At 65.8% G+C, this 56113-nt stretch carries 60 protein-coding genes and 1 pseudogene (2 of these 61 cut by a window edge); 35 read left to right on the forward strand and 26 right to left on the reverse strand.

Features of this window, described 5'->3' with window-relative positions:
• Nucleotides 1-353, reverse strand: partial view of an amino acid permease gene (locus BN4332_RS18275; RefSeq protein WP_084459317.1) — the 5' portion only. The gene continues 1102 nt to the left of window position 1, outside the view; the window shows 353 of its 1455 coding nt (coding positions 1-353); it begins with the start codon at nt 351-353; the stop codon falls past the left edge of the window.
• A gap of 99 nt (nt 354-452) precedes the next feature.
• Between BN4332_RS18275 and BN4332_RS18280 the strand changes: the two genes are divergently transcribed.
• A complete protein-coding gene (locus BN4332_RS18280) occupies nt 453-1358 on the forward strand; it encodes a LysR family transcriptional regulator (protein ID WP_066900360.1) in 906 nt (301 codons plus the stop codon).
• A gap of 13 nt (nt 1359-1371) precedes the next feature.
• On the opposite strand, the gene BN4332_RS18285 is transcribed toward BN4332_RS18280, so the two are convergent.
• Nucleotides 1372-1965: a sigma-70 family RNA polymerase sigma factor gene (locus tag BN4332_RS18285; protein ID WP_084459318.1), complete on the reverse strand. Its 594-nt coding sequence runs from the start codon at nt 1963-1965 to the stop codon at nt 1372-1374.
• Between the two features lie 454 nt (nt 1966-2419).
• Here BN4332_RS18285 and BN4332_RS18290 point away from each other — a divergent pair, with 454 nt between their 5' ends.
• The 3 genes from BN4332_RS18290 to BN4332_RS18300 all read left to right on the forward strand — a co-directional run bounded on the left by BN4332_RS18290 (nt 2420) and on the right by BN4332_RS18300 (nt 5362).
• Nucleotides 2420-3832 (forward strand): NCS2 family permease, encoded by a 1413-nt coding sequence (locus BN4332_RS18290; protein ID WP_066900364.1) that lies wholly within the window; start codon nt 2420-2422, stop codon nt 3830-3832.
• Nucleotides 3833-3938: 106 nt separating this feature from the next.
• The gene (locus BN4332_RS18295; RefSeq protein ID WP_066900366.1) at nt 3939-4916 is read left to right on the forward strand and encodes a DUF808 domain-containing protein; all 978 of its coding nucleotides are present in this window, start codon (nt 3939-3941) and stop codon (nt 4914-4916) included.
• A gap of 242 nt (nt 4917-5158) precedes the next feature.
• Nucleotides 5159-5362: a cold-shock protein gene (locus BN4332_RS18300; RefSeq protein ID WP_066900368.1), complete on the forward strand. Its 204-nt coding sequence runs from the start codon at nt 5159-5161 to the stop codon at nt 5360-5362.
• Between the two features lie 196 nt (nt 5363-5558).
• Here BN4332_RS18300 and BN4332_RS33960 read toward each other — a convergent pair whose 3' ends face one another.
• From BN4332_RS33960 to BN4332_RS18310, 3 genes are all read right to left on the reverse strand, one after another.
• Complete coding sequence (locus tag BN4332_RS33960) at nt 5559-5912, reverse strand: DUF5994 family protein (RefSeq protein ID WP_435405165.1); 354 nt, start codon at nt 5910-5912, stop codon at nt 5559-5561.
• Nucleotides 5909-6052 carry a hypothetical protein gene (locus BN4332_RS32995; RefSeq protein ID WP_235654132.1) on the reverse strand — a complete coding sequence of 48 codons (144 nt, stop codon included), beginning with the start codon at nt 6050-6052 and terminating at the stop codon, nt 5909-5911. The genes BN4332_RS33960 and BN4332_RS32995 overlap by 4 nt, the downstream gene beginning before the upstream one ends.
• Nucleotides 6053-6256: 204 nt before the next feature.
• Nucleotides 6257-6934, reverse strand: coding sequence for a TetR/AcrR family transcriptional regulator C-terminal domain-containing protein (locus BN4332_RS18310; protein WP_066900370.1), 678 nt, complete (start codon nt 6932-6934; stop codon nt 6257-6259).
• 99 nt (nt 6935-7033) lie between these two features.
• Between BN4332_RS18310 and BN4332_RS18315 the strand changes: the two genes are divergently transcribed.
• Together BN4332_RS18315 and BN4332_RS18320 are read left to right on the forward strand one after the other, a co-directional pair.
• On the forward strand, nt 7034-8098 hold the full coding sequence (locus BN4332_RS18315; RefSeq protein WP_066900372.1) for an NAD(P)H-dependent amine dehydrogenase family protein: 1065 nt from the start codon (nt 7034-7036) through the stop codon (nt 8096-8098).
• 185 nt (nt 8099-8283) lie between these two features.
• Complete coding sequence (locus BN4332_RS18320; protein WP_066900659.1) at nt 8284-11565, forward strand: NAD-glutamate dehydrogenase domain-containing protein; 3282 nt, start codon at nt 8284-8286, stop codon at nt 11563-11565.
• Nucleotides 11566-11583: 18 nt separating this feature from the next.
• Here BN4332_RS18320 and BN4332_RS18325 read toward each other — a convergent pair whose 3' ends face one another.
• Nucleotides 11584-12075 (reverse strand): OsmC family protein, encoded by a 492-nt coding sequence (locus BN4332_RS18325; RefSeq protein ID WP_096867110.1) that lies wholly within the window; start codon nt 12073-12075, stop codon nt 11584-11586.
• 118 nt (nt 12076-12193) lie between these two features.
• Here BN4332_RS18325 and BN4332_RS18330 point away from each other — a divergent pair, with 118 nt between their 5' ends.
• Nucleotides 12194-13138: an oxygenase MpaB family protein gene (locus BN4332_RS18330; RefSeq protein ID WP_084459319.1), complete on the forward strand. Its 945-nt coding sequence runs from the start codon at nt 12194-12196 to the stop codon at nt 13136-13138.
• 13 nt (nt 13139-13151) lie between these two features.
• Nucleotides 13152-13733, forward strand: coding sequence for a TetR/AcrR family transcriptional regulator (locus BN4332_RS18335; RefSeq protein WP_066900374.1), 582 nt, complete (start codon nt 13152-13154; stop codon nt 13731-13733).
• Nucleotides 13734-13744: 11 nt separating this feature from the next.
• Here the strand turns inward: BN4332_RS18335 and BN4332_RS18340 are convergent, their stop codons facing one another.
• Both BN4332_RS18340 and BN4332_RS18345 read right to left on the reverse strand, forming a co-directional pair.
• The gene (locus BN4332_RS18340; protein WP_066900376.1) at nt 13745-14611 is read right to left on the reverse strand and encodes a LysR family transcriptional regulator ArgP; all 867 of its coding nucleotides are present in this window, start codon (nt 14609-14611) and stop codon (nt 13745-13747) included.
• A 9-nt stretch (nt 14612-14620) separates the two neighbouring features.
• Complete coding sequence (locus tag BN4332_RS18345) at nt 14621-15286, reverse strand: TetR/AcrR family transcriptional regulator (RefSeq protein WP_066900378.1); 666 nt, start codon at nt 15284-15286, stop codon at nt 14621-14623.
• 126 nt (nt 15287-15412) lie between these two features.
• On the opposite strand from BN4332_RS18345, the gene BN4332_RS18350 reads away from it, so the two are divergent.
• From BN4332_RS18350 to BN4332_RS18395, 10 genes are all read left to right on the forward strand, one after another.
• Entirely contained in the window at nt 15413-15685 is a 273-nt protein-coding gene (locus tag BN4332_RS18350) for a hypothetical protein (RefSeq protein WP_160110883.1), read from the forward strand.
• Nucleotides 15686-15772: 87 nt separating this feature from the next.
• Entirely contained in the window at nt 15773-16990 is a 1218-nt protein-coding gene (locus BN4332_RS18355; protein ID WP_066900382.1) for a histidine kinase, read from the forward strand.
• Nucleotides 16987-17646, forward strand: a complete 660-nt coding sequence (locus tag BN4332_RS18360; protein WP_066900384.1) for a response regulator transcription factor — start codon at nt 16987-16989, stop codon at nt 17644-17646. Before BN4332_RS18355 ends, BN4332_RS18360 begins: the two co-directional genes overlap by 4 nt.
• Nucleotides 17647-17706: 60 nt before the next feature.
• Nucleotides 17707-19206 carry a bifunctional aminoglycoside phosphotransferase/ATP-binding protein gene (locus tag BN4332_RS18365; protein ID WP_084459320.1) on the forward strand — a complete coding sequence of 500 codons (1500 nt, stop codon included), beginning with the start codon at nt 17707-17709 and terminating at the stop codon, nt 19204-19206.
• Nucleotides 19207-19376: 170 nt separating this feature from the next.
• The gene (gene crp / locus BN4332_RS18370; protein ID WP_066900386.1) at nt 19377-20051 is read left to right on the forward strand and encodes a cAMP-activated global transcriptional regulator CRP; all 675 of its coding nucleotides are present in this window, start codon (nt 19377-19379) and stop codon (nt 20049-20051) included.
• Nucleotides 20052-20107: 56 nt separating this feature from the next.
• Nucleotides 20108-20614 carry a MarR family winged helix-turn-helix transcriptional regulator gene (locus tag BN4332_RS18375; protein ID WP_066900388.1) on the forward strand — a complete coding sequence of 169 codons (507 nt, stop codon included), beginning with the start codon at nt 20108-20110 and terminating at the stop codon, nt 20612-20614.
• A 15-nt stretch (nt 20615-20629) separates the two neighbouring features.
• Entirely contained in the window at nt 20630-21061 is a 432-nt protein-coding gene (locus BN4332_RS18380) for a DUF5313 domain-containing protein (protein ID WP_066900391.1), read from the forward strand.
• A gap of 38 nt (nt 21062-21099) precedes the next feature.
• A complete protein-coding gene (locus BN4332_RS18385; RefSeq protein WP_066900392.1) occupies nt 21100-21771 on the forward strand; it encodes a GntR family transcriptional regulator in 672 nt (223 codons plus the stop codon).
• Nucleotides 21768-23036: an MFS transporter gene (locus BN4332_RS18390; RefSeq protein WP_066900394.1), complete on the forward strand. Its 1269-nt coding sequence runs from the start codon at nt 21768-21770 to the stop codon at nt 23034-23036. The genes BN4332_RS18385 and BN4332_RS18390 overlap by 4 nt, the downstream gene beginning before the upstream one ends.
• A gap of 124 nt (nt 23037-23160) precedes the next feature.
• Nucleotides 23161-24588: a serine hydrolase domain-containing protein gene (locus BN4332_RS18395; RefSeq protein WP_066900663.1), complete on the forward strand. Its 1428-nt coding sequence runs from the start codon at nt 23161-23163 to the stop codon at nt 24586-24588.
• 47 nt (nt 24589-24635) lie between these two features.
• On the opposite strand, the pseudogene BN4332_RS18400 reads toward BN4332_RS18395, so the two are convergent.
• The 6 genes and pseudogenes from BN4332_RS18400 to BN4332_RS18430 form a co-directional block, all read right to left on the reverse strand.
• Nucleotides 24636-25112: pseudogene (locus tag BN4332_RS18400) on the reverse strand (hypothetical protein); the annotation flags it as partial.
• Between the two features lie 160 nt (nt 25113-25272).
• Nucleotides 25273-25464 (reverse strand): hypothetical protein, encoded by a 192-nt coding sequence (locus tag BN4332_RS18410; protein WP_066900396.1) that lies wholly within the window; start codon nt 25462-25464, stop codon nt 25273-25275.
• A 257-nt stretch (nt 25465-25721) separates the two neighbouring features.
• Entirely contained in the window at nt 25722-26957 is a 1236-nt protein-coding gene (locus BN4332_RS18415; RefSeq protein ID WP_066900398.1) for a PucR family transcriptional regulator, read from the reverse strand.
• Between the two features lie 39 nt (nt 26958-26996).
• A complete protein-coding gene (locus tag BN4332_RS18420; protein WP_066900400.1) occupies nt 26997-28385 on the reverse strand; it encodes a flavin monoamine oxidase family protein in 1389 nt (462 codons plus the stop codon).
• On the reverse strand, nt 28369-29286 hold the full coding sequence (locus BN4332_RS18425) for an alpha/beta fold hydrolase (RefSeq protein WP_066900402.1): 918 nt from the start codon (nt 29284-29286) through the stop codon (nt 28369-28371). Before BN4332_RS18425 ends, BN4332_RS18420 begins: the two co-directional genes overlap by 17 nt.
• Nucleotides 29279-30790, reverse strand: a complete 1512-nt coding sequence (locus tag BN4332_RS18430; RefSeq protein WP_066900664.1) for a flavin-containing monooxygenase — start codon at nt 30788-30790, stop codon at nt 29279-29281. Before BN4332_RS18430 ends, BN4332_RS18425 begins: the two co-directional genes overlap by 8 nt.
• A 249-nt stretch (nt 30791-31039) precedes the next feature.
• On the opposite strand from BN4332_RS18430, the gene BN4332_RS18435 reads away from it, so the two are divergent.
• The 5 genes from BN4332_RS18435 (at nt 31040) to BN4332_RS18450 (ending at nt 35583) form a co-directional block, all read left to right on the forward strand.
• A complete protein-coding gene (locus BN4332_RS18435) occupies nt 31040-31729 on the forward strand; it encodes a transporter (RefSeq protein ID WP_066900404.1) in 690 nt (229 codons plus the stop codon).
• Nucleotides 31730-31772: 43 nt separating this feature from the next.
• Nucleotides 31773-33353 (forward strand): AMP-binding protein, encoded by a 1581-nt coding sequence (locus BN4332_RS18440; protein ID WP_066900406.1) that lies wholly within the window; start codon nt 31773-31775, stop codon nt 33351-33353.
• Nucleotides 33350-34138, forward strand: coding sequence for an APC family permease (locus tag BN4332_RS34455; RefSeq protein ID WP_235654133.1), 789 nt, complete (start codon nt 33350-33352; stop codon nt 34136-34138). Before BN4332_RS18440 ends, BN4332_RS34455 begins: the two co-directional genes overlap by 4 nt.
• A complete protein-coding gene (locus BN4332_RS34460; protein ID WP_235654134.1) occupies nt 34041-34757 on the forward strand; it encodes an APC family permease in 717 nt (238 codons plus the stop codon). Before BN4332_RS34455 ends, BN4332_RS34460 begins: the two co-directional genes overlap by 98 nt.
• A gap of 169 nt (nt 34758-34926) precedes the next feature.
• Nucleotides 34927-35583: a DUF1345 domain-containing protein gene (locus tag BN4332_RS18450; RefSeq protein ID WP_066900409.1), complete on the forward strand. Its 657-nt coding sequence runs from the start codon at nt 34927-34929 to the stop codon at nt 35581-35583.
• Nucleotides 35584-35604: 21 nt separating this feature from the next.
• On the opposite strand, the gene BN4332_RS18455 is transcribed toward BN4332_RS18450, so the two are convergent.
• The 4 genes from BN4332_RS18455 to BN4332_RS18470 all read right to left on the reverse strand — a co-directional run bounded on the left by BN4332_RS18455 (nt 35605) and on the right by BN4332_RS18470 (nt 39582).
• Entirely contained in the window at nt 35605-36780 is a 1176-nt protein-coding gene (locus tag BN4332_RS18455) for an aspartate aminotransferase family protein (protein WP_235654135.1), read from the reverse strand.
• Between the two features lie 141 nt (nt 36781-36921).
• On the reverse strand, nt 36922-38034 hold the full coding sequence (locus BN4332_RS18460) for a Zn-dependent alcohol dehydrogenase (protein ID WP_066900413.1): 1113 nt from the start codon (nt 38032-38034) through the stop codon (nt 36922-36924).
• A gap of 73 nt (nt 38035-38107) precedes the next feature.
• Nucleotides 38108-38971: a phytanoyl-CoA dioxygenase family protein gene (locus BN4332_RS18465; protein ID WP_066900415.1), complete on the reverse strand. Its 864-nt coding sequence runs from the start codon at nt 38969-38971 to the stop codon at nt 38108-38110.
• A gap of 239 nt (nt 38972-39210) precedes the next feature.
• Complete coding sequence (locus tag BN4332_RS18470; RefSeq protein ID WP_200820312.1) at nt 39211-39582, reverse strand: DUF2834 domain-containing protein; 372 nt, start codon at nt 39580-39582, stop codon at nt 39211-39213.
• 107 nt (nt 39583-39689) lie between these two features.
• Between BN4332_RS18470 and BN4332_RS18475 the strand changes: the two genes are divergently transcribed.
• Nucleotides 39690-40295, forward strand: a complete 606-nt coding sequence (locus tag BN4332_RS18475) for a TetR/AcrR family transcriptional regulator (protein WP_066900668.1) — start codon at nt 39690-39692, stop codon at nt 40293-40295.
• Nucleotides 40296-40321: 26 nt separating this feature from the next.
• A complete protein-coding gene (locus BN4332_RS18480) occupies nt 40322-41533 on the forward strand; it encodes an acyl-CoA dehydrogenase family protein (protein ID WP_066900417.1) in 1212 nt (403 codons plus the stop codon).
• 9 nt (nt 41534-41542) lie between these two features.
• Here the strand turns inward: BN4332_RS18480 and BN4332_RS18485 are convergent, their stop codons facing one another.
• Nucleotides 41543-41809, reverse strand: a complete 267-nt coding sequence (locus BN4332_RS18485) for a YdeI/OmpD-associated family protein (RefSeq protein WP_066900419.1) — start codon at nt 41807-41809, stop codon at nt 41543-41545.
• Nucleotides 41810-42008: 199 nt separating this feature from the next.
• Between BN4332_RS18485 and BN4332_RS18490 the strand changes: the two genes are divergently transcribed.
• Nucleotides 42009-42674: an SDR family oxidoreductase gene (locus BN4332_RS18490; protein WP_066900420.1), complete on the forward strand. Its 666-nt coding sequence runs from the start codon at nt 42009-42011 to the stop codon at nt 42672-42674.
• 35 nt (nt 42675-42709) lie between these two features.
• Here BN4332_RS18490 and BN4332_RS18495 read toward each other — a convergent pair whose 3' ends face one another.
• On the reverse strand, nt 42710-43414 hold the full coding sequence (locus BN4332_RS18495) for a MerR family transcriptional regulator (RefSeq protein WP_200820313.1): 705 nt from the start codon (nt 43412-43414) through the stop codon (nt 42710-42712).
• Between the two features lie 38 nt (nt 43415-43452).
• Between BN4332_RS18495 and BN4332_RS18500 the strand changes: the two genes are divergently transcribed.
• Nucleotides 43453-43923, forward strand: coding sequence for a DUF6194 family protein (locus tag BN4332_RS18500; RefSeq protein WP_084459321.1), 471 nt, complete (start codon nt 43453-43455; stop codon nt 43921-43923).
• A 66-nt stretch (nt 43924-43989) separates the two neighbouring features.
• The gene (locus BN4332_RS18505; protein WP_066900426.1) at nt 43990-44541 is read left to right on the forward strand and encodes a VOC family protein; all 552 of its coding nucleotides are present in this window, start codon (nt 43990-43992) and stop codon (nt 44539-44541) included.
• Nucleotides 44542-44559: 18 nt separating this feature from the next.
• Here BN4332_RS18505 and BN4332_RS34465 read toward each other — a convergent pair whose 3' ends face one another.
• Together BN4332_RS34465 and BN4332_RS18515 are read right to left on the reverse strand one after the other, a co-directional pair.
• A complete protein-coding gene (locus tag BN4332_RS34465; protein ID WP_235654136.1) occupies nt 44560-45042 on the reverse strand; it encodes a hypothetical protein in 483 nt (160 codons plus the stop codon).
• Between the two features lie 231 nt (nt 45043-45273).
• On the reverse strand, nt 45274-46116 hold the full coding sequence (locus tag BN4332_RS18515) for a PhzF family protein (RefSeq protein ID WP_066900428.1): 843 nt from the start codon (nt 46114-46116) through the stop codon (nt 45274-45276).
• Nucleotides 46117-46208: 92 nt separating this feature from the next.
• On the opposite strand from BN4332_RS18515, the gene thiD reads away from it, so the two are divergent.
• Nucleotides 46209-47012, forward strand: a complete 804-nt coding sequence (gene thiD, locus BN4332_RS18520) for a bifunctional hydroxymethylpyrimidine kinase/phosphomethylpyrimidine kinase (protein WP_066900430.1) — start codon at nt 46209-46211, stop codon at nt 47010-47012.
• Between the two features lie 10 nt (nt 47013-47022).
• Here thiD and BN4332_RS18525 read toward each other — a convergent pair whose 3' ends face one another.
• Nucleotides 47023-47901 (reverse strand): LLM class F420-dependent oxidoreductase, encoded by an 879-nt coding sequence (locus BN4332_RS18525; protein ID WP_074133109.1) that lies wholly within the window; start codon nt 47899-47901, stop codon nt 47023-47025.
• A gap of 234 nt (nt 47902-48135) precedes the next feature.
• Here BN4332_RS18525 and BN4332_RS18530 point away from each other — a divergent pair, with 234 nt between their 5' ends.
• Nucleotides 48136-48762 (forward strand): hypothetical protein, encoded by a 627-nt coding sequence (locus tag BN4332_RS18530; protein WP_066900434.1) that lies wholly within the window; start codon nt 48136-48138, stop codon nt 48760-48762.
• A gap of 2 nt (nt 48763-48764) precedes the next feature.
• Here the strand turns inward: BN4332_RS18530 and BN4332_RS18535 are convergent, their stop codons facing one another.
• Complete coding sequence (locus tag BN4332_RS18535) at nt 48765-49742, reverse strand: glycoside hydrolase family 6 protein (RefSeq protein WP_066900672.1); 978 nt, start codon at nt 49740-49742, stop codon at nt 48765-48767.
• A 62-nt stretch (nt 49743-49804) separates the two neighbouring features.
• Complete coding sequence (locus BN4332_RS18540) at nt 49805-51415, reverse strand: FAD-binding protein (protein ID WP_066900439.1); 1611 nt, start codon at nt 51413-51415, stop codon at nt 49805-49807.
• Between the two features lie 91 nt (nt 51416-51506).
• Here BN4332_RS18540 and BN4332_RS18545 point away from each other — a divergent pair, with 91 nt between their 5' ends.
• From BN4332_RS18545 to BN4332_RS18565, 5 genes are all read left to right on the forward strand, one after another.
• On the forward strand, nt 51507-52100 hold the full coding sequence (locus tag BN4332_RS18545) for a TetR/AcrR family transcriptional regulator (RefSeq protein WP_074133110.1): 594 nt from the start codon (nt 51507-51509) through the stop codon (nt 52098-52100).
• A 92-nt stretch (nt 52101-52192) separates the two neighbouring features.
• The gene (locus BN4332_RS18550) at nt 52193-52819 is read left to right on the forward strand and encodes a DsbA family protein (protein WP_066900674.1); all 627 of its coding nucleotides are present in this window, start codon (nt 52193-52195) and stop codon (nt 52817-52819) included.
• Nucleotides 52820-52835: 16 nt separating this feature from the next.
• Nucleotides 52836-53162, forward strand: a complete 327-nt coding sequence (locus tag BN4332_RS18555) for an MmcQ/YjbR family DNA-binding protein (protein ID WP_066900443.1) — start codon at nt 52836-52838, stop codon at nt 53160-53162.
• Between the two features lie 156 nt (nt 53163-53318).
• Nucleotides 53319-54788, forward strand: a complete 1470-nt coding sequence (locus tag BN4332_RS18560; RefSeq protein WP_066900445.1) for a glyceraldehyde-3-phosphate dehydrogenase — start codon at nt 53319-53321, stop codon at nt 54786-54788.
• 83 nt (nt 54789-54871) lie between these two features.
• A complete protein-coding gene (locus BN4332_RS18565) occupies nt 54872-56065 on the forward strand; it encodes a polyamine ABC transporter substrate-binding protein (protein ID WP_066900447.1) in 1194 nt (397 codons plus the stop codon).
• A 2-nt stretch (nt 56066-56067) separates the two neighbouring features.
• Here BN4332_RS18565 and BN4332_RS18570 read toward each other — a convergent pair whose 3' ends face one another.
• On the reverse strand, nt 56068-56113 hold the 3' end of the coding sequence (locus tag BN4332_RS18570) for a helix-turn-helix domain-containing protein (protein ID WP_066900449.1). 1337 nt of this gene lie beyond the right edge of the window; the window shows 46 of its 1383 coding nt (coding positions 1338-1383); its start codon lies beyond the right edge, outside the window; its stop codon occupies nt 56068-56070.

The following is a 56113-nucleotide window of genomic DNA, read 5'->3' on the forward strand; positions in this document are numbered from 1 at the left end:
TACCAGTACAGCCAGCCGACGCTGAACCCGGCCCAGTTGCCCAGGCCTTCTCTGGAAAAGTTGGCCACCGATCCCGATGACGGTCGGGCCACGGCCATTTCGCCGATCGCACGGATGACGAGGATCATCAGCACCCCGGACAGGGCATAGCTGAGCACTGCGGCCGGACCGGTGCGGTTGATCACCGCACCACTGCCGACGAACAGCCCGGCACCGATGATGCCGCCCAGGGCGATCATCACGATGTGACGGTTTTCCAGGCTGCGCCTCAGCCCGCCGCCCGGCGGGGCACCGCTGTCGGGCACCCGGTGCGGCTCCGTGGATTGGGGCGCCGATCCACCGCGCTGGTTCATGGGAACTCCTGCCGTCAGGATGAGTGGTCCCGTCGACTATGTCGCCGATCACATACCCTGTACAGTCGAACTAGTTGAAGCTATCGATCGGTTTTGTTGATGTCTGATGCCACGCTTCGCCAGCTCGAGTACTTCATCGCCGCCGTCGAAGAAGGCTCGGTGACCGCGGCCGCGCAGCGCCTGCACTTGTCCCAATCGGCGCTGTCGATGGCGCTGAGCGAACTCGAGCGCGCGCTCGGTGTCCAGGTGCTCGTCCGGCACCGGCGCGGGGTTCGGCCGACCGGGATCGGCGAACAGGTGCTTGTCGACGCCCGCCGGCTGTTGGTCGATCTGCAAGACCTGCAGACATCGGCCCGCGAAAGCCAATACGGGCTCACCGGCAAACTGATGGTGGGGTGTTACAGCACGCTGTCGCCGGTGCTGTTACCGCCGGTGCTGAGTGAGTACGTCGTGCGCTTCCCAGGCGTCGATCTCACGTTCACCGAAGGCCCACACGACACCCTCATCGACAACCTTCGCAACGGCACCCTCGACCTGGTGCTGCTCTACGACTACGGGTCGGATCTGTCCTCACCCCGCGACGACCTGCAATCCGAAATCATCGTCGCCGCACCGCCGTACGTCTTGCTGGCGGAGGACCACCCGCTGGCCGTGCACAATGTCGTGGCGCTGCACCAACTGGTCACCCATCCGATGATCCTGTTCAGCCTGCCACCGGGCGGGGACTATTTTCTCTCCCTCTTCAAGGCCGAGGGCCTGGAGCCACGAGTCCGGTACCGCGCCACCAACTTCGAGCTCGTCCGCTCGCTGGTGGCGCGCCGGCTGGGCTATTCCATCCTCAGCCAGCGCACCCAGATCTCGGTGAGCTACGAGGGCCGCGGATTCATCACGCGGCCGCTCGCAGGCAACCATCCCGGGCTCGCGGTCAAGGCGGTGACGCTCGCCGGCGCCAAGCTCACCCGGCCGGCCGCGGCGTTCATCGAGACCTGCCGAGCGGTGAACTGAACCGATTCGCCAATCAGGCTGCGGTGCAGGGCAATCGGCTTCCGGTGCGGAAGCCCCCCGCCACATCCGCATCCACCAGCAGGGCACGTAGATTCCTCCGCCCCCGGTGCAACCGGGACATCACCGTGCCGACCGGCACATCGACGATCTCGGCGATCTCCTTGTACCGGAATCCCATGACGTCGGCGTAGTACACCACGATGCCCTGCGGCTCCGGCAACGCGCGCATCGCCCGGCGCACCTCCTCATCGCCCATCGACTCCAGCGCCGCCAGTTCCGCGGACGCCACGCCCAGCGGGTACCGCTGTGCGACTTCGGCCAGCTGGGAATCCGTGAGCGCCTCGGCGAACACCTCCTGCGGCCGGCGCTGCGCGGTGCGGTACGAGTTGATCCACGTGTTGCTCAGGATGCGGAACAACCAGGCTCGGATGTTCGTGCCGTCCTGATAGGTGTGAAAGCTGCTGTACGCCTTGAGCATTGTTTCCTGGACCAGGTCCTCCGCGTCCAGCGCGTTGCGGGTGTACCGGCGCGCGACCGCGTAGAGCTGGTCCACCAACGGAAGCGCATCGCGCTCGAACCGCGCCTGCCGACAATCCTCAACGTTCACGGTCTCATCTGTGCAAGTCGGCACGGCCCCGCTCCTGCCATTGCTCATCTCGATGCCTCAGACACTTTCGTCACTTGAAGCTATCCACCGCACCCCGAATCCCCCAGGGGGATTACCCCCAGGTTCCCGGCGGTTTTCCACACCGCACCGGCTGTGCCGCACTGTCATGTAGGGAGCATGGCATCTCAACCTAACTTGAGGTCAAACGGTTTTCCGGCGTGATCGTCGCCACGGCGAGGCCGTTCCCGAACCGAGGATCACTAGCACGTACCGCAACCCAATATTGTTGCGGCCGATGGTTATCTGAGGCCAGGCCCCGGTCAGCGGTCCCGCCCGTCGGCATCGCCGCGAGCGTCTCACCCACGAGAGCGGGGATGAACGTCACCACCCGCCCCGACTCGATCATCCACATACAGCGGGAAACCGGAGCGCCGCCACCTTAGGCTCATCGGTTATGAATCGAGTCGATCGTTTCTTCGAGATCTCAGCGCGTGGCTCGACGGTCTCCTCGGAGGTCCGCGGCGGCCTGGTCACCTTCATCGCGATGGCCTACATCATCGTGCTGAACCCGGTGGTCCTCTCCGCGTCGGCCGACGTCGACGGCAACAAGCTCGAATTCGCTCAGGTCTCGGCCACCACCTGCCTGGCCGCGGGCGTGATGACGATCCTGTTCGGCATCATCGCCCGCCTACCGTTCGCCTTCGCCGCCGGGTTGGGCATCAACTCGTTCCTGGCCACCACCGTGGTCGGCACCGTGACCTGGCCCGAGGCCATGGGCCTCGTCGTCATCGACGGGCTCATCATCGTGGCGCTGGCGGCCAGCGGGTTCCGCCGCATGGTGTTCGATGCCGTCCCCATGCAGCTCAAGCTGGCCATCACCGCAGGCATCGGCTTGTTCATCCTGTTCATCGGTCTGGTCGACGCCGGATTCGTCGGCTCCACCGGCCTACCTTCTCCGCCCGTCGGCCTCGGCACCGGCGGCGTCGGCTCGATCAATACCGTGCCGACGGTCGTCTTCGTGTTCACCCTGCTGGTCACCGGCATCCTGGTGGCGCGAAAGGTGCGCGGCGGCATCCTCATCGGTCTGGTGACCGGCACCGTGGTCGCGGTGATCGTCGAGGCGATCTGGCACCTCGGATCGGCGCAGGACAAGCCGGGCGGCTGGGGCCTGTCGGTCCCGACCCTGTCCGGTTCACCGTTCGCACTGCCGGACCTGTCCCTGGTCGGTGAGGTCAGCATGGGCAGTTTCAGCCGCATCGGCGCGCTGGCCGCGATCATGCTGGTGTTCACGTTGGTCTTCGCCAACTTCTTCGACGCCATGGGAACGATGACCGGGCTGTCGCGGGAGGCCGGGCTGTCCGACTCCCAGGGCAATTTCCCGCGACTGAAATCGGCACTGATCGTCGAGGGCGCCGGCGCGGTGGTCGGCGGTTCCTCGTCGGCGTCGTCCAACACGGTTTTCATCGAATCGGGCGCCGGGATCGAGGAAGGCGCCCGCACCGGCTTCGCCAACCTGATCACCGGCCTGCTGTTCCTGGCGGCCATGTTCGTCTCTCCACTGGCCTCGATCGTGCCGACCGAAGTGGCCGCCGCGGCACTGGTCATCGTCGGCGCGATGATGGTGTCGCAGCTGCGCCACATCGACCTGTCGGAGTTCTCGGTCGCGCTGCCCGTGGTGCTCACCGTCGCCACCATGGCGTTCAGCTACTCGATCGCCAACGGCATCGGCGTCGGTTTCGTGGCCTGGGCGGTGCTGCGGTCGGCCGCGGGCAAGGCCCGCGAGGTCAGCCCACTGCTGTGGATCGTGGCCGCCGGTTTCATCCTCTACTTCGCCAGGGGCTGGATCGAGTCGCTCATCGGGATGTGATGCCGCGGCTCACCACTGCCGGCGACGAGTATGGCGTCCGGCCGGTAACCTTCACCCCCATGGGGATGACTGCGCCGATGAGCCTCGAGCGCGAAGAGAGACGACTGTGAGCGCCGGCCTGTTCGGTTTGCTCGACGATGTTGCCGCGCTGGCCCGGCTGGCGGCGGCTTCGATCGACGACATCGGCGCCGCGACCGGTAAGGCGACAGCCAAGGCCGCGGGCGTGGTGATCGATGACACCGCCGTCACGCCGCAGTACGTGCACGGCCTGACCGCCGACCGGGAACTGCCCGTCATCAAGCGCATCGCCATCGGGTCGCTGCGCAACAAGCTCCTGTTCATCCTCCCCGCGGCGCTGCTGCTCAGCCAGTTCGCACCATGGTTGCTGACCCCCATCTTGATGCTGGGCGCGACGTACCTCTGTTACGAAGGCGCCGAGAAGGTGTGGGGCCGTTTCATGGGCCACGGCGGACACGGTGGTGGGGCGCACGGTGAACTCACCGCGGCCGCCGGCGTCGATGCCGAGAAGTTCATGGTGACCGGCGCGATCCGCACCGACTTCATCCTGTCGGCCGAGATCATGGTGATCGCACTCAACGAGGTGGCCCACCAGACCTTCGTGCCACGGCTGATCATCTTGGTGATCGTCGCGCTGGTGATCACCGCCGCGGTGTACGGCGTGGTGGCGGGCATCGTGAAGATGGACGACGTCGGCCTGCTGATGTCGCAGCGCTCGTCGCGCACGTCCCAGGCGATTGGGCGCGGCCTGGTGGCCGGGATGCCCAAGCTGCTCTCGGCGCTGTCGACCATCGGCACCGTCGCGATGCTGTGGGTCGGCGGGCACATCCTGCTGGTGGGCACCGACACTCTCGGCTGGCACACGCTGTACGGGCTGGTCCACCATGCCGAGGAGGCGGTGCACCACGCGGTCGGCGGTGGATTCGGTGGTGTACTGGCCTGGCTGGTGAACACCGGCGTATCAGCCGTCATCGGGCTGGTGGTCGGCACCGTGGTCGTGGGCATCATGCACGTGCTGCCGTTCGGCAAGAAGGCCAAGGACGACGCGACTCAATCCGGGCACTGACGGCACCTGGGCGGGAGTCCGGAAATTCCTCGCCAATTGCTCGAAAACAGCTGTCACACAGCGGTTTCAGCCGCGGGGTCTGATCCCGGACACAGCGCCGGAAGCTGTGCGCGTGGCGGGGCGGACGTCCCGGGTAACAGGTTCACCGAACAAATACTTTTTAGGTCAATAGGTTTCGACGTGCCATACTTGGACTCGGACGTTTTTCGTACGTCCGGTTTGAACAATGAGAGAAGCAAAATATGGCACAGGGAACTGTGAAATGGTTCAACGGCGAAAAGGGCTTCGGCTTCATCGCCCCTGACGGCGGCGCTGCCGACGTCTTCGTTCACTACTCCGAGATCACCGGAAACGGTTATCGGTCGCTGGAAGAGAACCAGCGCGTCGAATTCGAGATCACCCAGGGCGCCAAGGGCCCCCAGGCAGTAGGAGTTACCGCGGTCTAACCGCGCTGAGACCTGATGGCGGGCTGGTACGGACAGGTTCCGTACCAGCCCGTTCTTGTTCACAAGGGTGTGCTCTGCATAGGCCCCAGCCATTTGGCTGACTCGGTCTGTGCGACCCTGAGCACGCAATCCGCGGTCTCGAACAGGGGTGTTCGACGCACCGTCTCCACCACCGGCATCCCGGCGGCACAACGCATCACCAGCGCACCGAGTGCGGTCGATGTCTTGCACGGGATGACAAGCAGTTTCGCGCACTCGTGCCGGCCCGCCACCACCATGAGCCGGGGACGGCTCGGCTTCGCCCCTGCGTCCATCGGTTGCCGGTCACGATCGTGTTGAGGTCCAACTGGCCCTCCGCTGCTGACCAGTTGATTCGGATATCGACGACTTCGCCGAGCGATGGATGAAGGGCGCCAACGAGTTCCGGCAATTCCCCGGCCACCGACGCGGTGTGTGGCCACCATGCCCCGTCGATGTCGGCACCCAGCTGGTCGGCGAGGGCGATTCGGACCGGACTGGCCAGCCGTCGCGCTCCGGTGAGGCCGTTCACGACGGCGAAAGAAGATCGGTACGAGGCTGCGATGCGGTCTGATCGGAGAAGACCGGACCCGACGCCGATTCGGTCGAGCGATCGAGAGTCGGCTTCGACTCCTGCTGCTCGATGTGGGAGAACAGTGCGGACGATTCCATAGACGTGTCCTTGAAAGGTGCGGGACTACCGCACAGCTAGTCGAAAGCAAGCGAGGGTTAATCACCGGCTGACCGATCAAACATCCAACGCAGTGACAGTCGAACGCCGCATTTGACGCACTGATGTGCACGGTCCACCTTCGAATCTACACCCGGTGACCCGCAGGTTCGGCTCGGCGGTGACGAAACGCCGGCGCGGCCCTGTCATCGAGCCCGGTCGGCCAGAAACTGCTCCAGCCCGGCGATCACGATGTCGAGGTTGAACTCGAAGTCCTTGACCGCGGTCGCGTCGACGTCGCGGTCGGTGACGACCGTGCTGAGCAACGGGAAGTCTTCGGCGGAAAGGTCTTTCAGGGCGCGGACCACCTCGGGAGTCTGGTGGTGCAGCCGGGACGCGGCCGAGCCGAGAACGTCGTGCGCGGCCGACATCGCCAGCCCGGACACCAGCGTGAGGACCCGCCCGGCGTCGGCGGTACCGAACCCACCGTCCGTCAGCGCCCGCAGCACCTGCTCGGCCAGCGCCAGGCTGGCCGCTCCGCCGGTACCACTCAGCCGGAAACTCGTTGCCGTCACACCGAGTTTCAGCACTCCCTGACGGATGGCACTCCCGTAGGCCCGCAGGATCTCCTGCCAACTCGCGTCCTCGGGCAAATCGATCGAGCGCAGCTCGGTGTCGAACAGGTCGGCCACAACCAGCTCGAGCAGCCCGTCGCGGTCACCGACGTAGTAGTGCAACGTGGTGCGGTCCACACCGAGCGCGTCGGCCACCGCCTGCATCGTCAACTCGCCCGGAGGTATCGCTCGTGCCGCGGCGACGATCTGTCCCTGATCGATGCGCGGTGGACGGCCGCGCCCGCGGCGGGGCGCGTTTCCGGAGGTCACACCCGGATTCTAGTTCGCCACGGCGGGCGCGACGCCGGCTCTTCCCTTTTTCTCACGGGCGTGGAAAACTGCCCGAAACCGACGAAGGGAGCCGCGGCAGTGTCACAAACCTCTCCGTACCGGGTTGTTCAGTGGACGACGGGAAACGTCGGCAAGAGTTCGGTGGCGGCCATCGCCCGCAACCCCACCCTGGAACTGGTCGGCTGCTACGCCTGGTCACCGGACAAGGCGGGCAAGGACGTCGGGGAACTGGCGGGCATCGAGCCGCTCGGCGTGGCGGCCACCAACGATGTGCAGGCGCTGCTCGCCCTCAAACCGGACGTGGTGGTCTACAACCCGATGTGGATCGATGTCGACGAACTCGTCGAGATCCTCTCCGCCGGAGTCAACGTCGTCGCGACGGCCTCGTTCATCACCGGGCACAACCAGGGCGAGGGCCGGGACCGGATCGCCGAGGCCTGCCGCAAGGGCGGCTCCACGATGTTCGGATCCGGCATCAGCCCCGGCTACGTGAATCAACTGGCGATCGTCGCGGCGGGCATCTGCGACCGGGTCGACAAGATCACCGTCAACGAAGCCGCGGACACCACGTTCTACGACTCCCCCGACACCGAGAAGCCCGTGGGCTTCGGCCAACCCATCGACCACCCCGATCTGCAGGCCATGACCGCCCACGGCACCGGCGTGTTCGGAGAAGCGGTGCGGATGATCGGTGACGCGCTCGGAATCGAGTTCGACGAGGTCCGCTGCGACGCCGAATACGCCCAGACCACAGAGGATCTCGACCTGGGCTCGTGGACCATACCGGCCGGCGGCGTTGCCGGCGTATTCGTCAGCTGGAAGGGCATCGTTGGGGATGCCACCCGCGTGGAGCTCACCCTGCGGTGGCGCAAAGGCCAGACGCTGCAACCGGATTGGCAGATCGACCAGGACGGCTGGATGATCGAGGTGGCCGGGCGCCCGACCGTGACGATGAAGGTCGGCTTCCTGCCACCGCCGGACTTCGAGGCCACCACACTGGAGGAGTTCATGGTGCTGGGACACATCATGACGGCCACGCCCCCGATCAACGCGATTCCCGCGGTGGTCGACGCCGCGCCCGGCATCGTCACCTACAACCATCTCCCCCTCATCCTGCCTCGGGGCGTGGTGCCCGCCTCCTGAGCCCACCGATCGCGGGTTACAGAGTGTAAGGACCGCCCCTGGATCATTGACAGTTTGAACCCTCCGCGTCGGTGTTCCACACCACAGGATTGGACCGTCCGCCGAACGCAACCGGCGGCTTCGATCAACGACGATTGAGGGGACCAACCGTGGACTCGTTGCGCGCCAACCACATTGCACCAGACATGCAAGACCGGCAGGCCGGGGTTGTGGTACCCAGCCGGCTCCTGGAGGCCACGGCGCTCAACGATCTGATGGGCGATGCCGTCGCGGTGAACCTCGATTGGGCCGAATCCGCGGAGGGCCGGCTGAACTTCGCGCTCGCCGCGCTCGAGCCGGTTCCGCTGCGCCGGATGCTTCCCGCGCTGCAGAGCATGGATCTCGAGGTCCTCGAGGAACAGGCCGACACCTGGACCAGGCCCGACGGTCGGCTGTGCCACGTGTATCACCTCCTGCTACAGCCCGGTCCCGACGCGGCGGACGCGCTGGCCGCGCCCCAGGACGGCACCACCGATCGCATCCGCGAGACCTTCCTGGCGATGTGGGCGGGGCGCATCGAATCCGACGGATTCAACGCGTTGCTCCTGCGGGCCGCCGTGAGCTGGCGGCAGGTCACCGTGCTGCGTAGCTACAGCCGCTACCTGCGCCAGCTGCCGTTGCCGTACGGTCAGGCCCGTATCCAGCGGGTGCTACTGGACAATCCGGAGGCCGCCCGCGCCCTGCTGGAGCTGTTCGAGTCCCGGTTCGATCAGACCGAGCAACCTGCCGACAGCCCGCACCGCATCGCCCGCATCGCCGAGGCCGAGCATCGGGTGGCCACCGAGATCGACCAGGTGCTGAACATCGATGCAGACCGGATCCTGCGCGCCTACCACAATCTGATCAACGCCACGGTACGCACCAACGCGTTCGCACCCGATGCCCTCACGGTCTGGGCGCCGTATCTGGTGCACAAGCTCGACGCCCGGTCCGTCGACGAGCTGCCGCAGCCGCGTCCGCTGTCCGAAATCTTCGTGTACTCACCTGAATTCGAGGGCGTTCATCTTCGCTTCGGGCTGGTCGCACGCGGCGGCCTGCGCTGGTCTGACCGCCACGACGACTACCGCACCGAAGTCCTGGGCCTGGTCAAGGCGCAGGCGGTCAAGAACGCGATGATCGTGCCGGCCGGAGCCAAGGGCGTGTTCGTCGTCAAGGCCCGTCCCGTCGCGGGCGAATCGCCGCGCGTGCAGGGCCTGCGCAGCTACCGGCAGTTCATCGCCGCGTTGCTCGACGTGGTCGACAAGAACGCCGATTCCGGTTCCGGCAGCGATCAGCGGCCCCGCTTCGGCGGCGTGGTGTGCCACGACGGGCCGGACCCCTACCTGGTGGTGGCCGCGGACAAGGGCACCGCGACGTTCTCGGATTCGGCCAACGCGGTGGCGCTCGACCGTGGCTACTGGATGGGTGACGCCTTCGCCTCCGGCGGCTCGGCCGGCTACGACCACAAGGCGATGGGCATCACGGCTCGTGGCGCGTGGGTCAGCGGCGACAGCCACCTGGCCCAACTCGGCATCGACTCCGAGTCCGACGAGTTCACCGCCGTCGGCGTCGGTGACATGAGCGGTGACGTCTTCGGCAACGGCATGCTGCTGCGCCCGGGGCTCCGGTTGGTGGCCGCGTTCGACCACCGCCACATCTTCGTCGACCCCCAACCCGACACCGCACGGGCACGCAAGGAGCGCCGGCGACTCTTCGAACTGCCCCAGTCATCATGGGACGACTACGATCGTGCCTCGATCAGTCCTGGCGGCGGGGTGTGGCCACGAACCGCGAAAACCATTGCCACCACACCGGAGATGCGCGCCGCACTCGGTCTCGGTGACGACGAGTCACGGCTGACCCCCACCCAATTGATCAGCCACATCCTGCGCGCCCCGGTGGACCTGCTGTTCAACGGTGGGATCGGGACCTACATCAAGGCCACCGGCGAACAGCACGCCGACATCGCCGACAAGGTGAACGATCCGGTACGGGTCAACGCCGAGGACGTCCGCGCACGGGTGATCGTCGAGGGCGGGAACCTCGGACTCTCCCAGCGCGCCCGGATCGAATACGCCCGGCGCGGGGGCCTGGTGAACACCGACGCCATCGACAACGCCGCAGGGGTCGACTGCTCCGACCACGAGGTCAACATCAAGATCCTGCTCGACGGCGCCGCACGTTCCGGCCTGATCAGCGGCAGCGCCCGCAATCGGCTGCTGACCGATATGACCGATGAAGTGGCACAGCACGTCCTGGCCAACAACCGGGCGCACAATCGGCTGCTCAGCGACGCCCGCTCGAACGCCGCCCAGATGGTCCAGGTGCACGCGCGCATGACCGCCGATCTGGAAGCCCGCCGCGGACTGCACCGGTCGCGCGAAAACATGCCCACCCCTGCGGAATTCGCCGACCTGGCCAAGGGCGACACCGGACTCACCGCGCCGCAGCTGGCCACCTTGATGGCGCACGTCAAGCTCGACCTCAAGGCCGAGCTGCTCGACGGCGAGAGGTTCGACGACCCGTACTTCGATGCGCTGCTCACGCGGTACTTTCCCCCGACGTTGCGGCGCCGGCTCGGCGAGCCGTTGCCGGAGCATCCACTCCGCCGACAGATCATCACCACCTCGATCGTGAATCGTGTGCTGGCCACCTCGGGTCTGACCTTCGCGTTCCGGCTGGCGGAGGAAACCGGCGCTGCCACAGGCGATATCGTGCGCGCCCACGCAGTGGTGTCCGAGGTGTTCGACCTGGACACGCTGTGGGCGGACATCTATGCCGCCGACCTCTCGCCCGAGCTGACCAACACCTTGATCATCGAGGGCCGCCGCCTGCTCGACCGGGCGGCACGGTGGTTCGTGCTCAACCGGCCGCAACCGCTCGACGTGGACGCCGAGATCACCCGGTTCAGCAACCAGGTGGCGATGCTGCGCGGGCAGCTTCGATCGATGCTGGGCGGACAGGAACGCGACACGGTGGCGCAGGCACACGACGACATGGTCGCCCGCGGAGTGCCGGGCAGCATCGCTCAGCGGATCAGCGAATCACTCTATGCCTTCAGCCTTCTCGACATCGTCGAGGTCGCGCACGCTCACGGTGAGGACTCGGCCCAACTCGCCAAGATCTACTTCGAACTGTCCGATCGGCTCGGAGTGGACCGGCTCCTGCTGGCGGTGTCGACGCTGCCCCGGGGCGGTCGCTGGCACGCCCTGGCCAGGCTCGCGCTGCGGGAGGATCTGTACCGCTCGCTGCGCGACCTCACGATCGACGTCACCAAGTTCGGCGTCGACGAGGACCAGACGACGAGCAGCATCCGTGACTTCGAGGCCTACAACCGGCCGCGGCTGGACCGGGCGCGGCGCACGCTGGACGAGTTCCTCGAATCCGACGAGCCCGACCTGGCTGTGCTGTCGGTGGCCTCGGCGCAGCTGCGTCGGCTCCATCGATAACCCCCGTGGCGGCGCCGTTCACGCTGTGGTCGGCGCCGTCACCGTCGGCGTAGCGGTCACCGGAAAGTTGACCGAGTTGGCGATGAAGCACAGCCGGTGGGCTTCGTGATGCAGCTCGGTGGCGTCCTCGACCCGGTCGGGCTCGGCGATGGTCACCTCCGGCCGTAGCGTCACGTCGGTGAAAGCCCCTCCGCCCTCGGCATTCTCGCTCATCGTCCCCTCCGGGCGGTCGCGGTAGGCGGTGACCGTGATGCCCTCCTTGGCACACAGCGCGAGGTACCAGAGCATGTGGCACTGGGACAGGCTGACCACGAGCAGTTCCTCGGGGTTCCACCGCTGCGGGCTGCCCCGGAAGGACGGATCGGCGCTCCCCTGGATCACCGGCTTGCCGGAGTCATCGACACCCGTCACCTCGTGGTCGCGGGCGTAGTCGCGGTAACCGCTGGTCCCCGAACCGGTGTTGCCGGTCCAGGTGAGTTCGACCTCGTATCGATGTGTCCGGTTGGCCATGTTCGCGAAGATACCAACGTGCCACACCCGGACCACGGTCTTCCGGGCCAGCCTGGCCCGAGCCTCGAACGGGTAGACAACTATTGACACATTGGCACAGATTGCTAGCCTTTGTGCCATGTCCATTGGCAGCGTGGCCGAAGCAGACGTGGTTCGACAGGACGTGCTGGCGAATTTCCGCAGGCACTCGGGCAGCATCTTGGGAGGTGCGTTCGGAGCGGCGGCGTTCGATGAAGTGGCCTTGGTCCCGGTCGCCGCGGCGGTGGACCGCAGCGGCCGGTTCGAGCGCAACTTCCTCGACCGCGGGGTGCGCAGCGGGTTCTCGGCGTTGCTGGCCATCTGGGGTGACGCCGACGATCGCGCGGCGGAAGGCCGTCGCCTGCAAACCATGCACCGCGACGTCCGCGGCCACGGCAAGGGCGAGTTCGCCGACGTCCGCTACAGCGCCCTGAACCCGCAGCTGTGGAACTGGATCGCGATCAGCGGGATCTTCGTCGTCCTGAACTCGTTCACCCCGGCGACCGGCATCACGATGAATCCCGCCGAACAAGAGGCGGCGTACCGTCAACTGCTCGACGCGTTCAGTGCCATCGAACTGCCCGGCGCGTCGGCCAAGCTGCCGGAGTCCTATGCCGAGGCTGTCCGCTATTACGACGACATGGTGGAAAATCAGCTGCGCGACAACGTGTTCCTGACACGGGTGACCGCGGGGCTGACCCGTCTGCCACTGCCCACCCTGCTGCTGCCCGGCCCGCTGAGGTTGGCGTTGACTCCCTCCTGGCTGGCGGTGCGGCCGATCGCCGGTCGGGTGATCAAGGTGTGTTCCTTCGGGATCATGCACCCGGGGGTCCGCGAGCTGACCGGATTCCGCTGGGACTCTCGCCATGACCGGGAGTTCGCCGTGTACACGCGGCTGCTGCAGCTGGCCTGGCGGGTGTTGCCGGACCGGCTGCTGCTGATCCCGCTGGCCTACAACCGGCTGCAGTACGAAAAGCTGGTGCGCCTGCACCGATCGGTGGCGCTGGACTCATTCGCGCCGCTGGGATGCCCGGCCGCGGGCTGACACACTGATAGCGATGCCCCGCAGCAACGCCAGTCAGTCCGAACAGGAGGACGCCATCCTCAAGGCCGCGGCCGAGGAGGTGGCGCTCGTCGGGCTGGGCCGGGCCAGCCTGGACGTCATCGCCAAGCAGGCCGGGGTGAGCCGCCGGACGTTGTACCGCCGGTTCCCCACCCGCGACGCCCTGATCACCGAACTCGGACGCCGCACCTTCGACGACGCGATGACTCGGCTGCGCACGGTCGCAATCGATTCCGGCCCCAACGACGCGGCGGTGGCGGCGTTCTGCGAGGGGTTGCGGCTGCTGACCACCGAACCGGTGATGCGCAGGTTCCTGCGCCTGGACACCGACTTCACCGCGGTGGCCGGAGCCTACGACCAGGCGCCGGCCTTCCTGCACCATGCCTCAACGGCGATGGCCAAGGCGCTTCGTGCCGCCGGGGCCACCATGCCCGACGCGGATCTGCTGGCCGTTGCCGAACTGCACATCCGGCTCGCATGTTCGCTCGCCCAGCTGCCCACACCGCTGCTGGATGTCGAGGACGACGACGCGGTCCGCGCCTACGCGCGCCGGCATCTCGCACCCTTGGTGCGCTAGGCGGTCCCCCCTCAGCGGGGTGCGCCACGCAGACTCCCTGCCGCCGCGCGCACCGCGGCCGTGATGGTCTCCACCATCGGACTGTCCAGCTTCCAGCACTGCCAGTACAGCGGCACGTCCAGGAACTGATCGGTGATCCGGACGAAGTCGTCGTCGACCAATTCCTCCGGATACATGCCCCAGCCCAGCCCGGCCCGCACGGCGGCCCCGAACCCCTCTGCCGTCGGAATGTAGTGCGTCGGGCGGACGACATCCTTGCGAAACACCTTGCGCACCAATTGGTCCTGCAGCGCATCGTCACGGTTCCAGGACAGCGACGGCGCCTCGGGCGCGGCGTCGCGAGTGAATCCGTCGGGCAGATAGCGCCGTACATACTCGGCGCTGGCCACCGGCACGTAGCGCATCGCACCCAGCGGGTGCACCCGGCAGCCCGGCACCGGACGCCGCTCGGTGGTGACGGCCCCCATTACGACCCCCTCGCGCAGCAGCCGCGCCGAAAGGTCCTGATCCTCGATCCTGATGTCGAACAGGAACTCGGCGGCTGCGGCGAACACCCCGGTGAACCAGGTCGCCATCGAATCGGCGTTGACGGCCAGCGCGATCCGGGTGCGGTGCGTGGAACCTCCACCCATCTCGGCCAGCGTCTCGGATTCCAGCAGGGCGGTCTGCGCGGCCAGCCTGAGCAGCGGCACCCCGGCCGCTGTTGCCGTGCAGGGCTTTTCGCGGACCACGAGAACCTGGCCGACCCGCTGTTCGAGGGCCTTGATCCGTTGGCTGATCGCCGACGGGGTCACGTGCAGCCGGTGCGCGGCCGCATCGAAGCTGCCCAGTTCGACCACCGCGGCGAAGGCGGCGAGCTGCTGGCCGTCGATCCGCACGTCCCGATCCTAATCGGGCACGCCGGCGGCGCCCCGCAATCCGCCGCTGGTGAACTGGATGAGCTCGTCGAGCCATCGCCGGTCCAAGCCGTCGGGACCCAACGGCTGCCCGTACAGGGAGAGGTCCGAACTGGCCAGCGCACCGATCATCGAGAAGATGGCAATCGTGCTGCGCTGCTGTCCTTCTCCGGTTCGGATATCCGGAACCGCGCGCCCCGCCGCGGCGAAGAACAACTCGGGCAGGTTCGGCGTGCCCGACAACTGGTCGAGCCAGAGTTGGTCTTCGTCGAGGGCCAGCTGATTCATCACCTTGAGCCAGCGCAAGCCACCGACCGGATCCTCGTCGAGCAATCGGACGTAGGGGGCGATCAACGCCTCGACGACATCTCGGACGCCGACCTCGTTGTCCGACTGGCCGACCCGAACCAACTCGTCGACCACCGCCGCGAACACCGACGGGGCCCGCCGGAGCGCGACCGCGACGACCAGATCCCGCTTGACCGGGAAGTGATAGGCCACCGCGCGACTGGCCACGCCCGCCTCACGGGCCACCGCCCGCGTGGCCACCGCACCGATCGACAGCTCGGCGAACATTCGCTCGGCGGTGTCGATGATCAGTGCTCGGGTGTCGACGTCGCGCCGGGGCCCGCGTCTGCGGGTCGTACTCGAGACCACCGCATGAGCCTAACCATTGGCGAGGTGATCGTCCTGTGGTCGGTGCGGTTGTCCTACCACGGTCGTAGACCAAGATCGGACGGCAGCGCGATGTGTGCTGACCTGCGTTCTTCATAGCGTCGAGCCATGACACGAGCACAGCGTTCCCCAGCTATCTCGATAGCCGAATCAATGACCGGCGTCGCCCGTGGATGGACCGCGAAAGGCACGCTCGTCGTTCCGGTCCCAGGGGTCCCGCTCGACCGGGACCGCCGCGACGGCGGCCTCTGGCACCGCGCGGTCGCCACCGTACGCGCGGCCTTGGCGGCGGCGCCCCGGCTGAAGCGGCCGTACTACCCGCCCCTACGGGAGGGCTTCGTCGAGGACGCCGCGATGGCACGCGAGATGTGGCGACTCTGAGTGCTGAGATCCGATCCGAAATCCGACCCCAGGAAATCCGACCGCAGTAGGAGGCGCTACAGCGTTCGCACCTTCTACGATCACAACATGCTCGGTGGCATCACACGCGGCATACGGGCGCACGCGCGCCGGCGGGGTCATTCCCTTCCGGTGGGCTACAACTGGGCCATCGTGCTGGCGTTCGACACCACCGTGGTTGGCGCCGGCGTCGTCGCCGTCCTGCAGCGGCCGGCGTCCGATCTCCCGGCCGGCCTGCTCGCCCTCGTGGTCTGCATCGCGCCGTTCGCCTTGTTCTATATCTCCGGTATCGAGTTCAAGGCGCCGATCGTCTGGGCGACGTGGTGCACGGCCACGGCGGTGTTGCTGTTCGGCACATCCACACCGATCGCCGATGACTTCGCGCCGCTGATCGCGGTGCTGATGGTCGGCGAGGTCGCCTCACTGACCGGAGTGTGGGGCGGCTTCCTGGCCACCCTGTCCGGCGCCACGCTGATCCTGACCGCCGCCGCGCAGCACCGCCTCGACGCCGTGCCGCTCTATCTCGGCATCCTCGGAATGGGTTGGCTGGTGGGTTATCTCGTGCACACCCAGCAGGAGCTGATGCGTCAGCAGCAGGACGCCCAGGCCGCGCTGGCCCAGCACGCCGCATCCGACGAGCGGCGGCGGATCGCTCGCGAGGTGCACGACGTGATCGCGCATTCCCTGAGCGTGACCTTGCTGCACGTGACCGGGGCACGCCGCGGGTTGCAGCAGGACCGCGATGTGGACGACGCGGTGGAGGCGCTGGAGCAGGCCGAGCGGCTGGGCCGCCAGGCGATGGCCGACATCCGCCGCACGGTCGGGCTGCTCGACGGCGCCCCGATGGGCATGGCTCCCGAGCCGGGGGTCGACGACATCGCCCGCCTGGTCGACGATTTCGTGCGTGCCGGGCTGAATGTGCGGTTCGATGCCACCGGCCGCACCGATGCCGTCTCGGCGGCGGTGGGTTTGGCGCTGTATCGGATCGCCCAGGAGTCGCTGGCCAACATCGCCAAGCACGCGTCCGATGCGGAATCGACCGTGTTGCTGAGGATTTCACGGACGTCGGCCACCTTGACCGTCACCAATCGGCTTCCGGTGGGCGCCCTCGCCGGTCCGGGTGGCCGGGGTGTGGAGGGCCGTGGCGTGCACGGGATGCGCCAGCGCGTCGAGCAGCTCGGTGGGATCATCAGCGTCGGACCGGCCGACGACGGCTGGGCGGTGCGCACCAACATTCCGCTGGACGACACCGACCAGGCACCCCGCGGGTGTCCGCTGATGTCATGACGGATCCAGCCACCGAGGTCGACGTCCTGCTGGTCGACGATCAGGACCTGGTGCGGTCGGGGCTCCGGCGCATCCTGCGGCGCAAGGACGGCTTCACGATCATCGCCGAATGCGCCGACGGCGACGAGGTTCCCGACGCCGTGGCCCGGTACCGCCCCGACGTCGTGGTGATGGACCTGCGCATGAAGCGCGTCGACGGAATAGAGGCCACCCGCAGGCTCACCGCGGCCGACGGTCCGCCGGTGCTGGCGCTGACCACGTTCAACGACGACGAGTTGCTCTCCGGCGCGCTGCGTGCCGGAGCCAACGGATTCGTGCTCAAGGATTCGTCGGCCGAGGAACTGATCCGGGCGGTGCGCGCGGTGGCGCAGGGGGACAGCTACCTCGATCCGGCGGTGACCTCCCGGGTGCTCACCACCTACCGCAAGTCGGCAGAGCCGCGCCACGCGGCCGTCGGCGACCTCACCGCGCGCGAACTCGACGTGCTGAGGCTGATCGCCAAGGGCCATTCGAACGCCGAGATCGCCGACCAACTCAGCATTTCCGGGCTCACGGTCAAGAGCCACATCGGCCACATCTTCATCAAGCTCGACCTGCGTGACCGTGCCGCCGCGATCATCCACGCCTACGACACCGGCCTGGTCAGCCCCCGGTGAACCAACCTCGAGGACCTATGGCCCTACCGCCACGGGATCCCACGCGGCCATCATGGGGTTATGGGTAGTTCAGCTTGGCCTGCGCCGGTGCCGACCGCTGAATCCGAGACCACGAGCGCCGTGGCCGAGATCCACGAGACGCACACCGGGATCGTCGCCCTGGTCGGGGACCGGGCCTACAAGGTCAAAAAGCCCGTCGTCACCGATTTTCTCGACTTCAGCTCGGTCGAGCGTCGCGAACAGGTTTGCGACCGTGAGGTCCGGTTGAACCAGCGACTGGCACCGGACAGCTATCTGGGTGTCGCCCACCTCTCGGATCCGCAAGGCGGTCCGCCCGAGCCGGTGATCGTGATGCGCCGGTACCCCGACGCCCGCCGGCTGACATCAATCGTCGTCAATGGCGAGCCCGCCGTCGAGCACCTGTCGGCGATCGCGGAAGCACTGTCGCACTTCCACGCCGACGCGCAGCGTTCAGACGACATCGATACGGCGGCACGGATTTCCGCCGTATCCGGCCGCTGGCACGACAACCTCAGGGAGCTGCACCGGCACGCCGGAACCGTGGTGTCCGCCGAATCGGTGACAGAGATCGGCCGGCTGGTCGACCAGTTCATCGACGGGCGGGCCGCGTTGTTTGCCGACCGGATCGCGAACCACCGCATCGTCGATGGTCACGGTGACCTGCTGACCGGTGACATATTTTGTATGCCCGAGGGGCCGGCGATCCTGGATTGCCTTGAGTTCGATGACAACTTGCGTCACGTCGACTGCATTGACGACGCCGCGTTCCTGGCGATGGACCTGGAATTTCTCGGCCGGAAAGATCTGGCTGACCACTTCCTCGCCGAGTACCGCCGGTTCTCTGGCGACGCCGCCCCGACTGCGCTGGTGGACTTCTACGTCGCCTACCGTGCCGGGGTCCGCGCCAAGACAGACTGCATCAGGGTCGAACAGGGCAATCAAGTCGCCGCGGACGACGCCCGACGCCATCTCGACCTCGCCCTCGATCACCTCCGCCGAGGCGCGGTCCGGCTGGTCGTCGTCGGCGGTGGCCCTGGCACCGGCAAGACCACACTGGCGCGCGCACTGGCTGAGCAGTTGTCAGCACAGGTCATTTCCACCGACGACGTGCGCCGCGAGTTGCAGGAACGAGGCGTCCTCACCGGCGATGCGGGAATCCTGAACGAGGGCCTGTACAGCAGCGAGAACGTGGCCGCCGTATACGACGCAGTCCTGGGCAAAGCCGACTCCGCCTTGGCCGGGGGCCGATCGGTGATCCTGGACGGTACGTGGCGTGACCCCGCCCTCCGGCAACGCGCGCGTGAACTGGCCGCAGAACGCCATTGCCCGACAACACAATTGGCCTGCACAGTGCCCCTGGACGAGGCCAAGGAACGTATCACGCAACGGCGGATCACCAACTCGGACGCCACCCCGCAGATCGCCGAGGGCCTGGCGGCCGGCGACGCCGACTGGTCCGACGCCCACCTGATCAATACGCGCCGTCCGCTGGCGGATTCCGTCGCCGAAGCTCAGCGAATCTGCTGTTCAACGATCTGAACCCGTCTCCTTCGGGGCAGATGACATTACGAAACCGATCGCAACTGTAAACCCGGCGGCTAGCGGAGTCCGCCGGCCCTTGTAAAGTAGAAAGGCGGTCGCACTTCCGGCTGCCACCAGTGCAAACACTCCGGGCAGCCAGGTTCGGCACATCCGTTTAGGGAGGAACCATGAATGAAGTGCTGGCGCGCGCCGGCATCTTCCAGGGTGTGTCGCCGGACGCCGTGGCCGCACTCGTCCGTCAGCTGGAACCGGTGACCTTCCGCCGCGGCGAGGTGGCCTTCGTCGAAGGCGAACCGGGCGACACCCTGTACATCATCACCGCGGGCAAGGTGAAGATCGGCCGCAAGTCGGCCGACGGGCGCGACAGCCTGATCACGCTGATGGGCCCGTCCGACATGTTCGGCGAACTCGCGATCTTCGACCCCGGCCCACGGACCTCTACGGTGACCGCCCTGACCGAGGTGAAGGCGGTGACGATGAGCCGCAGCGTGCTGCGCAGCTGGATCGCCGACCGTCCCGAGATCGCCGAACAATTGCTGCGCGTGCTGGCCCGCCGGTTGCGGCGCACCAACGACAACCTGTCCGACCTGATCTTCACGGATGTGCCGGGCCGGGTGGCCAAGCAATTGCTCTACCTGGCGCAGCGGTTCGGCAGCCGTGACGGCACCGCGCTGCGCGTCGACCACGAGCTGACGCAGGAGGAGATCGCGCAGCTCGTCGGTTCTTCCCGGGAGACGGTCAACAAGGCGCTGTCGGACTTCGCGCAACGTGGCTGGATCCGCGTTCAGGGCCGCAGCATCCTGATCGACAACCCCGAGCGGCTGGCCAAACGCGCTCATTAGCGGGTGTGATCACCGAGACATTGTTAGTGCCCTAACTATGAGGGTACGGTCTTTTTGTGTCCGCAGTATCGGCAACGCCCTCGGCGCCGGACGATGTTGATCCGCTCGCCCTCGAGCGGCAGGTGTGTTTTGCCCTGGCCGTCAGCAACCGCGCCGTACTCGCGGTCTACCGCCCGCTCCTGGAGCCGCTCGGTCTGACCCACCCGAAGTACCTGGTGATGCTGGCCCTGTGGGATCACCACAAGTCACGCGCCGACGGCGTTCCGCCGCTGTCGGTCAAGGAGATCGCGGCCGCCCTGCAGATCGATTCGGCCACGCTGTCGCCGATGCTCAAGCGGCTCGAAGGACTCGGGCTGATCACTCGCAGCCGCCGGGCCGGCGATGAACGCGCCACCGACGTCGAGCTCACCGAGGCCGGGATCGCGTTGCGTGAACGCGCCGTGGCCATCCCGCACGCGGTGGTGGAACGCCTCGGCATCAGCCTTGCCGAACTCGAAGACCTGCATCGGGCACTGACCCGCCTCAACGAAGCCGCGCTGGCGGCCAATTCCCTCACCGATTGACACCAGGAGCCCACCATGGCCGGCCAGAAGAAAACCAAAGACCGTCCCAACTTCTTTCAGTACATCGCCTACTGCTACGGCAAGCGGTTGCCCGATTCGATGCGCGACTGGGTGGCCCATGACCTGGCCGACCACGGAGCCATCCGCCGGCACATGATTCGGATGGCGATCCCACCGCTGTTCGTGCTGGCGCCGTTCTGGCTGCTGCCCGCCTCGCTGTATGTGCACATCGAGATGACCGTGCCGATCTACGTCTGGGCCCTGTTGATGGCGCTCGCGCTCAACAAGATCTGGCGCCGGCACCGGCTGGCCCAGCACGGTCTCGATCCCAACCTGGTCGACGAGATCCAGTACAAGAAGGACCAGCAGAAGCACGAGGACTACATCCGGCGGTTCGGGCCTCGTCCGGAATCGGCCAAGTACCAGTCCAACAGCAGTCCCTTTTAGCAGTTTCCGCGGGATAAACCCCTTGCATGCAAGCTTGCATGCAAGGGGTATCGTGGTATCTCGTGGTGACCGACGAGAAATCGAGCAACAGCCAGCGCGTCTACCGGATGACCAAGGATCAGATCCTCTCCGGTGAGTTCCGCGGCGGGCAGCTCCTCAGCGAGGTCGAGGTGGCGACCCAGCTCGGTGTCAGCCGCACGCCCGTCCACGAAGCCTTCCTCCGCCTGGCCGCCGAAGATTTCCTCGATCTGGTGCCGCGGCGCGGCGCCGTCGTCGTACCGGTGTCCGCCCAGGAAGCCACCGATCTGCTGGAGATGCGCCTGGCCCTGGAGACGGCGGCGGTGCGCCGACTCTGCCGGTCATCGGACTCCATCGACACGTTGTTCGGGGAGCTGACGGAGTTGGTGGAGCGCCAGCGCCACGGCGCCGCGATCGGTGACGCCGATGAGTTCGCGGCCGCCGATGACGCGTTCCACCGGCGGATCGTCCAGGTCGCCGGGAATTCGATCGCCGGGCGCTTCTACGGATCCCTGAGCGATCGGCAGCGCCGCATGATGGCCGACGCGGCCCGCTCGGATTCGGCCCGGCTGACCGAGCTGATCGGTGAGCACGCGGATCTCGCGGATGCCATCGGCCGGCGCGACGTCGCGGGCTTCGAAGCAGCCCTGCTGGCCCATCTGGAAGCGACCTACCGAGTGGTGCTGGCATGACGGCCGTCGCCCTTGAGCCCCATGAGGTTCCGAAACGGGGCCGGCGTCGCCTGCGGCCATGGCTCGCGGTGGCCATCGCCGTCTTCTGCATCGGTTGGGGCGGCAACCAGTTCACCCCGCTGCTGATCGCCTACGCCCAGCACGCCGGCTACACCCGGGTGGACGTCGACATTCTGCTGGGCGCCTACGTGCTCGGCCTGATTCCTGGGTTGTTGATCGCGTCGACGCTGTCGGACCGCCACGGTCGACGCACCGTGATGGCGGCCGGCGTGATCAGTTCCGCGCTGGGCAGTCTCATCCTGGCGATCGGTGACGGGTGGGGCTTCCCCGCGCTGTTCGTGGGCCGGTTGTTCAGCGGGCTGGCCGTCGGTATCGCCATGGCCGTGGGCTCGGCCTGGATCACCGAATTGTCCCGGCCGCCATATGACAACGCGTCGGCCGGAGCCGGTGCCCGGCGCGCCTCGATCTGTCTGTCGCTCGGTTTCGGCGTGGGGCCGCTGTGCGCCGGGCTGCTCACCGTGTACGCGCCGCTGCCCTTGGTGCTGACCTACCTGGTGCACGCCGCGCTGTGCGTGCCGGTGCTGTGGGCGGTGTGGAGCCGCACCGCCGAGACCCGGTTCGGCATGACTCCGCGGCCGTTCCTCGACGGTCTGAAGGTGCCCGCGGCCGGACACCGCCGGTTCCTCCATGTCGTTGTTCCCATGGCCCCGTGGATCTTCGGCTCCGCGGCCATCGCCTACGCGGTGGTGCCGGCACTGGTCGCCGACCAGCTCGGGTCGTGGGCCCTGCTCTACACCGTGGGGCTGACGGTGTTGACGCTGGCCTGCGGCGTGGCGATTCAGCCGGTGGCACGTCGGCTCGACGATGTGTCCAGTTCGCGCGCCGTGGTGGTGTCGATGGCCCTGATGGCGGTCGGGATCTTCGCCGCCGTGGCCACCGCCGTCACCCGGTCGGTGCTCGTCGCGCCACTGGTCGCGATGCTGCTCGGCAGCGCCTACGGCATCGCCATCGTGTCGGGTCTGCTTGAGATCCAACGCATTGCGCCACCCGACGAGCTCGCGGGGATCTCCGGGGTCTACTACTCCCTGGCCTACCTCGGGTTCCTGCTGCCCGCCGCACTGGCCGCACTGGAGCACTGGTTCAGCTATCCGGTGATGCTGACTTTTGTCGGCCTACTGGCTCTTGTCTGCACCGCGGTGTGCGCGTCCGGGTGGGCGAAACATCTGGAGCCGCGGACGCCGGTAGTCGACGTCGTCGAGCGCTGAGCACTACGCCCGCGGATTCCTGCCACATACTGACCGCAGCCCTCGGAGTAAGCGCGTCCTTGTGTACGCCGCGCGCCGGGTTCATGCCATCACCGAACGGTGCTCGCCCGGTACCGTCGATCCGGTGACGGCGTCACGATCGCCACTGACCCGACTCTGCGCGGCGGGAACCATCCTGTTCACCGTCGCAGCGGTCTCGTCATGCGGGCAGTCCGAAGTTTCGCCACCGGCTGCCACGTCCACATTCACGACAGCCCCCGCCCCGGCCACGACCACGCCGCCGGCACCTACCCTCGCCGCCGTCGTGCCCGCAGGGGATTTCACCGCGGTGTCCCGGCTGGTCAACGACGCGATTGCGGCCCCAAGGCTGCCGGGCGCAGTGGTTCAGATAGGACACGGCGGCAACGTCGTCTTCCGCCAGGCTTTCGGTTCGCGGAAACTGCCCGGCGAACCCGGACTGGACGGGAAACCCGCACCCGCCGAGCCGATGACCGAGGACACCATCTTCGATCTGGCGTCGTTGTCGAAGGGCATCGCGACGACCGTTGCCCTGCTCCAGCTCTACGAGCAGGGCAAGGTGCGGATCGACGAACCGGTGCAGACCTATTTGCCGGACTTCAACCCGGCCGACGACCCACGACGGGCCGCGGTGACCCTGCGCATGTTGCTGACCCACACCTCGGGCATCGCCGGAGATCTGAGCCTGGACGGACCGTGGGGGCTGGAGCACGCCGACAAGGCCGAAGGCCTGCACCGGGCGCTCGGCGCGTGGGTGGTGCACAACCCCGGCGAGCTGTTCCACTACTCCGACATCGGCTTCGTCCTGGTCGGCGCGATCATCGAGAAGGTCACCGGCCAGCCCCTGGACGACTACGTGCAAGCCAATGTGTTCGGCCCGCTCGGCATGTCGGATACCCGCTATCTTCCTGCGACGAAAGCGTGTGGCCCGCATCAGGTTCGGGGAACGGCGCTCGCCCTCGACCCGGATGCTGCCGCGGTCGAGGATTGCCCGCCGGGCACCTGGCGCACCGACCTCTTGGAGCGCATCGCACCGACGGCGCTCGACGAGGACACCCCGGGCCTCAACCCCGATTACGGACACCCGTTGCGCGGCACCGTGCACGACCCGACCGCCCGCCGCATGGGCGGGGTGACGGGCAGCGCCGGGGTGTTCTCGACGGTCGACGACATCGGTAAGTACGCGCAGGCCCTCCTCGATCGCCGCGCCGGCCGGCCGAGCCCGTTTCCGCTGAAGCAGTCAACGGTGGAGTTGATGACGACTCCGCAGCAGCCCGGGCACACCACGGATCTCCGCGGCTTTGGCTGGGACATCGATACGCCCCATTCCCGACCGCGCGGCACGGTCTTTCCCGTCGGCAGCTTCGGCCACACCGGTTTCACGGGTGTGACGCTGTGGATGGACCCCGGTTCAGATACCTACGTGATCGTGTTCGGGAACGTGATCCATCAGCGCGGCGGCCCGCCGATCGTGGGGCTGAGCGGTGACATCGCCACCGAAGCCGCTCGGGCGCTGCATCTGTACGGCACCTAGGCGGCAATCGCCGAGCCGACGAAGTAGCTGCCCAGCAGGCAGACACCGATGAGGATCGCGGTCATCCACACCAGGGAGCCGATCAGGAACACACCCAAGGTGCCGCTGAACGACAGGAACGCGAATTCATGAAGCCAGTGGATGATCTCGAGGTCGCGGTCGGGTCGCAGGGCGGCCGCGGTCATCGCGATTGCCATGACCAGCATGCCTGGAATCGCACTGAGCGAGTACATGATCAGATAGGAGTAGGCGAACGCCGGGCTGCCCGACATGCGTCGCATCGAGTACGCGAGCAGGGCGTTCATCGGTGCACACATGCCGGTGACGAGGAAGACGATGGTGAAGCCGGCAAGAACACCGAACCGGTGGTCGGTCACCCAATGCACGACCGTTGGGGTGTCCCAGGCCGGGCTGGGGGGCGGCTGCACGCGGGTGACGAAGAAGAACAGCACGCCGTAGAGCTGGTAGAAGAACAACATCACCTACCACGCCAACCACAATTCGCGTTTGGGGTGGTGACGGATGTTCCACCTGAACGTGCTCCAGCGCGATCAGCGTCGCCGTCACGCATCCGCTGCTCGCCGACATCGACGGCGAGACACTCCGGGTCCAGCTGAACCAGATGACCCGCCAAATGCTCGGATTGGCCGATTAGCGACGCGGCCAACCCGAAGCTTCGGCCGATCAGTACTTTCGACCGCCTTCACTGTCATCGAAGAACGCCCAGTCACCGTCGGCCGAGAGCACCTCCATGCGCCAGCCCAACTCGGGCTTGGCCTTCTGGTCGACGAACCAGGCATGCGCGTCGCCGGCGCTCTCGATGTCCTTTGTGTCGACGACCTCACCTTTGGGATTGAGAACTCGATAGGTAGCCATTGGCTCAGAGTTCCCCTGAAACCGGGGCTCGAATCAGCTCACGCCGCGTGGACTACGGCGTCAACTCCGCAGCGCCCACCGTTGTCGAGATACAGCGAAGACTGACAGGACTCGCCTGGGTACTTTCTCAAGACTTCGGCGTGTCGCGGACGCTCGTGAATCTTCGTTGCAAGCCCCAGCTCAGTGCTCTTGGTGTTTTCAGCCGGACCGCTGGTCGCCGAACGCCTGTCACCAGTTTGACGCAACGTCTTCTGCGTTTAGAAGGGTGTGGTCGCCGTGATATCGGGCGCAATATCCAGCACCAGAAGTGCTGCCGCGACGTGTGTGGGGTTGTCTTCCACTTTGACCACGGAGAGTTCGTTTGCGCGAGAGACCCGGCGCTCGACCGTGTTTCGGTGTGCGTAAAGGTTGGCTGCCGCCCGAGTGGTGTTGAAGCCGCACTGCACATAGGTCAGGAGCGCCTGCCGCAACGCTTCGTCCGCTTCGGCCAACGGACCGAGAGTCTTGGCCACGAACCGTTGTGCGCTGGCGCGGTCCTTCGTGAGGCTGTCGATGAGTTCGACATCGGCGTACGCCGTGAAGCGCCGGTCGGATCCGAGCCGAATGACCAACGCCTGGGCAGCCAAGGCGTCTTGGTGGCTCGACCTGAACCCTTCGAGTCCGTGTCCTGGCCTTCCGACGGCCGTCCGAACGTCCTCCGCCTTTGCCACGACCTTCTCGACGTGCTGGACGTTCGGGGTCGCGGCCCCGGATAGCCAGATCCACCGCGAGGTAGCACTGGCACGAGCTACCAGGACGCTTCTCTCCCCCGAAGCGGAACGCACGGCCGCGACCACCTCGTCCAATGCGTCGGCCTGCGCAAGATCGTCGGTCCACAAGACGAGACCTACGTGCGGGCGCGCCATTCGGTACCTCAGGCGCCCCTCAGCGAGGTCCTCGGTCATGGGAGCCCCGCTGGCGATCAGTTGGATCAGAGCAATCGCATCGGCATCCGCGTTGCCCATCGCGGCGGCAAGGCTGGCCTCGCGCAACGCCGCGACCGAGTCGAGGGCGTACTGCACGAGCGACTTCGCCGACACCTCGAGCACATCGACGAGCAGGTCAGCGTCTGCGCAGTACGCCACGCATTCTTCGAGCCATCGGCGCCAGCCGATACCGAGTGCCACCCGCCATCCCCCAGCGAAATCAGGTGCGATGCCGCGGGAGACGAGGTCGCGAATGTACTCGGTTGTCCTCGGGCCGATGTAGGGCTCGACTCTTCGCCCCGGTTGCTGAATATTCGAGGTGAGCCACTGGACAAGATCGGAACGGTTGAGGTCACGATCCTCCTCGACCAGCGACGCATCCGGAAACAGCGCAGCATCGTACTGCGCCAAGAGGGCGGACCCCGCGATGGTTTCGGTCATCGCATCCGTCTCCGTCAAGAGCCGCTGACACAGTGTTCGGATTGCGTCAGCGGCCTCGACGGTGGGCAGGGACCACAAATCCTCCATGCCGACAGTCTCCCCTGGCTCCTAGGCGCCGAACGGGAGTTACGCCGAGGATTCTCCTTCTACGCCGAGAAGTCCAGCGACCTGCTCGGCGGTGTGCAGACCTGTCAGGATGGCGCCGTTCATGGTTCCGACCCATTCGCCTGCGGTTTCGGTGCCGGCCCAGTGGATGCGCCCGTGCGGCTCGGTGAGGGCGTCACCGTAGCTCACCGTTGCGTAGGGCGGCGCGGCCGGATGTGGGCCACCAGGGGCGAACGGTTCGGTGCCCCAGCAATGGTCGACGTAGTCGATCGGGGTGTTCGCCTGCTCGCCGTACAGGTCGACCAATTGTTTGAGAACCAGTTTCCGGCGAACCTCCGGGCCGAAGCAGTCGTACACCCGAGCGGTGCAGAAGACCATCAGGATGCCCGGTCCACTGTCACTGGGCGAGACGTCGAAGGTGATGAACACCGGCACGGTATCGGTCAGCGCCTCACCGGAAAGCCCTTCCGCTCGCCAGAACGGCTTGTCGTACGCGACGAACGCCTTGCTCAGCGCGCCCATCGGGAAGCTGGTCGTGAGCCCCTCGATCTTGTTCGGCAGGGCCGGCTGGTACTTGATGTAAGCCCGGTGCTCGGGGGCTGCGGTGACGATGGCGTACTTGGCTTTGATTGTCGCCGACTCGGTGTAGACCGTGACGCCGTTGCCGTCTTGGGAGATCCGACGAACACGGATATCCAGGACAACTCTGTCACCGAGTTGCGCGGCGAGCCGCCTGGCGATCTCTTGAGTGGTTTCGGTGACGCGATACTCCTGCTGCCCGCCTTCGACGGCGAGCATATGATCGAGCCCGCCCACGGCCTGGATATAGCGCAACACATGCAGCAGAGACACGTCCAGCGGGCTGCAGCCCCACTGCACCCTGGTGACGATGTACATCAGCGCACGTGTGCTGGTCGTCGCCTGCTGCTGGTCGAGCCATTCGCCGAACGACATCGCGTCGAGCTTTCCGGCGTCAGGAGATTTCCACGCCGCATCGACGTCGATGGTCTCCAGCAATGTGTTCAGCGCCAATTGGATGCGGCCCAGATCCTCCACGTCCACGGGACCGACTGTCGGCAGCGTGCCGGTGTAGGTCTGGCGTTGCCCGCCCATCCACAACACGTTGACGCCATCGTCGTGCTGCGGGGTCAGCGAACAGCCCAAGCGGTCCATGAGGTCACGGATTGCGGTGTGGCGCTCAGCAACCCAGGTTGCTCCGAGGTCGACCTTGACACCGGCTACCTCGCCTGAGAACGATCGGCCGCCGACCCTGTCCCGCCCTTCTACGACAAGCACGGACACGCCCATACTCACGAGCCGGTCGGCGGCGCTCAGGCCGGCGAAGCCCGCACCGACGATCACGACATCGACTTCAGCGGCCTTGGAGCCGCTCTCAACAGATTTCGACATGGTTTCCTCCTTGACTCACGCGGTGTGCGTGTTGGGCGATGTATTGGGTGATCGGGTCGACCAGGGCCTCCGGAATGTGATGGCCCATGCCGGGAATGACGACGTGCTGCGCCGAACGGATCGCCTCGGCAGTTGCGATGCCGCCGCTGGGGTTCACCATCAGGTCCCGGTCACCGTTGATGACCAGGGTTGGAGCTGTGATCCTGCTCAGCTGGGCAGTGCGGTCTCCGGAGCACTGGATCGCCTGAATCTGACGCGCCACACCGGCAGCGGTGTCACCGGCGCTGCGATCCCAGCCGTGTGCTGCGATCGCGGCTTCCTCTGCGTCGTCGACGGGGTACGCCGTTCCGGCGATGTGCGCCGTGATCCGCAGGTGGGCGCGCACCGCTGCGGTCCTGGTTCGTGCGGTTGGTGCGAGGAGCAGCCGAATCGTCGACAGCGCCGGCTGGCCGACCTTGCTCGCCCCGGTGGTCGAGAAGATGGACGTCAGGGACAGCACCCGGTGGGGTTCTGTCGCGGCGAGCGTCTGCGCGATCATTCCGCCCATGGACCGCCCAACAAGGTGGGCCTGTGTGATTTCGAGGTGGTCGAGCAGGCCGACACAATCGTTGGCCATATCCGCAAGTGAGTACGCGTCGCTTCGGGGACGCCCCATCACCTGACGCCAGAGTGCAGGTGCCGGACTAGCCGCGAATGTCGACTGTCCGACGTCCCGGTTGTCCATGGCGATAACCCGAAATCCTCGGGCGGCAATCGATCTGACGAACGAGTCACTCCAGAAGGTGAGGTCCTCGCCCAGCCCGGCGATGAGCAGGATGGCGGGGTCTGCCCTGTCTCCCGACTCGCGGAAGCAGATCGTCACTCCGGATGAGAGGGTTGCGTACTGGTCTGAGTCAGACATGGGCGTGTGCCCTCTCGCTGACGCCGAACTCGAGGTGCTCATCGGCGACCGGACCGCGCAGCGCCTTGGCGTCCTCCTGGTACGACATCGCCATCCGCCACGGGGCGACCGGGCCCTGCTTGGGCAGGATCTTCGCTCCGCGCTTGGCGTAGCCGGATTGGAGGTCCATCACTGGCCTGCGATCCATTCCCGGCAGCGGGACCGGGACCGCCCGGTCGTAGCCATGAGCATCCATGTGCTTGACCAGGTCGATGAAGTAGCGGCACATCAGGCTCACCTTGAGAGTCCAGGACGACGTCGTGTAGCCAATGGCCATCGCCCAGTTAGGAATTCCGCTCAGCAGCATCCCGCGATAGGCGAAGGAGTCGGCTAGGTCCACCTGCTGCCCGTCGACCACGATCGGCATTCCGCCGAACAGTTGCAGATTCAGGCCGGTGGCGGTCACGATGATATCGGCGTCCAACTCTTCACCCGACTTCAAGACGATTCCGCGTTCGCTGAAACGCACGATGGAGTCAGTGACCACCGAGGCGCTGCCGTCCTTGATCGCGTCGAAGAAGTCGCCGTCGGGCGCTGCGCACAGGCGCTGGTCCCATGGGTCATACGGCGGGTTGAAGTGCTTGTCGACGTCGAAACCCTTGGGGAGCCGCTTGATGTTCGCGCGGCGAATCAGTTTTCGCCCAGCGTGCGGGAACATCCGAAGCCCCTTGACGATCCCGCGTTCGATCCAGATGTTCTTGAACCGAGTGACGGCGTAGCCGCGCTTGGCACCGAGGAGTTTCGTGAGTGCAACGGCGAGACGGTCAACACGAGGAATCGCCATGATGTAGGTGGGAGTGCGCTGCAGCATCGTCACGTGACCGGCGGCGCCAGGGCCGGTCAACATCGCCGGCACCATCGTGACCGCGGTCGCGCCGCTGCCGATGATCACGACCTTCTTGCCGCTGTAGTCGAGGTTCTCCGGCCAGTGCTGCGGATGAACCACCAGACCCGCGAAGTCGTCGCGGCCCGGAAACTCCGGTGAGAACCCCTGGTCGTAGCGGTAGTAGCCGGTGGCCGCGAAAACCCACCCGGTGCGGATCGTCTTCGCGACAGTCGAGCCGGTGACCGGGTCGGTCGCTTCGACGGTGAGCGTCCACTTCGAATCCGACGAGGACCATTCGGACTGCACGACGCGGTGCCGGAACTTGATGAGGCTCGCCAGGTTGTTCTCGTCAACCGTTTCCTGGAGGTACTCCCGGATCAGATGTGCATCGGCGATCGCCGACTCGTGACGCCACGGCTTGAACTCGTAGCCGAAGGTGTGAAGATCCGAGTCGGAGCGGATACCTGGGTAGCGGAAGAGATCCCACGTGCCGCCGATGTCGTCGCGGCCCTCCAACACGACGAGGGACTTGTCGGATAGCTCCCGGCTGAAATAGGTTGCCGCGCCGATCCCCGAGATTCCTGCTCCGATGATTACGACATCGAACTCCTCGACCTCGCTCAATACCTCAGTTGTCATGGCTGCCAACTCCTCGTCGTCCTGGTGACTTCGTGACATCCACAGTGGCTGAGGCATGGCGTTTCTCACTACGACAGCGCGCACCTCCTTTCGTCCTAGCGAGTGCAGGGTGCACCGGAAGCGGTGCCGGGGTTTCTGACGGGTGCACGGTGCACTTGGTGCGCCCCGAACAGGTGCGCGGTGTCGTTGTGACCGCAGTCACCAGCTGGCGACAGTTGAGGCACCTGGATCTCGAAAGGAACCCTGGCAATGAAGGACATCGCGTTCCTCCTGTCCGATGTGTGGCTGATCATCGTCGGCTTCTCGTGCGGCTGGAAGTTCCTCCGCAACTACGGCAACTGGCTGCTCGGCCTTGAATGCTTGGTCGTCGGTGTATCGGCGACAAACTTCCTCGTGGGCTCGCTGCTCGGCCCCGAAACCGGAAGCGTCCCATTTTCCGTCGCCTTCTTCCTCGACGCGTTCTCCCGGTCATTCGGCTTCACGCTCGTCCTGGTGTTGGGCCTGATGATGGTGACCCACCGGTACAAGCCGACCCTGGCGGTCGAAGTCGGCGCGTTCGGACTCGCCCTTGTGGGCGGATTCGTCCTGGGCGGGCTCGACCACTCGACGCTGCACGTCGGCCCCGCCACCTTCTACGTCGTGATGAACCTGCTCACCACGCTGTTCCTCGCGTACTTCGTGACGCGGCTGTGGGCGATCGGCGCCAAGCGGCTTGCCGGCTGGGCGACGTTGGTCACGGCTGCGGGGACCGCGATCGCGGTCACCTACGACTTCTTTCCACTCCCCTTCGACGACGAACTTCGCACGATCTTCTTCACTGCCGCGCTGACGACGTGGGGCGCTCAGGGCTTGGTCTACTACCTCGCCTATCGCGCAATGCACGCCCACAACATTTCCGCCGATGCAAAGCCGGACCAGAAAGTGACAGCACTGTCATGAGCATCCACACCATCCGTCGCGCTGCCGAACTGGTGCCCACGGCATGAAGCTCCTGACCTGGACGCACGCGCTGTCCGCACTTACGCCGGTGAGCTTCCTCGGCCGGGCGGCTGCGGTCTACGGCGACAAGGTCGCGGTCGTCGACGGCTCGCATTCCTTCACCTATCGCGAGCTCCATCAAAGGTGTCGTCAACTCGCTGGCGCCTTGCTGGACGACGGTCTGCAGCCGGGCGCCCGGGTGGCCGTGTTGTCGCACAACACCCGGGAGATGCTGGAAGCACACTATGCGGTTCCTTCCGCGGCAGGCGTACTGGTACCAATCAACTCTCGGCTCAGCTCCGGCGAGATCGCGTACATCCTGCAGCACTGCGAAGCCGACGTTCTGATCGCCACGGATGCCCTGACATCGCTCGCCATCGAGGCGATCACATTGACAGGTCGGGGCATACGAACCATCGCCGGCAGCGAGGAGTACGAGGCGAAAATCGCCGCGGCCGCGCCCGTGGACAACCTGCTGACCGACGAGCTGTCGCCGGTGGCGATCAACTACACATCCGGCACCACCGGCAAGCCGAAAGGCGTCGTGTACTCCCATCGCGGCGCCTACCTGCAGTCGCTTGCGATGGCCTTTCACTCCGGTATGGACCTCAACTCGTCGTATCTGTGGACGCTGCCGATGTTCCACTGCAATGGCTGGTGCTTCACCTGGGCAGTGACCGCAGTGGGAGCCACACACGTGTGCTTGCCCAAAGTGGAAGCCGACGCGATCTGGCGTGCGGTCGACCAGCACGAGATCACGCACATGTGCGCAGCGCCGACCGTGTTGTCGACCATGACGGCTGATGCACGCGAGAAGTCCGGCAACCGCTCGGTGTGGGTGGCCAGTGGCGGTGCGCCGCCGGCACCCGCCCTATTGGCGCGGGCTCGCGCATGTGGACTCGACGTCACTCACCTGTACGGCATGACCGAGACCTACGGCCCGGCCGTGATCAACGAGTGGAAGCGGGAGTGGAACTCGCTACCCGGTAGCGACCGAGACCGGCTCAATGCTCGTCAGGGCATCGGCAACATCGTCTCCGACGTCGTGCGGGTGTTGGACGAGCAAGGACGAGACGTACCCGCCGATGCCACAACCGTCGGAGAAATCGCGTTGCGCGGGAACAACGTGACCCCCGAGTACTACCTCGACCCGGCCGCGACCGCGGCAGCTGTGCCCGATGGCTGGTTTCGCAGCGGCGACCTCGCTGTACGGCACCCCGATGGCTACCTCGAGATTCGCGACCGCGCGAAGGACCTCATCATCTCCGGCGGCGAGAACATCAGCTCGGTGGAGATCGAGCGCGCCATCCTTGAGCATCCCGCGGTGCTCGAAGCTGCGGTTGTCGCCATGCCCCATGCGCATTGGGGTGAACGACCAGTCGCATTCGTGTCCCTGCGCTCCGGCGTCGACGTCACCGGTGACGACATCCGCGACCACCTGTGCGACCGAATCGCGAAGTTCAAGATCCCGGACCGGATCGAGTTCACGGAGTTGCCAAAGACGGCCACCGGGAAGATCCAGAAGTTTCAGCTGAAGAAGCAGCTCGCGTCCTCCACTCCCGCTGAACCAGAAGGATATTCATGAGCACCAAAATTGCCGTGGATACGTCGGCACCCACCGAACAGCGGCTTCACGGCAACCTCGGCGTTGTCGCCATCTCCTTCATGGTCATCGCTGGCGCCGCGCCACTGACGGTGGTCGGCGGTCCCATGGCGATGGGATTGGCCATCGGAAACGGGGCCGGACTGCCGACCGCGTTCTTGGCGACTACGATCGTGTTGTTGCTCTTCGCGATCGGCTTCACGGCCATGACACCGTTCATCCACTCCGCCGGCGCCTTTTACGCGTACGTGCAGGCCGGTTTGGGACGAGTCGCGGGCATCGGCACCGGATACGCGGCGTTGCTGTCGTACGTATCGATCTACATCGGTTTGTACGTGCTCTTCGGCACCGGACTCGGCGCGTTGGTCGAGACGTTCGACGGCCCGAACCTGCCGTGGTGGATGTGGGCGTCCGCCGGACTGGCGGTTGTGTCTTTCCTCGGCTACCGCAATATCGAACTGTCCGGAAAGGTTCTCGGGGTTCTGTTGGTCGCCGCGGTGGCCATCGTGCTCGTGCTCGACGCGCGGATCGTCGCCCACGGCGGCGGTTCGGAAGGGTTGTCGCACGGGTTCAGTTCACTCTCCACGGTTCTCAGCGGTGCGCCCGGAGTCGCCTTGCTGTTCGCCGTCCTCAGTTTCATCGGCATCGAGGCTGCAGTCGTGTTCCGCGATGAGGCCCGCGATCCGGCGCGCCACCATCCTGTCTGTCGCCGCAATCGGCATCTTCTATGCGTTCACCTGTTGGGCGATGATCAGTGCTGTCGGTGACAGCCAGGTCGTCGACACCGCAGCAGCCGGGCCGGAGGACGTGCTGCCCTCGCTGGCGGTGCACTATCTCGGACGCGTCGGCGCAGATCTCGTCGCGATTCTGTTCGTGACGAGCACCTTCGCCGCTTCGCTGACGTTCCACAACGTGATCGCCCGCTACCTGTTCGCGATGTCGTCGCAGCAGCTGCTCCCCCGCGCTTTGTCGGTCACTCATGCGACCCACGGATCGCCACACGTCGGCTCGATTGCCACGGCGCTGGGAATCTTCGTGGGGGTGGGCAGCGCTGTGGTGATCGGGCTGGACCCGATCGCCGAGCTCTACACCTGGACCGCGGCTTTGGGATCGGTGGGTTACGTCGTGCTGTTGGTCGTGACCTGCCTGGCCGTCCTGCAGTTCTTTCGTCGACCGCCCGAAAACCCTTCCGCGGCAAGAACACTGATCGCTCCCCTGCTTGGCCTGGCCGGCTTGCTCGCTTTCTTGGCGATGATGGTCCTCAACCTCGACCTGCTCACCGGAGACAACCGGACGATGTCTGTCGCGATCGTCGTTTCTCTCCTGTGTGCTTACGCGGTCGGGCTTGTCATCGGCCGACGGGTGGAGGATGCGGGACGCGAATAGCGATCTGCCACAACCGTGAGTGAGCTTGGACGGCAGTGATGTAAGACCCCGAAGTCTGACTCGAGAGATCGAGTTTCACTCCCGGGGTCTTGTTTCGACGAAAGTCGGTGGCGTGCTGGAGCTACGCGTTTGAGCAGGTAATCTTTCGGCCGTCACACGTTCACGGCAAATGACAGGACTGGGATACGTGTCGGATCGTTCAGAACGCACCAATCGCATCGGATACATCGTCTCCGCTGGCGACCTCATCGTGGCATTACTTGCGGTCGTGAGTATCGCCGTTGGCAGCATCGACGCACTGGCACTATGGGTAATTGGTGCAATCGTTTACCTCATCGGAGGGGCGATCATCATCGGTGCGGGCGCGATGGGCGACCTCGCCGAGAGTCGAGCCGGCGCCGCTGAGGTGACATCGTGGATCTTCCCGTTGGTCGCGAGCCTGGCCGGAATCAACGCAGCGCTGGTCGCGCTGCTCGGACAGAGTCAAACTGGCATCTCCTGGGATTCCGTCCTCGGTGCGGTGGGAATCATCTTGTCCTGGATGCTGTTGCAGATCGGGTTCGCGAATATCTACGTATCGCGATATGGACATGGCGGGGAACATCGCTGCCTCGACTTCCCCGGCCAACCCGATGAACCGGGATTCGCCGAGTTCATCTACTTCTCCTTCAGCATCGGTACCAGCTTCGCCGTTTCCGACGTGAGTGTGCGGTGCCGGCCCATGCGCAACATCGTCACCATCCACAGCATCGTCAGCTTTCTGTACAACGCACTTGTCGTGGCGATCGCATTCCAAGTGCTTCAACAGATAGCCAGAGCGGCCTGATAGCCATGGCTCCTCACTTCTTCAGTGGGGTTGTCGGAGTATGTGTTTGAGGGCCTCGGCGGTCGCCTCGATGTCGGAGGTGGTGTGCGCCGTGGAGAGGAAGACCTTGCCCGAGGGCATGAACAGGAAGCCGCGCCGCACCATCCCGTCCAGGACCGAAGCCCAGCGGCCGCCGGTTCCGTGGAGGCCGGTGTTCCCGCCGGCGGGAACGTACTGAAGGAGCGAGCCGACCCGGTTGAGGCTGCCGCCGTCCGGCACTGATGCGAGCGCGCCTGAAACCAGGCTCGCGAACTCAGACGACCGGTTCTCCAACTCCTCGTACACGGCCGGGTCTGCCAGAATACGCATTGTCGCCTCAACCGCAGCGAGTGCGATCGGGTTGCCGTTGAAGGTGCCGGCATGGACGACGCCGTCGGTGACCTGATCGACCAGCTCGGCGCGGCCGACGACAGCGCTCTGGGTGAACCCACCTGCCATCGCCTTCCCGAACACCGAAAGGTGCGGCAGCACACCGTATTTCTCGGCCGCGCCGCCACGCGCCAGCCGGAAACCGGCGATCACTTCGTCGAAGATGAGCACCACTCCGTGCCGATCGCACATGGCCCGCAGGGTCTGCAGGAAGTCTGGATCGGGAGCTTCGACACCAGCATTGCTCATCACGGGGTCCAGTAGGACTGCTGCGATGTCGCGCTCTTCGGCCGCACTCAGCAACTGTTCGGCCATGTGGACATCGTTGAAGCTCGCCACCACCAGATCGTCCAGCACACTGGGCGACTGTCCTTTGCTGGCAGGCACCGCGGACCTGCCGCTGTCGTCCTCAGAAAGGCTGGCGTACACGGTGTCGTGCCAACCGTGATAGCTCTTGGCGAACTTCACGATCCGCCGCCGGCCAGTGGCTGCTCGAGCAAGTCTCAGCGCCACCTGTACCGCTTCAGTCCCGGTATTGCTCCAGAGCAGCCGTTCGCCATGGGGCACGGCCTCCAGCACCGCCTCGGCGGCCACGTACTCGAGCTCGTGGCTCGTGCCGACCACTTGCATCGTGCCGGCAACGTGGCGGACTGCATCGAGGATGCGCGGATCACTGTGCCCGAGAAGTAGTGGGCCCCATGCCATCACGTAGTCGACATATCGGTCACCGTCCAAGTCCCAGACGTACGCGCCGCGCGCCTCCCGCACGAAGAGCGGGTGGGGACGCATGGCAGCGCGAAGGCCGGACCCTACTCCCCCGCCGAGACTGCGACGAGCACGGTCGAACGCAAGACGCGAACTATCCAACGCCACCGCGGGACTCCCTTGCTTGTTGTTCTGCAGACTTCCAGCGGGCGGACGAGATGTTCATCAGTACTTGATCACCGATCGGATTCCGACGCCACGCTTCATCTCGTCGAACCCCTCGTTGATGTCTTCCAGGTCGATGACCCGAGTTATGAGTGAGTCGAGATCGATGCGGTTGTTCATGTAGTGCTCGACGAGCATGGGGAAATCGACGTCGGCCTTGCTTGAACCATAGTTCGAGCCGATGAGCGAAAGCTCCTGGTCGGACATGACAAACGGATCGATCGTGACCTTCACGCCGTCCGCCACTTGCCCGGCGACCACGGCAGTGCCGCCGCGGGCCAACACCGCGTAGGCGGCCTCGATGGTCTGCGGCAATCCGATGGCCTCGATCGCGACCTCCACGCCCCGACCGCCAGTGAACTGCACGACCTTCGCCGCCAGATCTTCGCTCGCGCTGTTGATGACCTCGGTGGCTCCGAAAACGCTTGCGTGGTAGAGCTTTTTGTCGGAGATATCGGCAGCGATGATCTTCTGCGCGCCGGCGAGACGAGCACCCTGAATCGCATTCAACCCGACGCCGCCACAGCCGATGACCAGAACCGTGTCGCTCGGACGCACCTTTGCGGTGTTGATCGCTGCCCCGACGCCCGTAGTGACTGCGCAGCCGATGAGCGACGACGGTTCGAAGGGAGCGTCGTTCCGGATGACGATCGCACCCGATTCGGGCACCATCACATACTGGCCGAACGTACCGAGGCCGGCGAAGCTGAGCACGTCTCCGTCCGCATCCGTGACACGCGACCGACCGTCGAAGGAGAGATGGTTCGCCGAATGCTGGCTCACCATGTCGCACAGGACGGGCCGGCCGCTGACGCAGTAGCGGCACCGACGGCACGAGGGCGTCCAGGAGAGAACAACGTGATCGCCGGGCGCCGACGTCGTGACACCCTCCCCGACGCTCTCGACGATCCCGGCGCCCTCGTGGCCGAGGATCATGGGGGTGGGCGCGTCCCATTCACCGGCAATCACATGCAGATCGCTGTGGCACAACCCGCTCGCCTGCATCCGCACGAGCACGTCGCCGGGCGGCGGAGTCGAGGGTATCGAGACCTTTTCGATCGCGAGTGGCGCATTCGCGGTCCGGAAGACGGCGGCGTCGAATTCGATGGTCATGACATCTCCTCAAGGTTGTCGGATTCCGGCCGCAATACGGAGCGGCTCCGCCCGTCTGGCCCGCACTCGTCGGTCAGAGGTCGAGGTAGTCCGCTAGCTCGCTGTAGTCGACCTGCCAAAGTCCCGGAGAGCCAGTCGGATATTGCGAGCGGAATCCGATGAGGCTCTGCACGCGGGGCGGAAGCGATCGTGCGAGTTCTCGGTCGACGAGGAACGGGTAGGCCTCCTCGCCTACCAAGAAGCCGGGGTTGAGTGCGAAGCTGACCGCACGGCGGTACTCGTCGGAAGTGCGGTTTGCGCCACCGCCGTGGGCGGTCTTGCCGCTGAAGAACAGCGCGTCGCCAGCGCTCATCTCGGCTGGAATGGTCTGCTCAGGCGTGCCGCGGTCCTCGAAGTCATCCCACTTGTGGCTACCCGGGATCACTCGGGTGGCGCCGTTCTCCTCGGTGAAGTCGGTCAGGGCAATCAGGAAGTTGACGGTCACCTCGGGCCCGGCGGGCCCCATGCCGACGAACGGAAACCAGTTCTCCAGATCGCGGTGGAGCATCTGGGCGGCGCTGCCCGGACCGATCTCGATCACTTGAGCCGTCGTCATCCAGTAGGTTCCCGATTCTTCGAGAAATACCGCATCGGCCAGCGCATGAACGAGGTCGTGATCGATCACTTCGCGGCGGAACGTCTCGCTCCGGCTGATCAGGTTGGTGAGGCGCTTGGTGTTCCGGCCGTGGAATTCAGCGACGATTGCGTTGTCGTGCTGGGAACCGGGATCTAGCTCGTGCAGGGCCGGGTCGATCTCGGCATTGAATCGTGCGACCTGATCCGGCGTAAGAAGTCCCTTGAGGATGACACCGCCATCCTCGCGGACGATCGACAGAATCTCGTCGACCGGAGCTGTGCTGGCGATCGTGCGTAGTTTCGCGGTGGCAATTGCAGGCATGGCGGCGACACTTCCTTTGTTGGGTCCGTGTGATCCGGGACTCCACAATGGGCGAACCTCGGCCCGCGCGACTACAGCATCCGGTCGCAGATTTCGGTCGTAGGGGTGCAGAGTGCACTGCCCCGACGCATACCCGCTCGAGCAATACCCCGATAGCTCCGGCCTGACCAATGAGGTCAGTACAAATAGTTAGTCAGTCTAATCAACTTGTTAGACAATCATCGTCAGCTCGTTAATCTTCACTGCATCTCAACACCCGCAGCCGCCCGCCGCTCAGCCAGCACCAGCTGCCGTCGAATCAGGAACAGCGGAAACGCCACGCTGACCGCGATGACCGCACTGAGCACGAGGTAGATCCAGACCTTGGGGACCTCGATCCGCCGGGCCTCGACAACCATGAACACGAACGCCGCCAAGGCGAACAGCAGCAGGTCGTTGGTGAGCGAGGACGCCCCGTAATTGACGTAGCCGCTGCGGACGAAGTCGATCAGGCTCGTGCTCTCGGTGGTGAAGAAGCCGACGTTGTTCCACCAGGTGGCAACCAACGCGATGAGGGCGATCACCGCATAGGTGCCACACAAAATCTTGTCGTTTCGTGTCAGCATTGCCATCGTCACGCCTCCCCCGTCACCCCGACCCGGTCCAGGCGAACATATCGATCCCGCGGCTTGCAGGGGGCCCTTTGCAGCTCATACTGGTGAGTGAGTACTCTCTCACCATGTCGACGGGACGGGACCGACTCCTGGCCACAGCATTGAAGCTGTTCGCCGCGAAGGGGTACGCCGCGACGTCGGTCGCCCACATCCAGCAGGCCGCCGGCCTGGCGCCGGGCTCGGGCGCGCTCTACAAGCACTTCGGCTCGAAACGAGAACTGCTCGAGGCCGCGGTCTCGCACCGCATCGATGCCATCGTCAGTGCCCGCGAGCAGTACGACGCCGGCAATCCCAAGACCGTCGAAGAGGCGGTTCGCAGTGCGGGGCAATTGATCTGGACCAACCTGACCCAGAGCGAGGAGCTGCTACGGGTCATGCTGCGCGAGCCCGACGAACTCGGCGAGCTCGACGAGAAGACGTGGCAGGTCATCACCGACAACGCCTATCAGCGGTTCGCCGATGAGCTGGCGGCGTCCAATCGCTCCGGCCGCTTTCAGATCCCCGATCCCGAGGCCGCCGCGGCGGTCGCCATCTCCGGTTTGTCCTACGCGGCAACCCTGCAGGCGTTGACCGGCCGCTTGCCGGGCAACGTCGACCATGAACGTTTCTTCGAGGCCTGGGTCACCCAGACCGTCAGCATGATCAAGCAACACCGCTCTCAAACCAATTGATCTCCAACCGATTTCAGGAGCCAACCGTGACCTTCTCCATGCAGCTGAGCGATGACGTCATCGAAGTCCGCGATTGGGTGCACCAGTTCGCCGCCGAAGTGGTGCGTCCGGCCGCCGCCGAGTGGGACGAACGCGAAGAAACCCCGTGGCCGGTGATCCAGGAGGCCGCCAAGGTTGGGCTCTACTCTCCTGAACTGTTCGCCCAGCAGGCCGGCGAACCCTCGGGACTGGGCATGCTCACCGTTTTCGAGGAATTGTTCTGGGGCGACGCCGGTATCGCCCTGTCGATCCTGGGTACCGGCCTGGCCGCGGCGGCCTTGGCGGGCAACGGGACCCCCGAACAGATCGGCCGATGGCTTCCCCCGATGTTCGGCACCCCGGGCGATCCGAAGCTGGGCGCGTTCTGCTCGTCGGAACCCGACGCCGGGTCTGACGTCGGCGCCATCCGCACCCGCGCCCGTTTCGACGAGGCGACCCGTGAGTGGGTGCTCAACGGCACCAAGACCTGGGCCACCAACGGCGGCATCGCCAACGTCCACATCGTGGTCGCCTCGGTCTACCCCGAGCTGGGCTCGCGGGGCCAGGCCACGTTTATCATCCCGCCGGACACCCACGGTCTGACGCAGGGACAGAAGTTCAAGAAGCACGGCATCCGGGCGTCGCACACCGCCGAGGTGGTGCTCGACAACGTCCGACTGCCCGAGGACATGATCCTGGGCGGGCGCGAGAAGTTCGAGGAGCGTATCGCGCGGGTGAAGTCCGGGGCCTCGGCCGGTGGCCAGGCCGCGATGAAGACCTTCGAACGCACCCGGCCCAGCGTCGGCGCCATGGCGGTCGGCGTGGCCCGCGCCGCCTACGAGTACGCCCTCGATTACGCCTGTCAGCGTGAGCAGTTCGGCCGCAAGATCGGCGAATTCCAGGCCGTCGCGTTCAAGCTCGCCGACATGAAGAGCCGTATCGACGCGGCCCGGATGCTGGTGTGGCGGGCCGGCTGGATGGCCCGCAACAACCAGCCGTTCGAGAACGCCGAGGGTTCGATGGCCAAGCTGGTGGCCAGTGAGACCGCGGTCTATGTGACCGACGAGGCCATCCAGATCCTCGGCGGCAACGGCTACACCCGCGATTACCCGGTCGAGCGGATGCACCGCGACGCCAAGATCTTCACGATCTTCGAGGGCACCAGCGAGATTCAGCGCCTGGTGATCTCCCGCGCGATCACCGGCCTGTCGATTCGGTAGGGCGCGGGGCTACTTGCCGGTGCGCTCGCGGTGCTTGCACCCGGGCCAGCAGCACGGCCGTCGCTGGCCTTCCTCCAACTCTTCCTGAGTCCGACGGATCCGCCGCTCGCGCGTCGCGGACTGCTTGGCGTCTTCGACCCAGCAGATGAACTCGTTGCGCGCGAGTGGCGTGATGTCCTTCCACGCCGCCAGTGCCGTGGCATTGCCGACGAGGGCTTCCCGCAAGTCGGCGGGCAACGTGTGCACCACCCCGCCGGGGACGCGTTGGCCGACCATGAGGCCAGGTTAGGCGGTGGCGCCCAGCAACACACTTGCGACACGACATTGCCCTTACCGTGACCTTAGAAGAGTCTTATTTTTCTTAGAGTTGGTGTACCGTGGGTGCTCAGGGCGGTTGTGATCACCGGCACACCACCGTGTGATTGGAGGTCGAACTCGGACCGGCCGCCTCGGCAGTGACGGAAAGGAACCCGACATGCAGCCTGCAGCCACCCGGATCGCTCTTGTCACCGGCGCATCGCGGGGAATCGGCGCCGACGTCGCACAGCAGCTCGCCGGTCCGGACACCCACGTCGTCGTCAACTACCGCGAGAAGGCCAACCGCGCCAACTCCGTCGTCGACGCGATCCGTCGCGCGGGTGGACGCGCCTCCACTCTCGGTGCCGACATTTCCGACGAGGCGGCTGCCGCCGCGATGATCGACCAGGTGGGCCGCGAGTTCGGCCGCCTGGACGTCCTGGTGCTCAACGCATCGACCGGGCTGGAACCGGGGATCGATCCGGGCTACGCGATGCGGCTGAACCGCGATGCTCAGCGCCGCCTGGCCAAGCTGGCCCTGCCGCTGATGCCGGTGGGCGGCCAAATCGTGTTCGTCACCAGCCATCAGGCTCACTTCTTCCCGAACAAGGCCGTGCCGAAGGGCTACGCGGCGATCGCCGCCAGCAAGCGCGCCGGCGAGACCGCGCTGTATGCCATGCGTTCCGAATTCGACCGGCGGGGAATCGATTTCACCGTGGTGTCCGGCGAGGTGATGTCGGACCGCGAGTTGGCGACGACGATCGCGCGCGCCGCGTCCGCACCGTACCCGTCCGGGATCGTCTACGCCGGCGGCCCTGACTTTCTCTGCCAGATGTCGGCCTGAAGTCGACCAGCGCCGCCACCAGCCACAGCCACCCACTATCCGGGTCGAATGATCTGAGCCAGCGTCGCCGCCGCGCCGAACAGCGACAGAGTGCGGTCGGTGATGGAATTCAACCGCGCGTCGAGCGCCTGGAGCGAGCGACTCACATCGTCGAGGTCCCGGATCGCGGCAATCGCCCGCTGAACATCTGGAATGCGGTAGCCGGCGGCGCGCAGAGCTGCCGCGACGCGCGCCTCGCGGATGGCCTCGACCGGATAGATCCGGGCCGATCCGGCCTGCTTGAGTGTCCGCTCCGGCTTCACCAGGCCTGCCTTCTCCCAGAATCGGAGCGTGGAGGCCCGGACGCCGAGCGCCCGCGACAGTTCGGTGATGGTCATCGCGTCGGATTCCACCGGGGCGGCTTCCGACTTGGCCTCGTCTTGAATGGCCTCGAGCGCTCGGCGCGCGACGAGGGCCTGCTCGCGCTCGCGGTTCAGCCCGGCGTGCAAGGAACACACCTGAGCTGCCGCCTCCCCTGGCGGCAGCGTGCGGATCGTGCGCATTGTCCGACGGGCCTCGACCGGCCCCACGGCGTGGGCCAGATCGCGGTAGGCACGTAGCTCGCGAACCGCGGCCGTCGGGAACTGCCGGTATCCATTTGCGGCGCGGGCTGCGGAAGCGATGACACCGAGACGTTCCAGATCGCGAATCTGCTGGACCGAGTATCCCGTCTCGGCTGCCACCGCCGATACGGTCAGCATCCAACCCTCCATAAGCACTTCAACTCCACACTTCAACCATGAGTATGGAGCAGATACTGGAGACGATCCGCCGCTTCGAGGGAGTATTCGAACTGGCCCCGACCGCGGGCAGCGCGTACCCGGAGATCGCCTGGGGCGACCACTTCTTCTACTACGCACCCGATGGCCAAGTGCCCCAACGTGAACAGCCCTACGCCACGATCGTCACGAAAAACTATCCCGGCGACGCCTCCTGCGACCTCGACCAACTGGGGCGATGGCGGCTGAACATTCATGTCGGCCGCAGCGCCTTCATCGAACTCCTCGGCACTGATCCGCGGCTCGAACCGGCCGGTGTCGACTTCACCGCCGTCGACACCGTCCTTCCGCACCCGGTCTATCGCACGCAGGGTTGGATCGCGATCATCAACCCGGGCGCACTCACCGAAGGGCTGGCCGTCAGCCTGCTCAACAACGCGCACGATGCCGCGCGCCGACGAGCAACCCGTGGCGCCTCGGGCGCGCACTGAACCTGGGTCTTCACAACACCGCTTACCAGTACTACATTCCGTAGTAGACGACTCCTAGGGGGCACGATGCGGTGGCGCGGCGTGAGTCATGTCGAGTTCGCGGTGTTGGATTACGACGAATCGATCGCGTTCTACGACGCGATGTTCGGTTGGCTGGGGTTCAGCAGCTTCTCGTCGCTGGACATGGAGTACCAGTCCATCTATTACATGACACGTTTCGTCAACCCGCACAGCTACATCGGCATCCAGCCGGCCCGCACCGGGAACAAACTGACCCACGCCGATCAGGCCGCCGGTATCAATCACGTCGCGTTGTGGGCCCGAAACCGCAAGGAAGTGGACCGCTTTCACCGCGAGTTCCTGATTCCCCGCGGCATCACCGTCACCGATGAACCGACAGACTACCCACAGTATTGGCCCGGCTACTACGCGGTGTTCTTCGACGATCCGATCAACGGCATCCACTGGGAGCTGGCCTGGGTGCCGAAAATCCCGAGCCCGCCGCAACTCTGGTCGTTCTACCGAACCCTGCGAGCCTTCGGCAAGCGGCGCCCCGACCTGGCGAGGACTGTCCCCGGTATCGCCCTCCAGGCGATGCGTACCCTTCCGGGCAGGTGAGGCACCGGGTCAGACCAGCTACTGCCCGTCGTCACCGGCACCGTGGTTCGGGTTGGTGCAGATGCTGCCTTCGCAGGGCACATCCGAACCATCACCATTCGGGTTCGGCATCACCGCACCACCGTTCTCCTCCGGATCATCACCGGCACCATGATTCGGATTGGTGCAGATGCTGCCCTCACACGGCACATCCGAACCGTCACCATTCGGGTTCGGCATCACCGCACCACCGTTCTCCTCCGGATCATCACCGGCACCATGATTCGGGTTGGTGCAGATCGTGCCCTCACACGGCACCATCGAGCCGTCGCCGTTGGGGTTCGGCATCATCGGTTGCGTGGGCGCGCCCGGCGATTTGGCCGGGGCAGGATTGCCGGCCGACGTCTTGGCCGGCACGGAGCTGGTGGTCGGAGCCTGGTCGGTCGCCGTGTTGCTGCACGCTGCGGCGCCAAGGACCGCCAGTGCAGCCACGGCTGTGGCCATACTTTGCACGAGCTTCATAGGCCCGACGCTATCAGCTAACGATCACACCCGCTGCCAAGTGCGGCGAACTTCGTTCTTGGCATTCGCGATCTACGCTAAACCTCAGCACGACAACGGAATTGGCTCACCGTTCGGACGGCGCGCCGGCGCGCATGGTCAGATTCCAGCAACCGGCCAAAATCGCAACATAACAAGCGATCACCCGACCGCGCTTTCGAAAAAATCTCGAATTGCCAAAACCCGGACGGCTCAGAGGTTGGCGACACCTTCGAAACACGTGGTGACGACGCCACCGACCCAGACCGAGCCGTCGGATTCCGACACCACACTGATCTCACCGGCCCGGCCGAGCCGTGCGCCTTGGGAAACCCGGTAGCTCGCAGGCGCTGCGCCGGTACTCGTCAGCCACTGCCCCACCGAGGCATTCATGCTGCCGCACACCGGATCCTCCGGGACACCCACTCCTGGTGCGAACGTCCGCATCTCGTAATCGTGCGCCGATCCGGCCGGATACGGGCCGACGAAACCGACCATGGCCGTGGGAATCCGGGACAGGTCGGGTTCCAGTTCGAGTACCTGCTGCGCGCTGCTCAGCACCAGTACGGCCCAACCGGGACCGTTGTCCACCCACTGGTGCGCGACGACGTCCGTCCGGGTCAACCCGAAGGCATCGGCGATCGCATCCAGATACGCGTCGTCGAGCAGTCCGGACCGCAGCGTCGGTGGCGCCTGGAAATATAGCTCAGCGTCTCGTTGCCGGATCTGGACGAGTCCGGCACCGCACTCCTGCACGACATGTCCCTCATGCCGTGGTTGTCCGCCGTGTCCGAGCCAGGCACGTGCCGAGCCGAGCGTCGGATGCCCGGCGAACGGCAGCTCGCTGTCCGGAGTGAAGATGCGCAGACGATAGTCGGCCTCCGAGCTGGTCGGCGGTAGGACGAACGTCGTCTCGGACAGGTTGGTCCAACGGGCAAGTCGTTGCATCGCAACGTCGTCGAGGCCGTCGCCATCGAGCACGACCGCGACCGGATTGCCCAGATACGGCGTGCGGGAGAACACGTCGACCTGGGCGAAGGCACGAGAACGGGGCATTGACCTCTCATCTCTGAAGAGAACGGCAACGCCCACCAGTATCCGCCGAGGTCGCGGTGGGCGATGAACGGCACAGGCGTACGCTCGCCCACGTGGTCGATCTCTCGTATGTCATTGCCGGTTCCGAAGCAACCGGTGGCGCCGGGCTCCAGGCCGACCTGCGCACCTTTCAGCAATTCGGCACCTACGGCGTGGGCACCGTGACCTGCATCGTGTCGTTCGACCCCAAAGCGAATTGGGGCCACCGATTCGTCCCGGTGGACCCGCAGGTCATCGCCGACCAGATCGAGGCGGCGACCTCGGCCTACAGCCTCGACGTCGTCAAGATCGGCATGCTCGGCACCCCGGCCACCATTGACGTCGTCGCTGACGCCCTCGCCCGCCAACCGTGGCGGCACATCGTGGTCGACCCCGTGCTGATCTGCAAAGGCCAGGAACCCGGCGCCGCGCTCGACACCGACACCGCCCTGCGCCGGCAGATCCTGCCGCTGGCCACGGTCACCACCCCCAATCTTTTCGAGGCCCGCACCCTTTCCGGGATGGACACCATCGCCACGATCGACGATCTGATCGAAGCGGCCCGGCGCATCGCCGACCTCGGACCCTCGTATGTGCTGGTGAAGGGTGGGGTCGAGTTCCCCGGCGAGGACGCGGTCGACGTCCTGTTCGACGGCACCGACACCGAGGTCCTGCGCGCACCGAAAGTCGGTCAGGCGCGGGTCGCCGGCGCAGGATGCACGCTGGCAGCGGCCATCACGGCCGGCCTGGCCAAGGGATCCAGCGTCCGGGATGCGGTGAAACTGGCCAAGGAGTTCACCACGGCCGGCATCGTCAACCGGATCGGCGGCAATGCACCGTTCGACACGGTGTGGCAGGGAGCCGGTTCGGCGCCGTAGTGCCCCGAAGTCACGGCGTGATTGTCAACGCCTCGGCCAGGGACTCGTAGAACCCGAACGCCGCCTCGTCGTAGACCTGCAGCAGCACCTCCGGCATCTGCGGGTGCGGCGCCGAATGCTCGCCGATCACCTGAATCTGCACGTGATTCGCGCCGGCACTCAGGTGCGCACGAATCCCGCGCGCGACCGTCGCCGCGTCGCCGTTGACGGCGAGTTGGTCGATCAACCGGTCGCTGCCGTCACCGGCCAGATCGTCGTCGGTGAACCCGAGCCGCCGTAAGTTGTTGGTGTAGTTCACCAATCCGAGGTACGGGTGTTTGATCCGCGGCCGGGCCAACGCCCGGGCCCGGTTCACGTCGGGCTCGACGACCACCTTCTGTTCCGGCGTCAGAATCCCGCGCGGACCGAGCGCCTCCCGGGCCCGGCGAGTGTGCTCGGGTGTGACCAGGTAGGGCACTGATCCGGCCGCACGCTCGACAGCCAGTGCGAGCATCTTCGGCCCGAGTGCGGCCAGCAGCCTCTTCTCACGCGGAACCCCGTGCGCATCGAGACCGTCGAGGAATTCATTCAGGGCCGCCATCGGGGTGCGATAGTTGCCCACCTGTTCCGGGTGCCCCACACCGAGGCCCAGCAGCAGGCGGTCCGGGTACGCCCGCTCGATGCGTCGATACGCCGCGGCCAGTGTCGCGGGTTCACCCCGGTAGATGTTGTAGATGCTGCTGGCCACCACCAAATGATCTGTGGCAGCGAGAATTCCATCGATCTCCGCCAAGTCGGGCTGTGGGCCGCCCAGCCACAACGCCGTGTAGCCCAGATCCTCGATCCGTTTCGCCATTTCCGGTGTCGTCGCATAGGCCGGCTGCCAGACACCGAATTCGCCGAGTTTCACTGCATACCTCCCGTCATACGCTGATACCTCCGCGAGCATGCACCGATAAAAATGGACCAGCAAGTCCACAAAATAAGGGTGAGCGCGGTTGAGATTGCAGAGAAGGTCGCAATCTCGGGCCGGCTGCGGCCCTGGACGCAATCTCAACGGTGGTTGGCATTCTCCGCCAAACCGCAGGTCACCCTTGTAGGTTCGAATGCCGATGAAAAGCACGAGCGAAAAGGAGGAAGACCAATGACGAATCAATCAGGGAGCGCGTTCTCCCGCCGCACGTTCATCCGCGGTGCCGCCTTGACGGTGCCCGTCGTCGGAGCCGCGGTGGTCGCGCCTGTTGCCATGGCCGCACCGCCCGAATGCGGTGACCCGTCCGGCAAAGTCGGCAATTGCGCGGCTCAGCTGCCGCAGGAGTTCACCTCGACCAGTTTCAGCACCACGGCGATCGTGGGCGGCACGAACTACTCAATCTTGTTCAGCACGAACATCAGACGCGGCCCACTTGTCCCGGCCGGCACCACCGGCTATCGCATCAGAAGCATCAGCGTGTCCGGCAACAAGCTCGACGGCACGCCGTTCTATCTGACGCCGGGCATCGGTGAGGTCGGACCCCGGCTGCTCAATGCCCTGTCCGGGTCTTCGCTCGGATTCGCACTCGATGTGCCCTGGGATCCGAATCAGCTTGTGCGGTCGTTCCTCTACACCTACGACGTCGAGTTCCTCACCGGGCTGACGGTGAATCAGACCTGCCGCTACACGACGACGACGACGCTTGCCGACAACGGGATGACGCTGGGCGGCGTCGGCTCGGTGACCTTCTCACCGCCGATGCTCGCCGAGTGTGCGACGGCTCCGCCGCCGCAGTAGCCCTACCGGCCCGCGTTGCGGGTGAGGTCGATGGCGTACTGGCTGACGAAGGTGCCCGCGGACGCCTCGCCGTCGCCGCACGCGCCGTCGGACTCACCGGGACGCTTCACCCACAGGAACGCGTCGACGTTGCCGTGTCCGGTCGCCGTCGTCGGCGCCGCGCCGAGTGCCCGCCCGCTGGGGTTGCACCAGTACATCTCGCCCTCGGCGGGTCCGGCGCCGTTGCGTGACGTGTCGATCACGTAGGGCTTGCCGCCGGTCATGCCGGAGATGGCGTCGCCGTAACCGACCTCCTCCTCGGTGGTGAAGAAGTTGGCGGTGTTGAGGCTGAATCCGCGGGCCTTGGCCACGCCGACCCGGTTGAGCCGGTTGGCCATCTCGTCAGCGGCCACCCAACGGGAGTGGCCCGCGTCGACGTACACCGCGGTGCCCGGGTTGCGGGTGAGCGTGTCGACGGCGTAGCTCATCAGGTTGTAGCGCTCCTCGCGCTGATCACCCGACAGGCAGTCGGCCATGGCGAGGGCATCGGGCTCGAGGATGACCGCGGCCGGCCCGCTGCCGATCGCGGCGGCGACGCCGTCAATCCAGCCCTTGTAGGCGTCACCCGAGCCGAACCCACCCGCGGCGTAGCTCCCGCAGTCGCGATGCGGGATCGCGTAGAGCGCCAGGATCGGCATCGTGCCTGCGGCCTGCGCCGCGGCGATGTACTTGGCATCCACCGCGGGGCTGGACACATGGTCCATCCAGTACGCCGTGGGTGTGTTGGCGATGAGCTGCAACTCCGGGCTCGGGTTGCCTTGCGCGGCGCGCGCCGCCTTCGACGAGGGATTGACGTAGAACGAGTGCCCCTCGAGCGGGTTGCCGTCAGCGGCCAGGCGCACCGCCGGCGCCGGCTGGGAGGCAAGGCCCACGGCAGCCACGGAGGCAACCGTCAGGAAAGGAGCGATCAACCGCGCGACTGCGCCAGCAGCTGAGGACATCACCTCAGGGAAAGTAATGGCGCGACGCGAGATGCGCCAGTCGCAACCCGCCGGCCCACCCGTCACCGCTCGGCCCGGCGGGACTCGAACGGCTCGACCGCATGCTCGGCGGCCCGGCGTCCCGAAAACACGCAGTCGGCGATCGACAACCCGCTGACATACGAATTGGCGCAAATTCCGATCGCCGTGCGCCCCGCTGCGTAAAGGCCGGGAATCGGCTCTCCCCCAGGAGTTGTCACCGATCCGGTGAGTTCGTCCACGACGAGGCCACCGAGGGTGAACATCGGGCACGGGTTGATCAGGCTGCGTTTGATCGAGATCGAGATCAGCGAGAAAGGGCCCTGTTCGACGGGGCGCACGAACTCGGCGGGCTTGCCCATCGGGTCTGGCAACCCGGCCGCGGCCGCGGCGTTGTGGGCCTCGACGGTCGCCCGCAGTCCCGCCGGATCGACACCGGCCTTGGCCGCCACGTCCTCGAGCGTGTCGCCGACGACCCGGTCCGTGCGCAGCATGGCTTCCATCTGCAGACGCTGAAACCAGATGGCCTGCTTGGGAAGTTGGGCTCGCGCCTCTGTGAGCAATCGGTGGTCGGCCAGGATCCAGCCCCGGCCCCCGTGGTCCTGAATCATCGCGTGGCCGACAGCCGCGCCGTAACGGGTCTCGTCGATGAATCGTTGTCCGTGCTGGTTGACGACCAGTGCGCCAAGGAACGCGCTCGGTGGAGTGATGAACCGCCATGCCGAGACGTTGTCGATGCGATCGACGGCGGCACCGACATCGGCAGCCAAAGTGATTCCGCTGCCGTCATCTGCGCTGGTGCCCAGTTGTAGTCCCTCGCGGTAACCGGGCGCGTGCTCGGCGATCCACTCGCGATTGGCGATATACCCGCCCGCGCTGAGGATGACCGCTTTGCGTACATGAATGTCGATGGTTCGGGCGTATCGACGCTCCAGACCGTTCAGCAGCTTTTCCATGGCAGCCCGTAGTGGCGGGTAGTAGATGCCCGGCTTCACCGCGAGGTCGGCGTACGCACGATAGCGGCGCCGCACCCAGGCCGGCGCATCGGTGAGGGTGCTGGCCCGCACGCCGATCACCCGGCCGTCGGGGTCGGTCAACAGCGCGACGGCGCGGGTATGGAATTGCGTGCGAACGCCGAGCCGGGCGGCCGATGCCGCAAGGGGCTGATAGATCTTCTTGCCGGATGCTCCCGGCCCTTTGGCCCGGTGGCCGCGCTGCGTCGGCGGGGTGATGGCACGGAAGCGCCCGGAGTTCTCACTGCCCGAGTAGTACAGGTAGTACTTGTTGTTCGGGTACGACGTCTTGTACGGACACACTGAGGCTTCGAACGGCACGCCGTGTTCGGTGAGCCAGTCGATCATCGCCGGGCTGGTGTCGACGAAACGGCGCAGCGTTTCCGGACGCACGGCATCGCCGATCTCGGCGTGCAGGTAGGCGTACATCCCATCGGCGGTGTCCTCTACCCCGGCCTGACGCTGTACCCAGGTGCCGCCGCCGGCATAGATGATCCCGCCGGACACCTGGGTGGCGCCGCCACCGTTGAAGCGGTCGATGGCCAGCACGTCTGCGCCTTTCGACCGTGCTTCCAGGGCAGCGGAGACGCCGGCGGCTCCGTATCCGACCACGAGGATGTCGACTGTGCGCGCGTCTGGCATGACTCTCCCTGAATGTGATCGACACCGAGCTTGAACTCATAGTTTGTACTCAAAGTACAAACTATGCGCAATCCGCTCGTAGACTGCGCTCGTGGCTGGACAGACCGGGCGGACAGTGCCCCCTGCGGTGGCCGAGAAGCTGTATGCCGCGACCGATCTCATCGCCGCCCGCGGGCTGGAGAAGACCAAGATCGAGGACATCGCGACGGCGTCCGGCGTCCCGAAGGCAACGCTGTACTACTACTTCAAGGGCAAGGACGACATCCTCGCCTTCCTCTTCCGGGATTCCCTCGATGCGCTGGCCCGCGACGTTGCCGCGGCGGCCGATGCCACCGGACCGGGCAGAGATCGCTTGGCGGCCGTGATCCAGGTCCAGGTCGCGCACACCATGAGCCGCCCCGGAACCGCCCAGGCGCTGGTCGGGGACCTCGGCCGCGCGATCCGACTACCCGAACTCGCGTCGGCCGTTCAAGAGGCGTTCTACGAACCCATCGCCCGGGTGCTCCGGACCGGGGCTGACGATGGCTCGCTACGGAGCCTTGCCGATGCCGAAACCACCGCGATCAGCATCTTCGGCGCGATCATGATGACCGCCATGCTGCACAACGTCATCGATTCCGGGAAATCACCGGACGAAGTCGCCGATGACGTCATGCATCTCGTCCTCAATGGGCTCGCGCCTTGAGCCTGAACCCGTCCGACATGATGGACACCATGACAGCCACCATGGGAACCGCCACAGCGGACCGGCCTGCGGGAAGGTCGGCCGCCTTCGCGATGATGCTCGGCCTGCTGGCGGCGCTGGTGGTGTGGGGCCCCGGCATCGGGCGGGCTTACGCGGCCGACGCGTCGCCCGCGGGCGACGTGCTTTCCATCGGCGACCCCGGGGCACCGGGACAGATCGACCTCTATCTGGATCCGCTGTGCCCGTACAGCGGAAAGATGGTCCGGGAGCAGGGCGCCGAGATCGGCCGGCGCATCGAGGCCGGCCAGCTGCACGTCAATCTGCGGCTCGTCAATTTTCTCGAAAAGTACTCGGCCAGTGGCACGTACGACACCCGGGCGATCTACGCCGCCTTCGTCGTGGCCGACCACTCGCGATCGAGTGACGTCACCTGGCGATTCATCGAGCAGATCTTCTCCGCCGATCAGCAGCCGCACGAAGAAGGCCCTACCGATCTGAGCAACGATCAGCTCGCCGGTCTGGCTGATCGCGCCGGGGCGCCACCGTCGGCCCAGGACATGATCAAGCTGGGGCTTCCGGTCCCGTACGACGCGCGCATCATCGCGGCCAACAACCTCCCCCTGCTGCGCGGTTTCCCCGAGCCCGGCGTGCCGCTGGTGGTCATCGACGGCAACCCCGTCGACGGGAACTCGGACTGGCTCGGCCGGCTGCCCGGCTGAGCAGGAGGCGCTCACCGTGCTCGACGACAACGACGTGCGCCGCATCGCGCTGTCTCTTCCTGAAACCAGGGAGAAGGAGCGCTGGCACCACCCCACCTTCGACGTGGCGGGCAAGATGTTCGTCACCATCCCGGACGACCAGACGTCCTTCGCGGTGCGCTGCCCCAGGCTCGACCGCCAGGAGCTGATCGCCGCGGAGCCGGACAAGTTCTGGGTACCGCAGCACGAGGCCGCATCGGCGTGGGTCCGCGTCCGGCTGGCCGCGCTCGAAGATGAGCAGGAGCTGCGCGACATCCTGGTCGATTCCTGGCAACAAGCCGCCCCCAGCAGGCTGACCGAGTGACGACGTTCCCCTGGGCTCCGGCGAGAAATCTGCTGTGACCTGGGCCACTACCGGCCTCAGGACACAACCACGACGCATTGCGCGTTCTGGCGGTCGTTAACATCGAAGCGCAACTCATCCGAGGGGCCAGCCCGCACGACCCACAGGACGCTTGATTTGAACTCGCCAGAACTCGCCCATTGGAATGCTCAGGAAGCACTCGCGGAGGCGATGATCCCGATCATCGGCACCTTGCACCGGGCCAAGGGCGTGACAGTCCTGCTGCACAGCCGGTCGCTGGTGAACAAGTCCGTGATCAGCATCCTGCGGACCCACCGCTTCGCCCGCCAGGTCGGCGGCGACGAGCTGTCGGTCGAAGAGACCTTCCCGTTCCTACAGGCCCTGGCCGATCTGGACCTGGGCCCGTCGAAGATCGACCTGGGGCTGCTGGTCATGGCCTACCGCTGCAGCGACGCGGGGCTGTCGGTCCCCGAGTTCACCGCGCAGGTGCTCGCCGAGGTCACCGGCGAGAACAAGCCCGAACCGCAAGGCCCGCGGGACGTGGTGCTCTACGGGTTCGGCCGCATCGGCCGGTTGGTCGCGCGCCTGCTCATCGAGAAGGCCGGTTCCGGAAACGGCCTGAACCTGCGGGCCGTCGTCATCCGCAGTAACGGCGAAGGCGACCTGGCCAAGCGTGCGTCGTTGCTGCGCCGCGACTCGGTCCACGGCCAGTTCAACGGCTCGATCAAGGTCGACACCGAGAACAACTGCCTCATCGCCAACGGCAACGTCATCAAGTTCATCCACAGCAACGACCCGTCGACCGTCGACTACACCGAGTACGGGATCAACAACGCGATCCTGATCGACAACACCGGTAAGTGGCGTGACCGCGAAGGCCTGTCCAAGCATCTGCGTCCCGGCATCTCCAAGGTCCTGCTGACCGCGCCGGGCAAGGGCGACGTGCCTAACATCGTGCACGGGGTCAACCACCGCACGCTCGATCTCGAGCAGCAGATCTTCTCGTGCGCGTCCTGCACCACCAACGCGATCGTGCCGCCGCTGAAGGCGATGGACGACGAGTACGGCATCGAGCGCTGTCACGTCGAGACCGTGCACTCGTTCACCAACGACCAGAATCTGCTGGACAACTACCACAAGGCCGACCGACGCGGCCGGTCCGCGCCGTTCAACCTGGTGCTCACCGAGACCGGTGCCGCCTCCGCGGTCGCCAAGGCCATGCCGGACCTGAAGGCCAAGATCAGCGGCAGCTCGATCCGCGTTCCCACCCCGGATGTGTCGGTGGCGATCCTGAACCTGCAGCTGCACCGGCCGACCACCAAGGAAGAGGCCCTGGAGTACCTGCGCCAGGCCTCGCTGTCGGGACCGTTGAGCCGCAACCTCGACTACACCGCGGCAACCGACGCCGTGTCCAGCGACTTCATCGGCTCACGCGCGGCGAGCATCATCGACGCCAACGCGACGATCGTCGACGGCGAGAACGTGATCCTCTACGTCTGGTACGACAACGAATTCGGTTACTCGTCCCAGGTCGTGCGGACCGTGCAGTACCTGTCGGGGATCGAGTACCCGACGTACCCGCGGATGCGGGACGAGGCGGATAAGGCGGCCTTGCTCACGTCGTAATACGCGACTCGGCGCAATCGTCCTGTCGGGTCAGCGTCATCGGCATGTTCCGGGTGGTCTGACCTGGCCTAGCGTCCAATGCCATGTTCAACGAAGGCAGTCAGGGACTCTCGGCACCGGCGGCGACGATCCATTTCAATCGCCGACGCTTCCTCGGGGGCGGTGCGGCAGTGGCCGCGGCCGCCGTGGTGGGTCCGTCGCTGCTGGCGGCATGCGGATCGGACGCCGGTCCAGGCTCCACATCGGCAACCGTTTCCGCAGATGACGGCGCGCCGGCCACCGGGGTGTTGCGCGTGTCCAACTGGCCGCTGTATATCGCCGACGGCTTTGTCGCCCGATTCCAGCAGGCGTCGGGTCTGACGGTCGATTACCGCGAGGACTACAACGACGACGAGGAGTGGTTTTCCAAGTTTCGGGAACCCCTGTCTCAGCGCCAGTCCATCGGCTGCGATCTGGTGATCCCTTCGGAGACCATTGCCGCACGTCTGCACCGGCTGGGCTGGCTCAACGACATCCGGGAGTCGCGCTGGCCCAACAAGAAGAACCTCCAGCCCGGCCTTCTCAACGCCAGTATCGACCCCGGCCGCAAGTTCACCGCGCCCTACATGTCCGGCATGGTCGGGATCGCGTACAACCGGGCCGCGACCGGCCGGGACATCGCCAAGATCGACGACCTCTGGGACCCGGCGTTCAAGGGCAAGATCAGCATGCTGTCCGACGTACAGGACGGGCTCGGAATGGTCATGCTGTCCCAGGGCAACTCCCCCGAGAATCCGACCAGTGAATCCGTTCAGAAGGCCACCGACCTGGTCCGCGAACAGAAGGACAGGGGGCAGATCCGGCGATTCACCGGGAACGACTATGCCAGCGACCTCGCTGCGGGCAACATCGTTGTCGCACAGGCGTATTCGGGCGATATCGTGCAGCTGCAGAAGGACAACCCCGACCTGAAGTTCATCATCCCGGATTCTGGCGGAACATTGACGCTGCAAAGCATGGTGATCCCGTATACCGCGGAGAACCAGGCGGCCGCTGAAGCCTGGATCGACTATGTGTACGACAGGCCCAACTACGCGAAGCTCGTCGCCTTCACCCGGTACATCCCGGTTCTGACGGAGATGACCGACGACCTCAACAAGGTCGACCCTGGTGCCGCCGCCAACCCACTGATCAATCCGCCGCAGTCGACGCTCAACCGCGTGAAGCAGTGGCCCGCACTCAGCGACGAGCAGACCAAGGGCTTCGCGGCCACCTACGCCGCGGTGACCGGGGGCTGAGGTCAGGGAATGAAGATCGCCTGAACCTGCAGGCCGTGCTCGGCCTCT

The sequence above is a fragment of the Mycolicibacterium houstonense genome (assembly GCF_900078665.2).
GTDB lineage: Bacteria > Actinomycetota > Actinomycetes > Mycobacteriales > Mycobacteriaceae > Mycobacterium > Mycobacterium houstonense.

Bases quoted from the DNA above. Each gene is read 5' to 3' on its own strand.
- BN4332_RS18350 (WP_160110883.1), top strand. From the start codon at position 15,413: ATGACACGAGCACAGCGTTCCCCAGCTATCTCGATAGCCGAATCAATG.
- BN4332_RS18390 (WP_066900394.1), top strand. From the start codon at position 21,768: ATGACGGCCGTCGCCCTTGAGCCCCATGAGGTTCCGAAACGGGGCCGG.
- BN4332_RS18490 (WP_066900420.1), top strand. From the start codon at position 42,009: ATGCAGCCTGCAGCCACCCGGATCGCTCTTGTCACCGGCGCATCGCGG.
- BN4332_RS18360 (WP_066900384.1), top strand. From the start codon at position 16,987: ATGACGGATCCAGCCACCGAGGTCGACGTCCTGCTGGTCGACGATCAG.
- BN4332_RS18485 (WP_066900419.1), bottom strand. From the start codon at position 41,809: ATGGTCGGCCAACGCGTCCCCGGCGGGGTGGTGCACACGTTGCCCGCC.
- BN4332_RS18325 (WP_096867110.1), bottom strand. From the start codon at position 12,075: ATGGCCAACCGGACACATCGATACGAGGTCGAACTCACCTGGACCGGC.
- BN4332_RS18380 (WP_066900391.1), top strand. From the start codon at position 20,630: ATGGCCGGCCAGAAGAAAACCAAAGACCGTCCCAACTTCTTTCAGTAC.
- BN4332_RS18290 (WP_066900364.1), top strand. From the start codon at position 2,420: ATGAATCGAGTCGATCGTTTCTTCGAGATCTCAGCGCGTGGCTCGACG.
- BN4332_RS18470 (WP_200820312.1), bottom strand. From the start codon at position 39,582: ATGGCAATGCTGACACGAAACGACAAGATTTTGTGTGGCACCTATGCG.
- BN4332_RS34455 (WP_235654133.1), top strand. From the start codon at position 33,350: ATGAGCACCAAAATTGCCGTGGATACGTCGGCACCCACCGAACAGCGG.
- BN4332_RS18300 (WP_066900368.1), top strand. From the start codon at position 5,159: ATGGCACAGGGAACTGTGAAATGGTTCAACGGCGAAAAGGGCTTCGGC.
- BN4332_RS18440 (WP_066900406.1), top strand. From the start codon at position 31,773: ATGAAGCTCCTGACCTGGACGCACGCGCTGTCCGCACTTACGCCGGTG.
- BN4332_RS18540 (WP_066900439.1), bottom strand. From the start codon at position 51,415: ATGCCAGACGCGCGCACAGTCGACATCCTCGTGGTCGGATACGGAGCC.
- BN4332_RS18455 (WP_235654135.1), bottom strand. From the start codon at position 36,780: ATGCGTCCCCACCCGCTCTTCGTGCGGGAGGCGCGCGGCGCGTACGTC.
- BN4332_RS18335 (WP_066900374.1), top strand. From the start codon at position 13,152: ATGCCCCGCAGCAACGCCAGTCAGTCCGAACAGGAGGACGCCATCCTC.
- BN4332_RS18410 (WP_066900396.1), bottom strand. From the start codon at position 25,464: ATGGCTACCTATCGAGTTCTCAATCCCAAAGGTGAGGTCGTCGACACA.
- BN4332_RS18500 (WP_084459321.1), top strand. From the start codon at position 43,453: ATGAGTATGGAGCAGATACTGGAGACGATCCGCCGCTTCGAGGGAGTA.
- BN4332_RS18365 (WP_084459320.1), top strand. From the start codon at position 17,707: ATGGGTAGTTCAGCTTGGCCTGCGCCGGTGCCGACCGCTGAATCCGAG.
- BN4332_RS18450 (WP_066900409.1), top strand. From the start codon at position 34,927: ATGACAGGACTGGGATACGTGTCGGATCGTTCAGAACGCACCAATCGC.
- BN4332_RS32995 (WP_235654132.1), bottom strand. From the start codon at position 6,052: ATGGAATCGTCCGCACTGTTCTCCCACATCGAGCAGCAGGAGTCGAAG.
- BN4332_RS34465 (WP_235654136.1), bottom strand. From the start codon at position 45,042: ATGAAGCTCGTGCAAAGTATGGCCACAGCCGTGGCTGCACTGGCGGTC.
- BN4332_RS18475 (WP_066900668.1), top strand. From the start codon at position 39,690: ATGTCGACGGGACGGGACCGACTCCTGGCCACAGCATTGAAGCTGTTC.
- BN4332_RS18415 (WP_066900398.1), bottom strand. From the start codon at position 26,957: ATGGAGGATTTGTGGTCCCTGCCCACCGTCGAGGCCGCTGACGCAATC.
- BN4332_RS34460 (WP_235654134.1), top strand. From the start codon at position 34,041: ATGAGGCCCGCGATCCGGCGCGCCACCATCCTGTCTGTCGCCGCAATC.
- crp (WP_066900386.1), top strand. From the start codon at position 19,377: ATGAATGAAGTGCTGGCGCGCGCCGGCATCTTCCAGGGTGTGTCGCCG.
- BN4332_RS18535 (WP_066900672.1), bottom strand. From the start codon at position 49,742: ATGTCCTCAGCTGCTGGCGCAGTCGCGCGGTTGATCGCTCCTTTCCTG.
- BN4332_RS18330 (WP_084459319.1), top strand. From the start codon at position 12,194: ATGTCCATTGGCAGCGTGGCCGAAGCAGACGTGGTTCGACAGGACGTG.
- BN4332_RS18505 (WP_066900426.1), top strand. From the start codon at position 43,990: ATGCGGTGGCGCGGCGTGAGTCATGTCGAGTTCGCGGTGTTGGATTAC.
- BN4332_RS18465 (WP_066900415.1), bottom strand. From the start codon at position 38,971: ATGCCTGCAATTGCCACCGCGAAACTACGCACGATCGCCAGCACAGCT.
- BN4332_RS18460 (WP_066900413.1), bottom strand. From the start codon at position 38,034: ATGACCATCGAATTCGACGCCGCCGTCTTCCGGACCGCGAATGCGCCA.
- BN4332_RS18565 (WP_066900447.1), top strand. From the start codon at position 54,872: ATGTTCAACGAAGGCAGTCAGGGACTCTCGGCACCGGCGGCGACGATC.
- BN4332_RS18550 (WP_066900674.1), top strand. From the start codon at position 52,193: ATGATGCTCGGCCTGCTGGCGGCGCTGGTGGTGTGGGGCCCCGGCATC.
- BN4332_RS18495 (WP_200820313.1), bottom strand. From the start codon at position 43,414: ATGCTGACCGTATCGGCGGTGGCAGCCGAGACGGGATACTCGGTCCAG.
- BN4332_RS18420 (WP_066900400.1), bottom strand. From the start codon at position 28,385: ATGTCGAAATCTGTTGAGAGCGGCTCCAAGGCCGCTGAAGTCGATGTC.
- BN4332_RS18320 (WP_066900659.1), top strand. From the start codon at position 8,284: ATGCAAGACCGGCAGGCCGGGGTTGTGGTACCCAGCCGGCTCCTGGAG.
- BN4332_RS18435 (WP_066900404.1), top strand. From the start codon at position 31,040: ATGAAGGACATCGCGTTCCTCCTGTCCGATGTGTGGCTGATCATCGTC.
- BN4332_RS18425 (WP_066900402.1), bottom strand. From the start codon at position 29,286: ATGTCTGACTCAGACCAGTACGCAACCCTCTCATCCGGAGTGACGATC.
- BN4332_RS18385 (WP_066900392.1), top strand. From the start codon at position 21,100: ATGCAAGGGGTATCGTGGTATCTCGTGGTGACCGACGAGAAATCGAGC.
- BN4332_RS18430 (WP_066900664.1), bottom strand. From the start codon at position 30,790: ATGACAACTGAGGTATTGAGCGAGGTCGAGGAGTTCGATGTCGTAATC.
- BN4332_RS18355 (WP_066900382.1), top strand. From the start codon at position 15,773: ATGCTCGGTGGCATCACACGCGGCATACGGGCGCACGCGCGCCGGCGG.
- BN4332_RS18280 (WP_066900360.1), top strand. From the start codon at position 453: ATGTCTGATGCCACGCTTCGCCAGCTCGAGTACTTCATCGCCGCCGTC.
- BN4332_RS18530 (WP_066900434.1), top strand. From the start codon at position 48,136: ATGACGAATCAATCAGGGAGCGCGTTCTCCCGCCGCACGTTCATCCGC.
- BN4332_RS18515 (WP_066900428.1), bottom strand. From the start codon at position 46,116: ATGCCCCGTTCTCGTGCCTTCGCCCAGGTCGACGTGTTCTCCCGCACG.